This window comes from Paenibacillus salivarius (assembly GCF_051307165.1).
GTDB lineage: Bacteria > Bacillota > Bacilli > Paenibacillales > Paenibacillaceae > Fontibacillus.
On sequence record NZ_CP195592.1, the window covers coordinates 3,335,687 to 3,393,357 of the forward strand.

Below are 57,671 nucleotides of genomic sequence, written 5' to 3' on the forward strand. Positions count from 1 at the left end.
AGGGAAAAAGGCGCCCCTGCACGGCTGTCCCCTTCGGGGATGCGCCTTACTGTGGATCTTCGCACGCTTATCCCCCTTCGGGGCCGCTTCACTTTAGGAGCACCCGTGCCGCCTGGAGGGTTTGCTGGCACTACTGCTTTCTGCGCACCCGGGATGACTTTGCCCAATATAGAGCTTGTCGCCCCTTCGGCGTACGCTTTACTTCAGAGCGCCTGTTAGTGGGGTTAAGGAGATACTTTGTGCGGGTTGACTGCGACCATAGTGCTGCAAGGCGCTCTCCCCTCCGAGGAATCGCTTACTCCAGCGCAGACCTGATGAAAGCCTGTCCAATAAGCTGACATTTTGGAAGACCCTACGAGATTTCTCCCCCGAACAGATAGCTAACGGAACGTACGGCCCTTATTCGCTCTTTTCGGGTTACTTTTCAACTCTAACGGAACCTAGCGCCTTTATTAGGTGAGTTTCAATGGAAATATAAGTGTTTGAACGCAAATAACGGCTTTCAGTTCCGTTAGTTCTTGAGAAGCCACCATTTTCATCGAAATAACGGCGCTCACTTCCGTTAACGAGCTTTGGCTGGCCGGGTCCGCCATTCAAATTATACTCGCCCCTAAAATGGCACCATAATCCCTAAGAACATCCCCCCATCCCTTAAAATAACGACAAAAAAGAACCGCAGCAAATCAAGCATTTGCTACGGTTCTTCCGTTACAGTCATTATAAGCCGGCAGGTGGAAAATCGCAAGCATGCTCCCCTACCCTTGCATCTACTCGGCTGCTTGTTCCGCCTTTAGACGCTTCCAGAGATGGTACAGCACCGTTTTTGCCGACCGTATGCGGATCGTCTCCCGGTTGCCTTTCAGGTTAAGCTCGAAAACTTCGGTATCGCCGCCGCGGCGCGAGATGGCGACATAGACAAGGCCGACGGGCTTGCGCTCGGAGTAACCCGGCCCGGCCACGCCGGTGATCGACAATCCGAAGTCGGTATCGACGATCATCCGCACCTGTTCGGCCAGTACCTTGGCCGTTTCCGCGCTGACGGCGCCCGGGGCGTTCTCGCCCTCCAGCAGGTCGTGAGGCACGTTCAGCAGCTTTTCTTTCATCGCGTTGGAGTAGCAGACGATGCCGCCGAGAAACACGGTCGCGCTCCCCGGGATGCTCGTAATCGACTGCATCAAAAGCCCGCCGGTGCAGCTCTCCGCCGCGCTGACGGTAAGCCCCAAATCCGTCATCATATCGATAATCGTTTTTTCGATCGGGACATCTTCGCTCGCGTACATATGATTCGGAAACCGCGAAGCGATTTCGGCCTCCAGCTTATCCAGCTTGGCCATAGCCTCGCTTTCGGTTTTGGCTTTGGTCGAGATCCGAATCGTAACTTCGCTTTCCTTTGCGTAAGGAGCGATGGTTGGATCGGTTTGATTCTCAATCAGATCCAGCAGACGGGTCTCTAACCCGGATTCACCGATTCCGGCAAACTTCAGCATTTTCGAGTACAACGCTTCTTCCCGGGTCAACACATGCTGCATAATCCAAGGTTTGGCCTGCTTTTCAAACATCGGCTTCATTTCGGAAGGAGGACCCGGAAGCAAAATATAAAACTTGCCGTTATCCTCGATCGCATCGCCGACGGCTAGGCCGGTATCGTTCGGCAACGGCGTTCCCCCGTCAATGGACAGAGCCTGCCGGCGGTTGTTTTCCGTCATCGGCACGCCGCGGCCCTCAAAAAAACGGTCGATATTATCCATGGCCATCCGGTCGATATGAAGCGATCTTCCCAGGACAGCCGCGACGGCGTCCTTCGTCAAGTCATCCTGTGTAGGGCCGAGTCCGCCGGTAAACAGTAGCAAATCCGCACGCCCCGAGGCAATCCGAATCGCCTGGGACAGCCGTTCCAAATTATCTCCGGCCACGGTTTGAAAGTAAACGTCGATCCCAAGGGCCGCAAGCTCCTGGGACAGGTACTGCGCATTAGAGTTCACGATTTGACCGAGCAAAATCTCGGTACCTACCGCAATAATTTCAGCTTTCATCATCATGTCTCCTTTTCGGAGGATCAACAGGCTGGCTTACATTTTCGAAAAATTAAGCACACTCTTGTTTTTTACGAAATAATCGATCCCTGAGTAAATCGTAATGAGGGCAGCGGCCCACATTGCGACCTGATCGAATGGAAAATGAATCCACTCGAACGGAAAATTGTTAAGCAGCAAAGCCGATATCGCCACGATCTGGGTGATCGTTTTCGCCTTCCCCCATTTGCTGGCGGCAATGACGGAGCCTTCGAGCAAAGCGACTTCCCGGAGCCCGGTAACGGCAAACTCACGGCTAATGATGACTACGGCAATCCAAGTCTCGCATTTGCCCATCGCGACAAGCGCGATCAGTACGGCGGCGACGAGCAATTTGTCGGCTAGCGGATCAAGCAGCTTGCCTAAATTCGTGACCAGATTATGCTTGCGGGCGATATATCCGTCGATCCCGTCCGTGCTTGCCGCTATGATAAACAATAGCGCCCCGATCAATTGATTGATCGGCAGGGAATAATCCCCTATGATCAACTCTTTGGACCACCATTCCAAGTCGAGCAGCAAAAATACGAGCATCAGCGGAATCATAAAGATACGGGCCAGCGTTATGCGGTTAGGAAGATTCATAGGATCGCCTCCCCGGACAGATCGTATTCATACGCAGGCGTAATACAAACTTTGATCATTTTCCCGATATCGGCAGAGTAGTTGGTCACGTATACATCACCGTCAATTTCCGGGGCATCGAGTTGTGAACATCCGATGGGCACGTCGCTTCGCCCGTCATAACGCCCTGGCAATATATCCAGTTCTTGGCCGAGGTACTTGCCGCTTTTGTCGTTAGCTGCGGACCGTTGGATCTCCATCAACGCATTGGCACGCCGCGCCTTGGTTTCTTCGTCGATCCGGTCCGGCAGAAGCGATGCCGGTGTATCTTCTTCCTTGGAATATGTAAAAACACCCGACCGGTCGAACTTGACCTCTCGCACAAAGTCGCACAGGTGCTGGAAGTCTTCCTCCGTCTCCCCTGGTGATCCCACAATCAGGGAAGTGCTTAGCGACACTCCGGGTATTCTGTCCCGGTTTTGTTCAGGCCGGCGCATCCGCTCGTACAGGTCCGTCCCATAATTCGTCTTGCGCGGCAAGTTCTCTTCATAATTAAACACCGGGTTTCCGACTTGAATCGGTTTTTTCCCTTTCAACGCCTCGTCGACGATTTGTGTAATATTATAAAAATCTCCCGTTCCGACAATTCCGTCAATCTCCGGCATTTCCTCCATCAACGCTTGGTTGTATCGCTGCGTATGACAGCCGGATACGATCAGCGCCTTCAATTTGCCGCTCGCATCCATGAATCCGGACATAATCTCGGAATCAACCAAATTCTTTTCGTAACCGAGCGTCACGATTTTTACTTTTTCCGTCATGAGTTCGATCCCCCATTGCTATAAAGCCGTAAAGCCATACATCCAAGTATAATATTTCCTTTGCCGCACTGTCAAAATCATCGGGCCGCGTGCATGAATAAAACCCCCGCAGCCTGGAGGCGCGAGGGAATATAGTGCTGCAGCTATTTTAAGTTCGTGAATTGCAAATCGACAGTCAGGTCTGCTTTGCGCAGCATTTGAATGATCTGCTGCAGATCATCCCTGCTCTTGCCGGTAACTCGAATTTGATCGCCCTGAATTTGGCTCTTCACTTTCAGCTTCGAATCGCGGATCAACACATTGATTTTTTTCGCGTTTTCCTGATCGATTCCCTGCTTCAAATTGATTCTTTGCCGAACCGTTCCCAAGGAAGCCGGCTCGACCTTGCCGTAATCCAGGTTTTTAATCGGCAGACCGCGCTTGATCATCTTCGATTGCAAAATATCGATGAGCGCGTTCAATTTATACTCGTCGTCGGAAACGACGACCAGTACGTCCTTCTCGACCTTCAATTCGCTTTTGCTGCCCTTGAAATCAAACCGGGTGGCAATTTCCCGTTCCGTCTGGTCGATCGCATTGGTCAGTTCCTGCATATCCATTTTGGAGACGATGTCAAAGGAGCTTTCTGAAGCCATTTTATCCACAACCCTTTCCTTCACACTTAAATCAAATTTTTATCTTAATCGCTTGTTCACTGATTCGTGTTACCCGCTTCATCCGTAAAACCGGCATCATTCCCGGACGTATTCTGACCGCCCTCGCCGGAACCTGCATCTCCCGGTCCGGCAAGGTTCAACTGGATTTTGGACGTGTTTTTGCCATCCTCCACGATTTGTCCGCCGACCGTGATTTGCGTTTTCGAAGAAGCGCCGGACTTGATGAACAAGCCCTCCGGACCGAGATCGTACGTTAAAATATCGCCGCCCTCTTCCGATGTATTGGCATAATACAGTTTTTCCCCGCTTTTGTCACCCTTTCTCACTTCGACCCAGCTTTTGCCCGTCGATGTGATGATGACCTGTACCGGTTGGTTTCCCGCAGGCTGGACAAGGAATTTGGTTGTGCTTCCTTCCGTCCCGTTCGGCGTCACGACAACGGTCTGCCCGCCGGCATCGGTTCCGTTATTCGTCCCATTATCGGTCGAATTCCCGGTGTTTGCTCCGTTACCCGTATTCGCTCCGTTCTGTCCGGCATCCGTTCCCGCATTGCCTGCGGTTCCTTCATTCCCTGCTCCCGCAGCAGCGCCGTTTTGCCCGGCATTTCCGGATTTATTCCCCGGCTCTTGCTCACTTACGTTCGTAACCGGAGTTTGATCAGGCAGATCGTTTTTCGCCTCGTCCGACTTGCCCCATACCGTAAAATACAAATAGACCACGACAAGGATCAGAACAAAAAATGACCACATCAGAGTTGTTGATAGCCATTTGGAATTCCGTTCGGCAACCCGGGTACTTCTCCGTTTCTGAAGAACGGGCTCCATCGTTTGTTCCGGAGCCACGTCCGGCACATGCTGTTTGTGTTCCGTCAAGAGATCGTCCGGATCCAGCCCGACCGATTCGGCATAGGTTTTGATAAAGGCCCGAACATAAAAGCTCCCCGGCAAAACTTTATAATCCCCCGATTCGATGGCTTCCAGATACCGCTTGCGAATTTTAGTCATTTCTTGAACATCATCCAGAGTAAGCCCTCTGGCAAGGCGGGCTTCCTTTAATTGCTGGCCCAAATCCGACACGACCATCACCTCCATATTAATTGCCGTTTTGTAAAACGGGTAATGAATTTATAAAATGCAGCACTGCAATGGCCGCTTTTCATTCAACAGAAAAATACATAGTAAACGTAATATATACGATTTGCTCATTCGAATTGTTACGGTATTGATATTAATACTTCACCAAAAAAAACAACAAGCAACCGTCATATGTATTTTTATTCTCGCCTTATCCACCATTCGACAAAATAGGCCTAATTTCCTGCTTCGGCTTTGAAAAGTTCATTTTGCCTTCGAACGCCAATTTTGAACGGAAAATGAATACGTGTTTTATGATATATAAAAAAAATTTGAAAGGCAAGCTGACGGGGGCGTAATGGGCGAAAAGCTCCCAAAAAGGGAGCTTTTCTTTGCGGAACTATGCGTTTTTCTTCGCCAATTTTACCATCAGCCTGGCGATGGTTTTGCGTTCCTCTTCGTTCCCCACATCCCAAATCTCCTTCAGGGTGCGGTTCGCTTCGTTTTGAGGATCCACCTTGTCGTCAAGAAAACCGCCGATTTCATAAGCAAGGTTAGTAATCGCTTCCTCGCTCATTCCCGAGTTTTCCGCGTGCTTGACGCGGTCGCCGAGAAACTTTTTCCAAGTATCAAAATTTTTGAGTACTGTTGACATTATTAAATCCTCCTTCGATTGGGAATTTATCATCAACAGTTGTAATATGCGATTTTTCCCGGCCCTTTATTCATTTCGGCCGCTTGGGGATATCAGGTAACCCAGCCTCCGTTAGGACTTATGATCTGTCCGGTAATATAACCGGATTCCGGCAAAGCGAGAAAATAAACAAGGGAGGATATTTCCTCGGGGTCCGCAAGTCTTCCCGCCGGAATTTCCTCCTCCAACTGCCTTAACTCCTCTTCGTCGAACCTGGCCATCATCTCCGTCTTGACCGCACCCGGAGCGACTGCGTTGACCGTTACTCCTGAAGGAGCAAGCTCTTTGGCAAGCGCCTTGGTAAAGGCATTGACGCCCCCTTTGGCCGCGGAATAGACCACTTCGCAGGAACCGCCCGATATTCCCCATATCGACGACACGTTAACGATCCGGCCAAACCGCTGTGAAATCATATGCGGCATAAACGCCTGGCTGCAAAGAAACACGCTTTTCAGGTTCACGTTCATCACATCGTCCCAGTCTTCCTCTTTCACGTCCGAAAGCAGGCCGTAGTGGGAAATGCCGGCATTGTTCACCAAAATATCAGGCTTGAACCCGTGGCTCTCAAGCTTGTCCTTCATGCGCAAAATTTCATCCTTGCTCCGCAAATCGGCCGAAACGGTATACACCCTGGCTCCGAGTTCGATACATTTGCGGGCGATTTCATTGGCAGCTTCGTGCGAATTCATATAATGGATAATTACATTCATGCCGACCGCAGCGAACCGGAGCGCGATTTGCGCTCCGATCCCGCGGCTAGCGCCGGTGACCAGCACCGTCATTTCTCCAAGCGTCTTCATGATCCCCTGGTTTAAACTCATATTTACGGGCTCACCACCAGCGAAACGGCCATCTGATTCCAGTCAATATGCTCGCGCAGCCGGGCGTTCACTTCTTCAAGCGTCAACGATTCGTAGATCGGCAGCACTTCGAACAAGTCTCCTCCGCGGAATCGGTAGCGCGTAAACTCGTGGGCGATATTTTCCGGGGAATTGAGCATTCTCAAATATCCGCCGATTTTTTTCTTCCGGGCCCGTTCAAAATCTTCCTCCCGGAATCCCGCAGCGGTCACCTGCTTAATTTCTTCGGTTATTACTTCAAGCAGGCGCTCCGGATCCTTCGTATCCCCGCCGATCGCGGAGAACGCATAGCCGTTGCTGCTATTGTACTCGTGGGAAAAACTGTCCGAGATCAGATCCATATCATAAAGCTTCTGATAAAGCCGCGTGCTGCTGCCCAGCAGCAGGTCCAAAGCCAGCTTCGTGGTCAAGTCCCTGCGAATGAGCTCTTTTCCGCTGAAACCGAGCTTTGTCTCCTTAAAACCGAACAGACATTTCGGAATCGACACCGGCAGCTTCGTTTCGCGGCGTTTCTCGTTTACGTCCAGCTGCTCCTTGTCGAACAAGCGGTCAATCGACCCTTGCGGTTTATAGTCTTTTCCGGCCTGGTTATCGCGAACGAGCTTGAACACTTCTTCCGGATCCACGCCCCCGACAATGAACAGCAGCATGTTGCTCGGATGATAAAAAGCGTTGTAGCACGTATAAAGCGTTTCTTTGGTAATCGTTCCGATCGACTCCACCGTCCCGGCGATATCGATGTGGACGGGATGAGTGCGGTACATCGCTTCGATCAGCCCGAAATACACCCGCCAATCCGGATTGTCGCGATACATGCCGATTTCCTGGCCGATAATCCCTTTTTCCTTTTCCACATTTTGGTCCGTGAAATAAGGGTGCTGAACGAAATTGATCAGCGTTTCCAAATTTTCTTTGATCTTTTCCGTAGCCGAAAACAAGTACACGGTTTGATCGAAGCTCGTGAACGCGTTGGCAGAAGCCCCCTGGGACGCAAAAGTTGCAAATATGTCCCCCTGGGGTTCCTCAAACATTTTATGCTCCAAGAAATGCGCGATTCCGTCCGGTACCTTGACTTCTTCTTGCCCTTCTACCCGAAAATGGTTGTCGATCGATCCATATTTCGTGGAAAAAGTGGCATATATTTTCTGGAATCCCGGCTTGGGCAGTACATACACCTGCAGCCCGTTATCCATCGTTTCCCGATATAACGTCTCCTGTAAGCGATCATAAGTGACAGCTTCCACCGGCTATCCCTCCTTTTGTCCTGTCAAAAAATAAATCGTATCCAATTCAACCGTTTCGGCCGCAGCCACGACATCCTTCGTCGTCACTTGCTCGATCTGGCTCAGCAATTGCTCCGCGGAGCGGTCTTTGCCGGAAAGAACGCGGTTGAAGTCATAAGCGATCATTTCAAATGCGGAGTCCTGCATTTCAAGAAGACTGTTCCGGAGCATCGCCTTGGTCTGGCTCATCTCCAGTTCGCTGATGTCGCCTGCGCGCATGCTATCAAGCTGGGCTTTGATAATGTTCAGCGCTTTATCGTAGTTGGCAATTTCGATGCCGGATTGGATTCCCAGCATCCCTTTATGTCCGTCATAACGCGATGCCGCATAATAAGCGAGGCTTTCCTTTTCGCGGACGTTTATAAACAGCTTGGAATGCGGGTAGCTGCCGAGAATTCCGCTATATAACAGCGCGGAAGCATAGCGGTCGTCACCATAGGTAATCGGTGTACGGAGCCCAAGATTGAGTTTGCCTTGATTGACGTCAAGAGCTTCGGTAACCGTACGCACCTCTTTAACGTTAACCGAACTGTTTTCCGGCTTGTATTCCGGTGAAGAGGAACGGTTTAAGGCAAAGAAACGCTCAACGAGCTCCTGAACTTCGGAGAGCGATGTGTCCCCTACAACGTAAAGGTCAAGTCTCGCCTCGGAGAGCCAGTTTTGGTACGCTTTATACAATGATTCGGGCTCAATGCCGTCCAGATCGCTGCGTTGGCCGAGCGGGTGAAGGCGGTAAGGGTCGTCTTTGAACATTTCCTCGAGGCATCTTTCGGCAGCGTAGCGGATTTTATCGTTAATGATGCTCTCCAGTTTTTGGCGCACATTTTCGCGTTCGGAAGCGACATAAGACGCCCGGAAAGCTCCTTCCTCCAGAGCAGGTTTGGTGACGGCTTCGCCCAAAAAAGCAAAGGTCTGGGCAAGCAGTGATTCATCGCTCTGAACAAACGAATCGTTAATTGTATCCATTCGGAATTGCACGATTTGATAATTTCCCCGTTTATAGACATCAAAGCCGAAGCCGGCGCCGTATAAGCGCTCAAGCTGCTCCCGGAATTGAATCGTCTCCGGGTAGGAAGCCGTGCCTCTTCTCAATACAAAAGGGGTTAGTGCCGTTGTTGTTACCGTCTTGCTGTCCAAGGGAATTCCCGCATACAGCGATACGGCAAACGTCTTGAATCGGGTCGTTGGCAGAACGTGAATCCGGATATTGCCGGCGCTGCCGCGTTCGAAAATCGTTTTGTTCAAGACCAAAACTCCTTTACGAGAGACTGATAATATACGCAAAATCAAAAATCCAGTTCCATTCTATACCAATTCAAAGGAAAGAAGCAACCTGGGAGAACAAACGGCTGCTTCTATAGTCCTTTCATGTGTTACATGCAAAAAATATGTTTGCCGATCGTTTTGACTTGCGGACGGGTCCAGATCCAGGCGGAAGTCGCCGTCTCCGGGTTAAAGTAATACAGGCAGCCGCCGGTAGGATCCCAACCGTTCAGTGCTTGCTGAACAGCCTTGCGGGCGTTTTCGTTCGGCTCAAGCCAAATTTGTCCGTCCGCTACCGCGGTAAACGCGCCGGGCTGAAAAATAACGCCGGATACCGTGTTCGGAAAGCTTGGCGATTTGACTCTGTTTAAAATGACCGCCGCAACGGCGACCTGACCTTCGAACGGCTCGCCCCGCGATTCGCCGTAAACGGCATTCGCCATTATTTTCAGATCATTTTCCGAAAGGCCCATTCCGTTGGAGGCGGACAGGTTTGCGGATTCCGTTTTTGGTTGATTATTTTTGGATTCCGCAGCAGTTTTGTTTTCGGTTCCTGTTTTGTTTTCGGCTCCGGTTTCGGCTTTGCCCTCATTCCCTTGATTCGCATACTCCATCCCGGGCTTCCAATCCTTCGTAGCATTATAGAGCTTCAGCTTCGTTTTGGGACCCGCCAGACCATCCACTTTCATCCCGAATTCCGATTGAAACCATTTCAAGGACTCTCTCGTTTTCGGTCCGAAATAGCTGTCCAGCTTTCCGTGATAAAATCCGAGAAAACCCAGACGCCCTTGCAGTTCATATACGTCTTTACCGAAAGCTCCATAATCGATGACCTGCTCGCTGAACACCGGGGTTGCGTGCTTCGGCGTCTCCTTTCTCATTTCCACGTTGCTTGTCTGCCGAATTTGGCTGAATCCATAAACGATACCGATTAACAACAGCACTGCACCGGCGGCAAACCATATTTTCATGTTTTTCATATCGTTCGGCTCTACCTTTCCTTGTGAATTTGCATGGTCGGTTGACCTTATTATGACAAGCACCCATCCTTCCTATGCACCCAAAAGCTTAAAAAAAGAACCCCGCCGTATAAACGGCGGGGTTCGGAAGATCAAAGCCTTGAGTGCTCAGGATGAAACCTTATTCAATTTATATTGGTCGATGGTCATCAGCACTTCCCTCGGCTTGCTGCCCTCATAAGGGCCTACGATGCCCCGGGCTTCCATCGAATCGATCAGGCGTGCGGCACGTGTATATCCGACCCGCATTCTGCGCTGCAAAAGCGAGACGGACGCTTGTTTGGCTTCCAGAACGATTTGAACGGCTTGATCATACAATTCGTCCATGACTTCTTCCTGGTCTGCGGACTCTTCCGTAATTTCCGGAACGAGACTTTCGTCATATTCGGCTTGCCCCTGACCCCGGACATAGTTTACGATCGTTTCCACTTCCTGATCGCTCATAAATGCGCCTTGAACGCGAACCGGTTTGGAAGCGCCCATCGGCATAAAGAGCATATCGCCCCGGCCCAGCAATTTTTCGGCACCGGCCATGTCCAGAATCGTACGCGAATCGACTTGTGAAGATACCCCGAAAGCGATCCGCGAAGGAATATTCGCCTTAATGACACCCGTGATAACGTCGACCGAAGGCCGCTGTGTCGCGATAATCAAATGGATTCCCGCTGCGCGCGCCATCTGTGCCAACCGTGCGATCGCATCCTCCACGTCGCTAGCTGCGACCATCATCAAGTCGGCCAGCTCGTCCACGATGACGACGATATACGGCAGAACCGCGTCGGGATTTTCTTTCATCATGAGGTTGTAGCCCTCGATGTTCCGGGTCCCCGATTTGGAGAACAACTCATAGCGTTTTTCCATTTCAACCACGATTTTCTTTAATGCCAGCGAAGCGCGTCTCGGATCCGTGACGACCGGAGTGAGCAGATGAGGGATGCCGTTATAAACATTCAGTTCGACCATTTTCGGATCGACCATCATGAACTTGACCTCATCCGGCTTCGCTTTATACAAAATGCTCGTAATAATGCCGTTGATACATACCGATTTACCCGATCCGGTTGCCCCGGCGACAAGCAGATGGGGCATTTTCGCGAGATTGCCGACGATCGTTTGACCCGAGATGTCCCGGCCAAACGCGATGGAAAGCTTGGACTCCGCATCCATGAAAGTCGGAGTTTCCATGACCTCCCGCATCGTGACGACCGATACTTCGTTATTCGGTACTTCGATTCCGATCGCCGATTTTCCCGGAATCGGCGCCTCCATCCGGATATCCTTGGCGGCAAGCGCAAGGGCAATATCATCGGTAAGGTTCACGATCCGGCTTACCTTCACCCCGATATCCGGCTGTATTTCATACCGGGTGACCGCCGGCCCCCGAACGACCTCAAGTACTCGTGCACGGACGCCGAAGCTTTCCAGCGTTGCTTCAAGCTTGCGGGCGGTCTGCATATAATCGGCCTGGTCTCCGGATTTGCCGGTACCGGCAGGCTTGGACAACAACCGGAATGAAGGAAGCTTGTATGGCTTTGGCGCCGGTTTGGGCGGCGGTGCCGGTACATGCTCGTCCAACTCCGCACTTTCCATCTCTCCCGTGGCGGGAATGACGTCTTCTTCTGCCAAGCCGGATTCTTCGTCCGGCAGGGAGACATTTTCCGAGCCGACCAAATCCTGTTCATTCAGTACAGTTGACGTATCTTCGGCCTCATCCGGTTCAAGGCCATCGTTTCCGGTTCCGCCTTCACGCTGTATATGGTCAAAGAAATCACGGATGATCGGTCCGGTATCTTCCTCACGCTGTTCAATCGGGCGTGCGGCTTTATCTGGCGTATATATTGAACCGGCGTCATCTTCTCCGTATCCGTGATACTCCACTTCATTCCAATTAATGCTTTGCAGGCCCGGAAGGTCAGCTTCCACAACCGTTTCAGCGTCGGTTTCCGCTTCCGTTGCTACTTCCGCACGAGGCTCCCGCTCACCCTTGTAGCCGAAAAGCTGGAAAAATACCGGCTTTTGTTTTCGCGGTTTTACCGGAACGTCGTACTCGTCTTCCTCATCTTCTTCAGGTTCGTAAGCGGCGGGCTTAACGGAGTGCACCGTCTTTTTTGTAACCGGAACGGGGCGAAGCAGGCGGATTTTTTTGCCAAGCAACTCGCCGAATCCTCCCATCCGTTTGCGGAGCATTCTCATCAGTTCCACATAAGACAACCCGGTGATCAGCATAAAGCTGATCGCCAGCATGACGACCATGATCAATTTGGCGCCCGCCATCCCGAATAAGGAATAAAGCAGGGCAAATTCCAGGCCGCCTATGTATCCCCCGCTGATGTTCAGGTTTAGCAGGCTGAATCCGGCGTCGCCCGAAGCGGGATGAAACAGCGCTCCTTGTAGATCCCGGTTGATCTGGCTCATAATGTTTCCGAACGACAAAGGAACGACCGGAGCCAGCTTTTGACCCATCGCGGAAATCGTGCTCATCAGTACAAACGCCAGTACGGTGAGCAATATGCCGCTTTTGCGCGTTGACCATTTTGACGGCCATTTTCGCCCGATCATGACGGCCAGTCCGACATAAATACCGATTAAGGGTATGACAAAATAAAACTTGCCGAGGAGAAGCGCCGACATTTTGGACAAGGTTCTGCCGACCGCCGCCTCTCCGGACAAGGCGATAATGGATAGTGTGATCAGGATGATCCCATAAATTTCATATTTGAGCATACTGCCTAAAGCTGCCTTCGATTTCTTCCGTTTGCGTGCCAAACAGGAACACCCCCCAGATGAATATTATACCATATTCGCCGGGGGGAACCATACATATGTTCTACTTTATATGATGAACAAAATCAAACGGATGTGGAGCAAGTACACAAGTGTAGCTACTGAATCAGCACCGGCATAAATACAATTTGTTTCCCGGGAGCGTAAGCAGGGTTTAGATAATCATCCAGTCCGCAGCGCAAAAGCCGGATGATCGTCGCTTTGTTCCCGGCTTCCATCCTTACCTGCATCAAAATCCCGCCGATTTCAAGCTCCGTATAGTTTTCCGTTACTTCCGCCTGTTCCCAGTAGGCCTCCTGCGGCAAAATGGTATAATGGGTCACTGCGTAATCCCTCCTGCCGGCTTGGAGCTGCGTCGCTCCTCGATCAATGAGTTCAATTTCCCTAGCGCTTCCCCGATTCCTCCAATGGCGTCAATCAGCCCATACTTGACTGCGTCCGTACCGCCCACCGCGGTTCCGATATCCCGGTTCAGTTCCCCGGTTTTGAACATAAGCTCTTTAAACGTGCCGTCCGGAATCCGGGAATGCGCGGTCACAAACCGGACAACCCGCTCCTGCATTTTCTCGATATACTCGAACGTCTGCGGTACGCCGATGACCAGTCCGGTCATCCGGATCGGATGGATGGTCATGGTCGCGCTTTCCGCAATAAATGAATAATTCGAAGCAACCGCGATCGGCACGCCGATGCTATGTCCCCCACCGATGACCACGGTAACGGTCGGTTTGGACAGCGAGGCGATCATTTCCGCGATCGCAAGGCCGGCCTCCACATCGCCCCCGACCGTATTAAGAATGATGAGTAGGCCCTCGATACGGGGGTTTTGCTCAGCGGCCACCAGTTGAGGAATCAGATGCTCATACTTTGTCGTTTTGTTTTGCGGCGGGAGCACCAAATGACCTTCAATCTGGCCGATGATCGTCAAACAGTATACATTCGATTCCCCTTGGGTCGGAATCGCCGTTTGTCCAAATTGCTGAATGGCGTCGCTTACCGCAGGTGACTTTTTATCCGCATCAGGCTGCATCGGCGGAGTTTCGGTCTCCTCGTTCAATGCGGCATTCCGGGTTTCCATGTCCATATCGTCACGCTTCCTTTCGGGCAAACGCCCTTATTGTCGTCACTTCCGCATCCTACACGGATTAGTATCCGACCTTCCCCGTCCCGCTATTCTTCCCGAATTAAGGTCAGCCCTTTATACGCAAAAAAGCCCCTTCTCCCGCAAGGAACCGTCCAATATACCAGCGGAAAAAGAGGCGACTGTGTGCCCTTATTTAATTACTCTATCTTATACTTCCATAATAATTGGCAGAATCATCGGTCTGCGACGGGTTTGCTCATACAAGAATCGTCCAAGCGCGTCCTTGACGCTCGTTTTGAGCGACGCCCACTCATTAACGTTCTCGCTCATGAGTTTTTCCAGGGTGCTGGAAACGATCCGGTTCGCTTCGTCAAGAAGCCCTTCCGACTCCCTCACATAAACGAAACCTCTTGAAATGATATCCGGACCTGAAACGATGCTTCCGTCCTGCTTGCTCAATGTCACCACTACGACCAGGATGCCGTCTTGGGACAACAGCTTGCGGTCACGCAGCACAATATTGCCTACGTCCCCCACGCCAAGCCCGTCGATCAACACATTGCCTGCCGGTACTTTACCGGCTTTACGGGCAGTACCGTTCTGAATTTCCACAATGTCTCCGATATCGACCAGGAATATATTGTCAGGGTCGACGCCTACGGATTCCCCGAGCAAAGCATGCTTGCGAAGCATCCGGTATTCCCCGTGAATCGGGATAAAATATTTCGGACGCATCAAATTCAGCATCAGCTTCAGCTCCTCCTGGCTGCCGTGCCCGGATACGTGCACTCCGGAGTTGGAACCGCTATAGATGACTTCCGCGCCGAGGCGGAACAGCTCATCGATCGTACGGCCAACGTATTTTTCATTGCCAGGCACCGGCGTTGCGGCGATAATCACCGTATCTCCCGGCAAAATATCAACTTTGCGGTGTGTCGAACGAGCCATGCGGGTCAGCGCCGACATCGGCTCGCCCTGACTGCCCGTGCACAAAATAACGACACGATCCGCTGCCATTTTATTCACTTCTTCCGGCTCGATAATAATACCGTCCGGTACGTTCAAGTAACCGAGTTCCGAAGCGATCGTAACGACATTGACCATGCTCCGTCCAATGATCGTCACTTTGCGGCCTGTGGAATATGCCGCGTCAATGACCTGTTGGATCCGGTGTACGTTTGATGCGAATGTCGCTACTACGACGCGTTGCTCCGCTTTGCGGAAAATGTCGTCAAGCACGATTCCGACGTTTTTCTCCGATGGCGTAAAGCCCGGTTTCTCCGCATTGGTACTATCCGATAAAAGCGCTAACACGCCTTTTTTGCCGATTTCTCCCATGCGGTGCAGGTCCGCGAATTGATCATTGACTGGTGTATGATCAAATTTAAAGTCTCCGGTATGCACGACATTGCCTTCCGGCGTTTCGATGCAGACTCCGACCGAATCGGGAATGCTGTGATTCGTTCTAAAAAAAGTGGCCTTCAAGGTTTGGCCGAGCTGAATCTCCGAATCCGCGTGAATGAGGACGCGTTTTGTTTCGCCGAGCAATCCGGCTTCCTTCAGTTTGTTCTCAACCAGGCCTAGCGTCAATTTGGTTCCGTAAACAGGAACGTTCAAATTTTTGAGTACGTATGGCAAGCCGCCGATATGATCCTCGTGGCCGTGCGTCAACACGATCCCTCTTACCTTGTCACGGTTCTCCGTCAGATAGGTAATATCGGGAATGACGATATCGATACCCAGCATGTCCTCTTCCGGAAATTTCAAACCGGCATCGATAACCACGATGTCGTTTGCATACTGGACCACATACATGTTCTTCCCGATCTCAGCGACGCCGCCCAGGGCAAAGATCATCAGTTTATTCTCGCTATTCATTTTTTTGGACAAGTGAATCTAACCCTCCTAATTGTTTTGGACGTCATTTTTTGAATTAATTGGAAATGCACCCGATCAGTGCTTTTCATATATTAAATTTCTTAATAAAATTCACCGCACCCAGTCACTTGAAACCATTATACATGATTATTTTAATTAAAAACAAGTCAGCCTCCTGCCGCCTCTATATCGTTACGATGCTCCACAGCAAAAAAACCGATGCCTGACCAGCAGGCATCGGTTTATGGAAGGGAATCAAGTTATTGGTTTTTTACTTAAGAAACTCGCGAATCCGCGCTCCTTCTTCCTCATTCAATGGAACTAACGGGAGACGGACGGAGCCGACGGAAATGCCGCGTTCATTCAGGGCGAATTTCAAAGGAGCCGGGCTAGGATATTCAAACAGGCCCTTAAACACAGGCAACAAGCTTTGATGTAATTTGGCGGCTTCTCCCACATTCCCGCTTGTGAACGCTCCGATCATGTCTTTCATCCGAGAGCCGACAAGATGGCTGGCCACACTGACGATACCGTGAGCTCCTACCGACATTGCAGGCAATGCCGAAGAATCGTCGCCGGAGTAAACCTTAAAACCTTCAGGCGCGCCGGCTGCAATTCCGGCAACCTGATCCAGCGGAGCGCATTCCTTCGTCGCCACGACGTTCGGAATTTGCGCCAGGCGAAGCGTTGTTTCTTTGCTGAGACTGACCGCGGTCCGGCTCGGTACGTTGTAAAGCATCACCGGCAGCTTCGTCGACAACGCTATTGCTTCGAAGTGACGGAATAGCCCCTCCTGGCTCGGCCGGTTATAGTATGGCGCCACCAATAACAGCGCATCCACCCCGAGAGCTTCAGCTTCTTTCGACAAATGAATGGAATGAGCGGTGTTGTTGCTGCCGGTTCCTGCAATGATTTTACATCTTCCGGCGGCATGTTTTACGGCAAAGGCGAAGAGTTCCAATTTTTCTTCATCGGAAAGCGTGGGGGACTCCCCGGTCGTTCCGCAAACGACAATGCTGTCCGATTTCTGTTCTTCGATCAAATAGTCGATCAGCCTTCCTGTCTGTGCCCAATCGATTCTGTCCTGGCTGTCAAATGGTGTTACCATCGCTGTTATCAATCTACCGAAATCCACGAGGTCTCCTCCTTCGGAGTTTATCTACTCATAAAACATATTTCATGCATTTTATTTGCCAAGCTCGAACTTGGCATGCAGCGCACGCAATGCTTGAACCATATCCTCTTTATTCACGAGAACCCAAATGGTCGTGTTGGAATCCGCCGATTGCAAGATTTGAATGTCGTTTTCGGTCAATGCTTCGACAATTCTCGCCATAATTCCCGGCACTCCGTTGATTCCTCCGCCGATGACCGATACTTTCGCGCATCCGCTCAAGATTTGAGGCTTTAACCCCAGTCCCTCAAGTACTTTGCGCGCTTTTTGCGCATCATTGTCGAAAACGGTATAAACAACCCCTGACGGGGTTACATTAATAAAATCGACGCTGATTGCGTTCTCCGCCATAGCTTTGAACACCTGCAACTGCAATCGATCGGCACCTGAGTTATCCGCTTCAACCTTGATTTGGGTCACGTTAGCCACATAAGCGATCCCGGTTACATAGCGGTCGACAATGCCGAGTTGGACATCCTTGAATCCTTCCGGATTGGCTACGAGCGTCCCTTCGCTTTGCGAGAAAGTCGATCTTACCCGTACCGGAATACCGGATTGCATGGCGATTTCCACGGCGCGAGGATGAATCACTTTGGCTCCTTGATGGGCCATGTTGCATATTTCCGTATAGCTGACGTATTCGAGGGGCTTGGCATCCTCGACAATTCTCGGATCTGCCGTGAGAATGCCGTCGACATCGGTGTAAATGTCCACCATCTCCGCATGCAGCGCCGCACCCAGCGCCGTCGCGGATGTGTCGCTTCCACCACGGCCCAGTGTCGTAAAATCACCGTTTTGATTTTGCCCTTGAAACCCAGTCACGATCACGACATCGCTCAGTTCGAGTTCCTCAAGAACCCGGGTCGGTACGATGTCAAGAATTCGGGCGTTCCCAAACTGGCTGTCCGTTCGAAACCCGGCTTGGGCTCCCGTAAGTACAACGGAGCTGATCGATTCCTTCTGAAGCAAGCTAGAAAGCATAGCCGCAGAAATAATTTCACCGCAGCAAAGCAATAAATCCTGCTCGCGTTGCTGCAGCGCCCCTCCGCCTGATGAGATCAAATCCAAAAGCGTGTCCGTAGCGTAAGGATCGCCCTTTCGCCCCATAGCTGAAACCACAACGACAAGCCGGTAACCGTTATCCAGTTCCCGGCGGATATGTGAGATGACTTTCTCCCTCGCTTCCTGTGTCGAAAGAGATGTGCCACCGAACTTCTGCACCAAGATGCGCATGGTATTCCTCCAATTAATGAGCGGAGTAAAGAATAACTTCATTCCGTAGTCTTATGATGTAAAAAAACTTAAGTCAATCCCGGAAACGCTCGATGATCACCGGCTGGAGCTGTTTCCCTTGAATCGCCGCATAGCAGGTTTCCGGTACAAGTTCCATGCGTGCCACCAGGGAGTTCGGTTTGTTGTCCGGATTGTCTTGGCCGAATGGAACGAAATAAATATTTTTGGCGACGATCAACTTGGCGATATTCGCCATATTAAAACCAAGCCCGTCATTCGTCGACACTGCCAGTACGATCGGTCGTCCGTTACGGAGCGTAGCCTTGGCAGCCATAAGAACGGGGCTGTCCGTAACGGCATTGGCCAATTTGCTTGTCGTGGTTCCCGTACAAGGGGCGATCGCCAGCACGTCAAGCAATTTGGAAGGGCCGAGCGGTTCCGCATCGACAATTGAAGAAATGATATCATTCCCCGTTATATCTTTCAACTGTTTTTGCCAATTTTCCGCTTTGCCGAAACGAGTATCCGTGCTCAGCACGGACTGCGATATAATCGGTACCACGTTGGCTCCGTCATCCACAAACCGTTGGATCTGAGGCATCACCTCTGCGAGTGTGCAATGCGATCCCGTCACAGCGTAACCTACTGTTTTCCCCTGCCAGTTCACTTTTCATCCCCCCGTAATTGAAACTCTTCCAAGATCGACTGACTCAATGTATTCGCCATGATGATACCAGCCGTTTTGGGAGCAACGATTCCGGGTAGTCCGGGGGCCAGAAGGGCCTTGATTCCGCGCTTCTCGGCATAACGGAAATCCGTACCGCCGGGAGCCGAAGCAAGGTCGATAATTACTGCCTGACGGGGCAGTTTAGAGATGATTTGTGCTGTGATTATCATAGTCGGAATCGTATTAAAAATCAAGTCGACTCCGTCCGTGAAAGCGTTCAAATCCTTTGTCATAAAAGGCTTCCAGCCCATTTGCACTGCTCTGGCGACGTCCGATTCCTTCCGGACCCCCACCCGAATGTTCGCTCCCAAACCTTGCAATGTTTTTGCCAAAGTAAAACCCGTCCGCCCGATGCCAAGCACGATACATGTTGAACCATGAATCGTAATTTCGGTATTTTGTATCGCCATCATGACTGCGCCTTCGGCGGTCGGAATGGAATTGAAAATAGCCACATCGTCCCTCTCCAGCAACTCGATGAGACGCAGCCCGTGTTCCTCCGCCATCCGTTTCAACAATTTTTTTGCCATGCCTGTATAAACCAGAGTGCCTTTCCGAAGCGAGGCAAACAGTTCATTATTCATCACGATCGGAGAAAGCGAAAACGGTGCGGCAATCTCTCCTTGATCATTGCAGCCAACCACCGGAAGAACCACGACATCCGCTGCTTGAAGCAACTCCTCCGTCAAAGACTCATGCGTAATGCCGCTTAACGGGAAATGGGCTTGCTCGAATCCGACCGTCCGGACCGTCGCATCCAGTTCCAAGCATTTATGGATAACTTCAACCTGACGGGCGTCTCCCCCCAGAAAGACTATGGTTAGACCTGTAAGCATCAAGATTGGCACCCCTTCCAGGCAATACAGTATAAAGCATAGTATGCGGGGGCATGAGATGTGGTGAAAACATGATCTTTATTTTTGGGGCTTTGAAAATGAAAAAGGATGGCAATCGCCATCCTTTTCTAAAATAATGATTCAATTGTAACCGGGTAACCAATGAATTTAAAGAAAATACGGAGCTGAGTTTCCTTAGAATCTAACTTTGCTATCCCTTTACTTCGTGCCTGTATGCCCGAAACCGCCGGCTCCCCGCACCGTTTCGGACAGTTCGTCCACTTGCAGCAGATTCACTTCGGGCACGATTTGGAATACCATTTGGGCGATCCGTTCATTCCGCGTGATCGTAAAAGGCTCCTGTCCCAAGTTGATCAAAAGTACCTTAACCTCTCCGCGATAATCCGCATCGATCGTGCCGGGCGTGTTCAAGCACGTGACCCCGTGTTTGAACGCAAGGCCGCTGCGCGGGCGGATTTGCGCCTCCAGGCCGCCTGGCATGGCGATCGCCATCCCTGTAGGCACCAATGCGCGTTCCCCTGGCCGCAGGACCAATTCTTCCGTTACAGCGGCATATAAATCAAAACCGGAAGCGAGCTCCGACATTTTGCGGGGAAGCTCGATATCTTCATTTCCCGGCATTCTTTTGATTTGGACTTCAAATGACAAGTTCATCTCTCCTTACTCCCGTGATTACCTTATCCGATGCGCCGACCATGGCGAGAGCATACGGATGCTTAAACATCCCTTTCAAAACTTCGTTCACGTCGTCCATAGTAACGGCTTCGATCATGCCGATCATTTCGTCCAACGTATAATGCCTTCCGGTCATCAACTCGTTTTTACCGAGCCGGTTCATCCGGCTTCCCGTGCTTTCCAGGCTGAGGATGAGACTCCCCTTAAGCTGTTCCTTCCCTTTGCGAAGCTCGTTCTCGGAGATCCCTTTTTGGGATACTTCATGCAAAATTTCTTTCGTAAGGTCCAGCACTTCCTTGGTCTGTTTCGGCGCCGTACCGGCGTACACCGTAAACAAACCGCTGTCCGCATGGGAGCTGTGGTAAGAATAAACGGAATATGCCAAGCCTCTCTTTTCCCGGATTTCCTGGAACAGCCTTGAGCTCATCCCGCCGCCCAGCGCATTGTTGAGCAGCACCATCGCATATTGGTTGCGATCTCCGATCGGAAGTCCAGGAAAGGAAAGACAAATATGGTTTTGCTCGGTTTTTTTGCGGTGAAATTTAAGTTCACCGAGAAAATCGGGAGCGGATATCGAGGAAGACGTACCCCTGTTGCCAAAGTCCCCAAAATACCGTTCAAGCAGTTCCATAATCGAATCGTCGATATTTCCCGCAACCGCGATGACCGTGTTTTCAATCGTGTATTTGTCCTTCATGTAAGCCCGGAGATCGGACGGTCCCATCGTCCGTAGCTTTTCCTCCGTGCCTAGAATCGGCAATGCTAGTGGATGGTGGCCGTAAGCCGCTTCCGCAATGAGATCATGAACCATGTCATCCGGAGTATCTTCATACATCGAAATTTCTTCCACGATCACATTCTTCTCTTTGCGCAACTCTTCCTCATCGAACATGGACCGGAAAAACATCTCCGACAACACATCCATCGCAATCGGAAGATGCTCATCCAGTACCTTCGCATAATAACAGGTGTATTCTTTGGACGTGAAGGCGTTCACGTTGCCCCCGATCGCATCGAACTGCTCCGCGATATCCTTGGCGCTGAAGCGCTCTGTTCCCTTGAACAGCATGTGCTCGATAAAATGCGAAATACCGCCCTGTTCAGCGGTTTCATTTCGGGATCCGGTCTTAACCCATATGCCGAACGACACCGAGCGGCAGGTCGGTATTTTCTCCATGACCACCCGGAGGCCGTTTTTTAACTGCGTTTTGTTCACGACTGGCCCTCCTAAAAGTTTTACGAAGCATGGATTGCAGTGTAACACACCGCAGAAATCCTGCTCCGAGAGTAAACAAATGCATCATTATCCTATCAAAAATCCAAATTTTACTCAACTCCGCCCGTCTCTACGCGATCCGGCGATAACGTCTCCTCAACCGTTCCCAGTTGCAGCCCTTTGCTGCGGATGACGGAGATCATCCCCTTCAAAGCATCCCGCGTAGACGCCGTAGGATGCATCAGAATAAGCGATCCGGGGCCAACCTTGCTCGATACTCGGTCAATAATGGTATCCGCCGGAGGCTTCCTCCAGTCGACCGTATCCACCGTCCACAATACGGTTTTTAATCCGTACTCGGCGGCCAATCGGACCGTCCTGTCATTAAAATCGCCGGATGGAGGGGCAAACCAGCGATTGTCGACGCCGAGTGTTTCTTTGAGGAGAGCTTTTGTTTTGGAAATCTCCAATCTTGCCCGTGCATCGGCCAGTTGGCTCATATTCGGGTGAGAATACGCGTGATTCTCCAATTGGTGTCCCCGGTTTTGAATTTCTTTCGCCAACTCCGGATTTTTCTTTAACCAGCTCCCGTCAAAAAAGAACGTCGCCTTCACCTTTTCCTTATCCAGTGTATCGAGCATCGGAGTAATAAACTCATCTCCCCAGGCGACATTGATCATCAAGGCGGCCATCGGCTTGTTCGGATTTCCCCGGTAAATCGGCTGCGCACCCAAATCGGCGAGACTTACTTTTGGCGGGATTTGTTTATATACATATTCAATTTCCGATCCTTCCGGTTTCAGCCTGGCTTTCTGATATGTACTTTGAATATCCACTTCAAGCCCGTTGTATCCGGGAATCGCCTTCCATACGCGATCGACGACGGCGTCCACCGGCTCAATCCGCCGTTTGGCCGCCTCCTCCGTAATTTTCCTAAGAAGCTCCTCTTCCCCTTTGCTATCCGCAAAGCGCCCGAACGCGTCCTGCTCGCTGTCCCTGCCGCCTCCCGATACGAATTCCCGGATACCGGCAAACTGCCCCAGCGCCATCACCAGAAGCAAACAGGAAAGCATAATCGCGAACTTTTTCCGTTCCATGACAGACTCATCCCTTCAGGGGGTTTTGTCCTCATCATATGAAAGCCGCTCGAAAATTATTCGGACAGGCGGATACAGAATTACATTGGATTTTTAAAATATTCGAATTCATCCGTATATTCGAATATTCGATACCTTGCGAAATTGTAGTCTCCTGCATCGATAAGGATATACTCTTTATGATCGGTATGGATTCGATAGGTGTATTTTCCGATGTAATTGACGCTCACGATGTCTCCATCCAAATGCTGCCCGATTTCAGCATTTCCGGCAAGTTGTTTTGCCGTGACGGCATGTATCAGGTTAAATGGGCCATAAAAGTTCAAGGCCATCGCGCCAGCCACCAAGACGCCGGCCATTCCTAACCCAATAGCGAGACTACGAATACGTTTCATCGTATCTCCACCCTTCCGAAATTTAAAAAAGAGGCAGAATGGATTCATTCTGCCTCTTTATAAGTTTGAGATCTATTAAATTGAACTTAGGAGGATGTTTTTTCCGTTTCCGCGGTCAACACCGCTTTACGGGAAAGGTTGACCCGGCCCTGCTGATCGATCTCGGTTACTTTCACCGTGATCACATCGCCGATCGCAACCACATCTTCCACTTTGCCAACGCGTTCCGTCGACAGTTGGGAAATATGGACAAGGCCGTCTTTACCCGGCAGAATTTCCACGAATGCGCCGAATTTCTCGATCCGTTTGACGGTACCCGTGTAAATTTCGCCGACGACCACTTCCTTCACGATACCTTCGATAATCGAACGCGCCTTTTTGTTCATTTCTTCGTTTGCCGAAGCGATGAATACGCGGCCGTCCTGTTCGATATCGATTTTCACGCCGGTCTCTTCAATGATCTTGTTAATGATCTTACCGCCGGCACCAATGACATCACGGATTTTATCCGGGTTGATGTTCATGATCATGATCTTAGGCGCGTAAGGAGACAATTCTTCCTTCGGCTTCTGTATACGTTCAAGCATCTTGGACAGGATATGCATCCGGCCTTCTTTTGCTTGGGCTAGCGCATCGGACAAAATCTGACGGTCGATCCCGTCGATTTTGATATCCATCTGAATGGCTGTCACGCCTTCAGCGGTTCCGGCAACTTTAAAGTCCATATCGCCCAAATGGTCTTCCATACCTTGGATGTCAGTAAGGATCGACACATGCTCTTTGTCCTTGATCAGACCCATGGCCACACCCGCAACCGGCGCTTTGATCGGTACCCCGGCATCCATCATGGCCAGCGTACTGGCGCAAATGCTCGCTTGAGAGGTGGAACCGTTGGATTCCAATACCTCCGACACGAGACGGATCGTGTAAGGGAATTCGGATTCCGGCGGAATAACCTTGGACAACGCTCTTTCACCAAGCGCCCCATGGCCGATTTCGCGGCGTCCCGGCGCGCGCAGCGGACGAGCTTCGCCCACGCTGAACGGCGGGAAGTTGTAATGGTGCATAAAACGTTTCGATTCTTCGAGATCGATGCCGTCCAAAATTTGCACATCGCCCAAAGCTCCGAGCGTACATACGCTCAACGCTTGCGTTTGGCCGCGCGTAAACAAGCCGGAACCGTGCGTCCGAGGCAGCAGGTTGATATCGCACTCGATCGGGCGGATTTCGTTCAGCTTCCGGCCGTCAGGACGAACTTTGTCATGGGTAATCAGGCGGCGCACTTCTTCCTTGACGATATCGTGCAGCACTTCTTTGACATCGTCCAAAAGCTCCGGAGACTCTATGTACTTCTCCTCGAAATGGGCGACCGTCTCGTCGTTAATCGCATCGATCGCATCCTGGCGGGCATGCTTCTCGGCAATTTTGACGGCTTCCACCAGACGCTCGGCCGCATAGGCGCGAACCTCGCGGTTAACGTCCTCGTTTACCGCATGCAGCTTCACTTCCATCTTTTCCTTGCCGGCAATCGCCACAAGCTCTTCGATGACAGCCACGATATTTTTGATTTCCTCATGCCCGAACATAATCGCTTCCAGCATCACTTCCTCGGGAACCTCGTTAGCTTCCGCCTCCACCATCATAATGGCGTCCTTCGTTCCCGCAACGACGACATAAATGTCGCTCGCTTCCTGCTGTGCGATGTCCGGGTTAATGACAAATTGACCATCGACACGGCCAACCGCCACCCCTCCGATAGGTCCGTTAAAAGGAACATCGGAAATGCTGAGAGCAGCGGAAGTACCGATCATGGCGGCGATTTCCGGTTCGCAGTCCTGATCTACGCTCATGACGAGGTTAACGATCTGTACGTCATTGCGGAATCCCTCAGGGAACAACGGCCGAATCGGCCGGTCCGTCAAGCGGCTGGCAAGGATCGCCTTTTCGCTCGGACGTCCTTCCCTTTTGATAAAGCCCCCTGGGATTTTGCCTACGGCATATAATTTTTCTTCATAGTTAACGGTCAACGGGAAAAAATCAAGATCCTTCGGCTCCGAAGAAGCAGTTACCGTACACAATACTGCGGTCTCTCCGTACCTTACCATTACGGCTGCATTGGCTTGCTTCGCCAAACGTCCGGTTTCCAGGGTAAGAGGTCTTCCTCCCAACTGCATTTTAACATGTTTTTCCATGAAATCCCTCCTTATCTCAACTAACAGTTCGGTACAAGTCTCATTATTTCCTGCTTGGGCAGGATTCAACAACTTGTCCATCTCATAATTTTACAAATTGCAAAGAAGCCAGATCACTTGGAGCTGGATTGTTGCGGCGTCCGGCATGGACGGTACATTCGCTGGAAATCACCCGTTTAAAAGAACATGGCTCTCCGGTTCCCCTCATTTAACTGGAAAACCTCCCGCTAATTACAACCCTAAATTGGAAATCTTATTGATCAAAGTGGAATTAGAAAGAGGTTTTCCAGCTAAATCGATGTAGACGTTGAATAAGGGACAACTGGAGCAAAATCCTGCCATTCGTCTAAAACGTATTCATTTCCAGCTTGTTAAAAAGCAACCCGGCGGCCGCCGTCCGCACTGTAAGGCGGAGCGGCGGCAACGAGGCTGCTTCGGTTAAACAAAGGCAAATTAACGACGCAATCCGAGCTTCTCGATCAACGCGGAATAACGTTTGACGTCTTTGTTCTTCAGGTATGCCAACAGCTTACGGCGTTGACCAACCATCTTCAAAAGACCGCGACGCGAATGGTGGTCCTTCTTATGCGTACGCAAGTGATCCGTCAAGTTGACGATGTTCTCCGTAAGGATAGCAATTTGCACCTCTGGGGATCCTGTATCGGATTCATGAGTTTTGTGCTCTTCAATCAGTTGTTGTTTACGCTCTTGAGTTAATGCCATCCTGTTCACCTCCTTATATATAATCGCCGTTAGCCTAGTAGTCGGACGGTGAGACCGGCAACCAAGCCAAGGTTATTGTGTTCATGCGAAGCAATGTCCGCATAAACAACGTAAATTAGTATATCATAGATCATCCGAAAAAGTAAATGCCGCGGGTTATTTGACCGATTGCAGCAGTTGTTTGGCGGTTTCGGCATCCTTGGCGATCTGCGCCTTCAATTCCTCGATTCCGCTGAACTTGCGCTCCTCGCGGATAAAATCAATAATTTCAATTTGCAAAGACTCGCCATACAAACTACCTTCAAAATCAAAGATATGAATCTCTAGCGAAGGTCTTATCACTTGATCATGAAAAGTCGGCTTCACACCAAGGTTCATAACGCCGCCAAGCATGGATCCGCCGTAATTGATTCTTACCGCATACACGCCTTTGGCAGGCAGCACATAGTGCTCATCCGGCTGAAGATTCGCCGTTGGAAAACCAAGCAGCCGCCCCCGTTTTTCCCCGTGCATTACGGTGCCTTTCACGGAATACGCCCGTCCCAGCCACCGGTTCGCAAGCCGGATGTTTCCTTCCTGCAATGCTTTGCGGATGCCGGAGCTGCTGACCTTTTCCCCTTCAAGCAAAAAAGGAGGCACGGTATGCACTTCCATCGCGTCTTGACTTAGCTCGCGAAGGATAGCGGCATGTCCTTCACCCCGGAAACCGAAGCGAAAATCAAAACCGACCACGGCGGTGTGTACCTGAAGCGGCAACAGCATGCAGCCGACGAAGTTTTGCGGGCTGACCCGGGAAAAAGCTTCATTAAATTGTACGACATACAAGAAATCGATCCCCATGCCGCGAAGAATAGCTTCTTTGGCATCCGGCGGAGTCAGATAACCTTCGTAATCCCCTTTTTTCATGACTTCCTTCGGATGCGGATGGAAAGACATGACCGCGGAAGGAAGGCCCGTGCGATTCGCAAGGCGCACGGCGGATTCAATGACGCTGGCGTGGCCCAGATGAAGTCCGTCGAACTGGCCGATCGCCAGAACCTGGGGTTTTGCGAAGTCCGCCACAAATTCATCCGTCAAGGGATATGTTAAATGTATCGTTTCCAAAATCGTTTCACCTGCAATTTCACTGGGATTTGCCGGATATCTCATTCAGGGGGAAATACTTTTACCGGCGCAATCGCCCCTGTGGGCTCCTCGGCACGGTAGATGCCCAAAAACCGATGATCCGGACTATACAGCCGGATCGTTTCCCCCGGTGTTGCCGGCGGCTGAACCACGTTGCGCGATAGACGCTGGCCCTGCAGCGCGGGTTTCACTTTTTCTTCCGATACGATATGAACCGGAAGATGACTTACCGCTTCGTCGACAGGTATCAGCGCCGAGGGCAACGTCCCGTTTAGAACCCGTTCCGCGACTTCCTCCATCGTAATGCAAGCTGAATCCCGGATTCCGGCGGACATCGTGCGCTTCAGTTCTGCCATGACCGCAGGTACGCCCAGAGCCCGTCCGATATCCACGCAAAGCGTCCGGATATAGGTTCCTTTCGAGCATAAGGTTCGGAAGGAGATCTTCGGATGAACCGGATCAGGGATAAAATCCAGCAATTCCAGTTCGTGAATCGTCACTTCCCGGGGTTTCCGCTCCACCGTTTTACCTTCGCGAGCCAGCTCGTATAACCGTTTTCCGTCCTGTTTTAAGGCCGAGTACATCGGCGGGACTTGCGAAATCGTTCCGACAAAGCGTTCGAGTACGCTACGGACTTCCGCTTCGGTAACGTTAACTTGATCAATCTGTTCTACTACGGTCCCGGACAGATCTTCGGTATCCGTAGCCATGCCAAGGACGAGTGTCGCTTCGTATTCCTTGGGCAAATCCTGCAAATATTCAACCATCCGGGTCGCACGGCCGAGGCATAACGGAAGCACGCCCGTTACGGCAGGGTCCAGCGTCCCGGTATGGCCGATCCGTTTCATCTTCAGAATTCCGCGACATTTTGCCACCACATCGTGGGAAGTGAATCCGGCAGGCTTTAAAATCGGAAGAACGCCTTCGAACAAGTTCATAACCGCCCTTTCACCTGCTCAATCACCCGTGAGACGACACTATCCAAGGTCCCTTCGATACGGGCCCCCGCAGCCCGGACATGCCCGCCGCCGCCAAAGCTTTGCGCTACACTGGCGACGTCGACTTTACCGGCCGAGCGCATGCTCACCTTCACGGCATTTTCATCAATCACTTTAAATAACAGGCCTACTTCCACCCCTTGAATATTCCGGGGGTAGTTCACGATTCCTTCCATATCCTCGTGAACCGCTCCGGTAGCGGCCAAGTCTTCATCCGCCACGGAAACCCAGCTGATTTTCCCGTCCTCGGTAATTTTCAGGCCGTTCAATGCCCGCGTCAACAGACGAAGCTGCGGCAGGGTCATTTGTTCCAACAGCAGTTCGGATAATCCGGGTCCGTCCACTCCATATTCAAGGAGATTCGAAGCGATGCCCATCACTTTTGGAGTCGTGCTGGAATACCGGAAGCCCCCGGTGTCCGTCAGCAATCCCGTATAGATCGCCGTAGCCGAATCCAGATCCAGCTCAATGCCCATAAACCGGATCAGATCGTACAAAATTTCCACGGTAGCCGCGGCATCGGGAACGATCAAGTTAGCGGTTCCGTAACCGTCATTCGTCGGGTGATGGTCGATATTCAATATATCCGCATCGGCGGCAAACAGCGAACTGGTCTTGCCCGTCCGTTTAAAATCGGCGCAATCCACGCAAATGACCGTGGAATACGTTTCGGCAAGAGGGGTCGTGGACAAATCGACAATTTGATCGGCATGCCACAAATAGTCCATTCTTTTCGGAATCGGCCCCTCGTTGACCATAACGTATTTTTTACCCAGACATGAGAGAAGCCAGCCCACCGCAAGGGTAGAACTGACTGCATCTCCGTCCGGCTGTACATGAGACACTACGAGAAAGTGATCATGCTCCGACAAAAACTGCTGCGCTTGCCGGAACTCCCGTTCATTGGTCTGCATTGCCGTCTCCTTTTTTCTTCTAATTTTCCTTCTCAGGTTCGTGCGAAATATCTCCAAGGAGTTTCTCGATTCGGCTGCCATAGGCAATCGATTCGTCGATCTTGAAGATCAATTCAGGCGTATGTCTCAGACGGATTCGTTTGCCGAGCTCCGTTCGAAGAAAGCCGCCGGCTTTTTCAAGACCCTTTATGGAAGCCTGCTTGCTTTCTTCATCGCCGAATACGCTCAAATACACTTTTGCTTGCGAAAGATCGCTGGTCACATCGACGCCGGTCACGGTTACGAATCCAATCCGCGGGTCTTTGACCTCGTTTTGGATTAACACGCTGAGCTCTTTCTTGATCTGTTCGCCTACGCGGCCGGTACGATTTTTGGCCATGTGTGACACCTCACCTTATTTCGGTTGGACGGTTTCCATAATGAACGCTTCGATTACGTCGCCCTCTTTGAGATCGTTGTAATTGTCAAGGGTAATGCCGCATTCATAACCTTGCGCAACTTCCTTGGCGTCATCCTTAAACCGTTTAAGCGAGTCGATTTTACCTTCATATACGACGATACCGTCGCGGATCAAGCGGGCTTCCGCAGCACGAGTAATTTTACCTGAAGTAACCATACATCCCGCGATCGTTCCCACTTTGCTGATTTTAAACGTATTACGCACTTCGGCATGGCCGATGACGGCTTCCTTATACACCGGATCCAGCATGCCTTTCATGGCCTGTTCGATTTCCTCGATCGCGTTGTAAATGACGCGGTGCAAACGGATATCTACTTTTTCCTGATCGGCCGTTGCCTTGGTTTGGCTATCCGGACGAACGTTAAAGCCGATTACGATGGCGTTCGAAGCTGCGGCCAAAATGATATCGGATTCCGTAATGGCGCCGGCACCGCTGTGAATGATTTTCACGCGAACGCCTTCCACTTCGATTTTTTCGAGCGAGCCTTTAAGAGCTTCGACGGAACCTTGGACGTCGGCTTTGATAATGACGTTCAGATCCTTGATTTCGCCCTCTTTAATGTGGCGGAACAAGTCATCCAACGTGACGCGCGTATTTGCTCCGAGATCGGATTGACGCTGCGTAATCGCACGTTTTTCGGCGATGGAACGCGCTTTGCGTTCATCCTCGAACACCATGAACGGATCGCCCGCTTGCGGTACTTCCGTAAGACCGGTAATTTCCACCGGTGTGGAAGGACCTGCTTCTTTCAAGCGGCGGCCTTTATCGTTGACCATCGCGCGAACGCGGCCAAAGCAATTGCCTGCGACAAAAGCGTCGCCGACTTTAAGCGTACCGTGCTGTACCAGGATGCGGGCAACCGGACCGCGGTTTTTATCAAGCTCGGCTTCGATTACGGCGCCGCGGGCGCGTTTGTTCGGGTTGGCTTTATATTCATTGACTTCTGCTACGAGCAAGATCATCTCCAGCAAATCTTCCAAGCCCATTCTTTGTTTAGCGGATACATTGACGAAAATCGTTTCTCCGCCCCACTCTTCCGGAACGAGGCCGTATTCGGTCAGTTCCTGTTTGACTCTGTCCGGATTTGCTTCCGGTTTGTCGATTTTGTTCACGGCTACGATAATCGGCAAGCCCGCCGCTTTCGCATGGTTCACGGCTTCGACCGTTTGCGGCATGACGCCGTCATCGGCAGCCACCACGATAATCGTAATATCCGTCAATTGGGCACCACGGGCGCGCATCGCCGTAAAAGCTTCGTGACCCGGCGTATCCAGGAACGTGATCTTCTTGGAGTTGATCTCTACTTGATATGCCCCGATATGCTGCGTGATACCGCCGGCTTCGCCGCCCGTAACGTTCGTTGAACGGATGGCGTCAAGGAGCGTCGTTTTACCGTGGTCGACGTGACCCATGATCGTTACGACCGGTGGGCGTTCCATCAGATCCGCCGGATCATCCACTTCTTCGATCGTTTCGAAACGGTCGTCCTCAACCGGAATCTTCACTTCCACTTCGACGCCGAAATCGCCCGCAAGCAACAGAATCGTGTCGATATCGAGCTCCTGGTTGATCGTCGCCATAACTCCCAGCGAAATCAGCTTCTTGATGACTTCGGAAGCGTCTTTGTGGAGCAGCTTCGCCGTTTCGCCTACGGTCATCGTGCCGCGCACGATAATTTTCTTAGGCGTGTTGTCGATTTTCTCGCGAGGTGGCTGCTGGTTATACCCGCCTCTGCCGCCCCGTCCGCCTTTACCGCCGCGATTATTGTTCTTGTAGCCGCCCTGACGGTTATCGTCGAAGCCTTTATTCGATTTGTTGAAGTTGTTGTTTCCTTTTTTGAAGTTGTTGTTTTGGTTTTGACCGTTTTGGCCGCCTTGCCCGCGATTGCCGCCGCTGGCGTTATTATTGTTGTTTTGCGCCGGACCGCGGTTAGGCTGTCCTCCGCGGTTACCGGAATGATTCGGGCGATTGCCCGCGTTGTCATTGCGCTGGCCGCCGCCGTTGTTTTGGCTTTGACCGCGATTCGGCTGCTGGTTCCGGTGCTGCGGAGCTCCCGATCCGGATTGCCCGCCGTTGTTGCCGGATGGACGTTGACTTCTTTCCTGAACAGCTTGTGTACTGCCTGAGGCAGATGTTGAGTTTTGATTTTGTCTATTATTCATGCTTACCTGCTTTTCCTGTTGATTTTTTGGATTACTTTGACCTTGCTTCCCTTGAACGCTACGACCTTGATTCCCGCGCTGGCCGGATCCTTCTCCGGCTGGTGTATTCGGCGCTTGGCTTCCTCCTGCGGAAGCCGGAGCCGACGATTTGGCCGGAGTTTCGGATCGTCCCGGTTCCCGTTTAGCCGCGGCATTGCTCTTAATATCCTTGAAAAATTGTTCCACACGGGTTACGGAGTCATTTTCCATAACGCTCATATGGTTATTGACCGGAATATTAAGACGCTTAAGAATAGTAATAATTTCTTTGCTGCTCATATTGAGCGATTTGGCATACTCGTATACCCTGAGCTTATCTTTGTTATCTTGTTTACTCAATATACTCCACCTCCGACGTTTTCTCGATTTCTTGGATAATCATATCGGCGAACCCTTGATCCGTCAGCGCGAGTACGACTCGTTCCGGCTTACCTACGCTGGAACCGAGCCGCTCGCGGTCAAATCCGATGATCAGGGGGACTTCGTAGGCTCTGCATTTGTCGCGGAATTTCTTCCGGGTATTGGCGGATGCATCCGCCGCGACGATCACCAGTTTCGCTTCGGATGAGCGGATCGTTTTCAAGACCAGTTCATCCCCGGTTAGGAGTTTGCCCGCCCGGGTAGCCAGCCCCAGCCTGGACAACATCTTACTCATCGCCGTCATCCTCTTCGCGATCCCGGTTTTCGAGGAACTCATCCTCTACCGCCAGGAAATCGCGGGCCAGTTGTTCATAAACCTCAGGTCCCACGGGCGATTTCAAAGCGCGGTCAAGCGCCTTGTTTTTGTGGGCCAGCTTAAAGCATTCCACTTTGCCGCAGAGATAGGCTCCCCGGCCCGACTTTTTGCCGGACAGATCGATGGACACTTCCCCTTCCGGCGAGCGGACGACACGAATCAGCGATTTCTTCGGCATCATTTGCTGGCAAGCCACACATTTGCGTAGCGGTATTTTTCTTTGTTTCATGATAGACCCCCCCGTTCCTGCTCTAAAGTCTTCTAGTCGACGGAAACGGAATCTTGCGGCATCTCATCCTGATCTGTTTTTACTCTTCCGAATTCCTCTTCCGCCTGGGTTTCGCTCTTGATGTCGATTTTCCAGCCGGTCAGCTTGGCTGCAAGACGGGCGTTTTGACCCTTGATGCCGATCGCCAGGGAAAGCTGGTAGTCGGGAACGATAACGCGCGCCATCTTCTCTTCCTCGAACACCTGCACTTCCAGCACTTTCGATGGGCTAAGCGCGTTGGCCACATATTCCTCGACATTTTCCGAATACCGGACGATGTCGATTTTTTCGCCGCGAAGCTCGTTTACAATAGTTTGTACCCGGGTACCTTTAGGACCGACGCAGGAACCTACCGGATCCACCTCGCTGTTGCGGGAATAAACCGCGATTTTGGAGCGGAATCCCGCTTCGCGGGCCACCGAACGGATCTCCACCACGCCGTCGAAAATCTCCGGAACCTCAAGCTCGAACAATCTTTTCAACAACCCGGGATGAGTGCGGGACAACAATATTTGCGGGCCCTTTGTCGTATTTTCGACCTTTGTGATGTAGGCTTTGATCCGGTCGCCATGCTTGAATTTCTCATTCGGCATCAGCTCGTTTAATGGAAGGTGAGCCTCCACTTTGCCCAAATCGACGAAAATATTGCGCAAATCCTGGCGCTGTACGATACCTGTGACGATATCTTCTTCCTTCTCGACAAATGCGTTATAAATCAAACCGCGTTCCGCTTCGCGGATACGCTGCGTGACGACCTGTTTGGCGGTTTGGGCCGCAATGCGCCCGAAATCGCGAGGCGTAACTTCAATTTCGGCGATATCTTCAAGCTGGAAGTTCGGATTGATCTCCCGTGCCGCCGGCAGCGAAATTTCCGTACGCGGATCCAGCACTTCCTCTACGACCAGCTTACGGGCGAATACTTTGATCGCTCCCGTATGCCGGTTCATATCCACGCGCACGTTTTGCGCCGTATTAAAATTGCGTTTATAACTGGAGATCAAAGCCGCTTCAATCGCCTCGAACAAAATATCCTTGCTAATCCCCTTTTCTCTTTCCAACTCATTCAAGGCTTCGATAAAATCCATACTCATTTGCCTCGAGTTCCCCCTTTCATAAACTGTTAAAAAATGATAGCCAACCTAGCGCTGGCAACCTTGCTGTATGGAATGGTATGGCTTTTCTTGCCGATTTCAATGACAAGCTCCTCGTTCTCGAACGACAGAAGCCGGCCTTCGAATTCTTTCAAGCCGTTTACCGGTTCATATGTAGTCACAAAAACATCCTTCCCGACCGCTTTCGTTACATCCTCGGGCTTCTTCAGCGGGCGTTCTGCTCCCGGAGAGGATACATCAAGAAAATAGGCGGATGGAATCGGATCGTTCTCGTCCAGCTTTTCGGTTAAATACTCGCTGATCCGGCCGCAGTCATCAATGTCGATGCCCCCGTCCTTATCCACGAACACGCGCAGAAACCAGTTGCTGCCTTCCTTCACGTATTCAATGTCTACAAGTTCAAAGCCGTTTTCTTCCAAGTAAGGATTAACCATCTCTTCCACGGCCGCTTTGATCTTCGGTGTGCTCAAGCGTACATTACCTCCATGTGGTTCTTTCCTGTATACCAAAGAGTAAAGAGTGGGTTTCCCCACTCTTTAACCAACGGTTCTATCTTCATGATTACCAAAAAAATTATAACATAGTCCGGTAACAGTGACAAGTAAAACGCCTTTACGCCGGGCCGGCACAAAAGCTAAAACAGCGACAGCTGATTGCTTTCCGGCAGGCCGCGGAAGCAGCCCATCGAGCCGAGCAATTCCACAACCGTCTTGCTCGCCTTCGATTTTTGCTGGAAATCCTCGATCGACAAAAATTCGCCCTGCTCTTTGGCCGCCGCGATGTTGCGGGCCGCGTTGTCCCCGATTCCCGCCAAGGCGGAGAACGGCGGGATAAGCGAATCGCCGTCGACGATAAACTTCGTCGCATCGGAGCGGTACAAATCAATCCCTTTAAAGCGGAAGCCGCGCGCCGTCATTTCAAGCGCCATCTCCAGAATCGGCAGCATGTTTTTCTCTTTCGGCAACGCCGAAAAGCCTTTTTGCTCGATCTCTTCGATTTTGCGGTATATCGCATCGTAACCTTGGCACATCAACTCGATGTCGAAGTCTTCGCCCCGTACCGAGAAGTAGGTCGCATAATACTCGATCGGATGATACAGCTTGAAATAAGCCGTCCGCACCGCCGAGATAACATATGCCGCCGCGTGCGCCTTCGGGAACATGTACTGGATCTTCAAGCACGAGTCGATGTACCATTGCGGCACCTTGCATTTCTTCATCTCGTCGATCCATTCCTGGCTGAGACCCTTCCCTTTTCGGACGCTTTCCGTAATTTTAAAAGCGAGACCCGCGTCCATGCCCGCCTTGTAGATCAAATAAAGCATAATATCGTCGCGGCAGCCGATCACGGTTTTGATGTTGCACGTCCCGTTCTTGATCAATTCCTGCGCGTTGCCGAGCCATACCCCGGTACCGTGCGACAGACCCGAAATCTGCAGCAAGTCTGCAAAGCTCGAAGGCTGCGACTCCACCAGCATCTGGCGGACGAACTTCGTCCCCATCTCCGGTACGCCATAAGTCGCTACCGGCGTCCGAATCTGATCCGGCGTTACCCCGAGCGACTCGGTGGAGTTGAACATGCTCATGACTTTGGGGTCATTCATCGGAATCGTGGTCGGATCCACTCCGGTCAAATCCTGAAGCATCCGCATCATCGTCGGATCATCGTGGCCGAGAATATCAAGCTTGAGCAGGTTCGCGTCAAAGGCGTGATAGTCGAAATGGGTCGTTTTCCATTCCGCGCTCGTGTCATCCGCGGGGTATTGGACAGGCGTAATATCCTCCACCTCGATGTAATCCGGCACGACGACGATCCCCCCCGGGTGCTGGCCCGTACTCCGCTTCACCCCGGTACATCCGGCGGCAAGCCGGTTCAGCTCCGCGCCCCGCCAATGTTTGTGATGTTCTTCTTCGTATTTCTTGGCGAAACCGAACGCCGTTTTCTCGGCAACCGTACCGATGGTTCCGGCGCGGAATACGTTTTTCTCGCCGAACATCACTTTGGTAAAGTTATGGGCATGAGGCTGATATTCCCCGGAAAAGTTAAGATCGATATCGGGAACCTTGTCGCCTTTAAAACCAAGGAATGTTTCGAACGGAATGTCCTGGCCTTCCCCTTTCAGCTTGTTCCCGCACTTCGGACAATCTTTATCCGGAAGGTCGAATCCGCTCGGGACACTGCCGTCGAGGAACCATTCGCTGTATTTGCAATCCGGGTTCCGGCAAATATAGTGGGCCGGCAGCGGGTTAACCTCGGATATGCCGAGGAAAGTCGCCACTACGGACGAACCTACCGAACCCCGGGAACCGACGAGATACCCGTCTTGGTTCGACTTTTTAACGAGGCGTTCCGAAATCAAATAGTTGGCCGAGAAGCCGTACTTGATGATCGGTTCCAGCTCTTTTTCCAGCCGTTTGACGACCACGTCGGGAAGCTCCTCGCCATAGATCGATCTGGCCGTCTCATAGCAGGTATTGCGGATTTCTTCGTCCGCCCCTTCAAGGATCGGGGTGAACAGCTTGTCAGGGAACAGTTCGAGTTCCTCGAACCTGTCCGCCAATTCGGAAGTGTTGGTAACAACGACTTCAAAAGCCTTGGCTTTTCCCAAAAATTCAAATTCCTCAAGCATCTCGTCCGTCGTACGGAAATGGGCGTCCGGCTTGCGGATATCCTTCAGCGGACTGAATCCGGTGATCCCGTGAATCGTAATATCCCGGAACAGCTTGTCCCGCGGCTCGAGGTAATGAACATTCCCCGTCGCCACAACCGGCTTTCCAAGCTTTTCTCCGATGGCGACCACTTTACGGATCGCCGTCTTCAACTCGTCGACACTGCCGACAAGCCCCTTGTCCACAAGATGCATGTACATGGTCAGCGGCTGGATCTCCAGTACGTCGTAAAATTCCGCGATGCTCTCGGCTTCCTCGACCGATTTATTCAGCACCGCCTCGAAAAATTCACCCTTTTCGCAACCCGACATCACCAGGAGCCCTTCCCTCAGCTCGACGAGCTTCGATTTGGGAATACAGGCCACCCTTTTAAAATATTCCGTGTGGGAGAGTGAGATGAGCTTGAACAAGTTTTTCTTGCCGGTCATATTAAGGGCATAAACGCCGGAATGAAACGGACGCGCATTGCTTAAGTCCTTGCCGACCTTGTCGTTCAGGCGCTCCAATGACGTAATGCCTTCGATCTTGACGGCATCTTCAATCAGTCCATACAAAATCTGGCCCAGGGCAAGGGTATCGTCGATCGCGCGGTGGTGGTTCTCCAACGACACTTTATATTTGGCGGCCAGCGTATTCAGCCGGTGGTTTTTAAGCGTCGGGAACAGCATCCTCGCCATCTCCAGCGTATCGAGTACCGGGTTGTTCATTTCGGGCAGTCCCAATTCCTTTAGCTTCGCATTCACGAAGTCCACGTCGAATCTTGCATTATGCGCAACCAGAATCGCATCCCCGGCAAACTCGACGAATTGCTTGAGGACCGGCTCCACGTCGGGCGCGTCCTGGACCATTTCATCCGTGATGCTGGTCAACTGCTGAATATTGTATGGAATCCGCTCATGCGGATTCACGAACGTGGCGTAACGGTCGATCTCTTTCCCGTCGGCCATTTTGACGGCCGCAATTTCGATGATTTTGTTCTGGGTGACGGACAATCCCGTTGTCTCGATATCGAATACGATGTAAGTCGCCGTTTTAAGATCGTCTTGACGAGGATGAAGCACAACCGCGACATTGTCGTTCACGATGTTGGCCTCGACGCCGTAAATCATTTTGATCCCGTTCTTTTTGGCCGCCTTCGCCGCATCGGGATAACACTGCACGCCTCCATGGTCGGTTACGGCGATGGCTTTATGTCCCCATTTCGCCGCCGCTTTGACGTAATCGCCGATCTGCGTCACCGCGTCCATCGTGCTCATGGTTGTGTGCAGATGAAATTCTACGCGTTTTTCCTCAGCGGTATCCTTCCGTGACGGCGGAGCAGAGATTTCGCACAGGTCCGAAGGAATCATAACGAGCTCGGGAACCTGCATGAACCGGTCCATTTCCACCTTACCGCGCGCCTTGACCCATTTACCGTTGGCCAACTGCCCCATGATCTTCAGGTCTTCCTTGTTCTTCGCGAACATTTTCATTTGCAGGGAATCGGTAAAATCGGTCAAGTTATACGTAAACAGCGTGTTGCCGTTACGTAGCTCCTTGCGGTCCAGGCCAAAAATCGTGCCTTGAATCGTAATTTTCTTTTCTTCATCCTGGATGTCCTGGATCGGAACCGGCTGCTCCTTAATGTCATAACCGATCTGCAGCTTGATCACTTCACCGTCCACCTCTTCCGGCGGCGCTTCCTCGACCATGCTTTCCATCAGTTTCTGGATGACTTCGCGCTCCTCTTCGACGATCCGCTGCTGAAATTCTTCAAACGCTTCGCTGCTGCTTTCGCCGGAAAGAAGCTTGACCCGCAGGCTTAAGCCGAAAAACGTTTCGTAAAAAGCGGGGATCGCCCGATCGATGCCTTTTTTGCGGGCTAATTCCAAGGATGTCGAATCGGTAAAGGTTACCGAGACGAGATCGCCATCCACCTCATGGTTTGCGCGTGCCATCCATCCGTTAACGGACGGCACCTCACGCTGCACCCACTCCAAAAACAGTTTCCAGTATTCATTTACAATATCGGCTATGGACACATCGCTTTCGTAACGAAACAGAAAAGAAATGTTTGCGATATGTTCCATCCGTTCTTTGATCCGCAAGCAAAATGTACGGTATACCTGTGCCGGCACAAGCGTATTCTTGCTAATCGTTATTTTCCATTCTTTGTTGGAGCGGCTGACTTCGACCCGGTCGATCACCCCGTCGAGAAAATACGGATCCACTGCGGAAGACGGCATCTCCGCCTGCTTCATCAGCAGCTCGAGACGCATTCTTTGCCCTTTCGCGTCAGACATGATTTCCCCTCCCCTTGAAACTAACAAACAGCTCTTTTCGAAAAAACATCCATCCCCGATACATTCATACGGTTAAAATAACAAGGCTTCCGGAGTAGGAGCCGACAGCATCTACGCCTGTCGGCAGAATCCTGCCGGAAGCCTTCCCGAAACACTGATATGACTAATAGGCTCTGGCAAAGACAACGGTGTGTTGTGCTTTTTCCCCGCACACCAGACATTTAGTTTTTGTCACTTCCGGCTCGAACGGGATGTTCCGGCTCGTCGCGCCGGTTTCATCCTTGACATGGCGCTCGCAAGCCTCGGAACCGCACCATCCGGCCAGCGTAAAGCCGCGTTTCTCTTCGATGCTGGCTTTCATCTCATCCAATGTATCTACGGAGTAGAAATGCTCTTTGCGGAACGCAAGAGCACGTTCATACATTTCGTTGTGAACTTGGTCGAGCATCGCCTTGACTTCCTCAACCAGGTTTTCCTGGGATATGACTTTCTTTTCGCCGCTAATCCGGGAAACGAGTACGCATACGCCATTCTCCATATCGCGAGGTCCGATTTCCAAGCGAACAGGTACGCCGCGCATTTCGTATTCGTTGAATTTCCAGCCCGGGCGGACATCGGCACGGTCGTCGATTCCGACGCGAACGCCGGCTTTCTTCAATTCGGCAAACAGCTCGTCCGCCCGGCCGACGACGGCATCACGGGTTTTCGGCGGGCCGATCGGGATGATCATGACCTGCTTCGGCGCCACCTTCGGCGGCAAAGCCAATCCGCGATCATCGCCATGCACCATGATCAGCGAGCCGATCAAGCGGGTGCTGACTCCCCACGATGTGGTGTGCACATATTCGCGGACATTCTCGCGGTTTAAGTACTGAATATCGAAGGCCGTCGCAAAGTTCGTTCCGAGGTAGTGGGAGGTTCCCGCCTGGACCGCGCGGCCATCTTTCATCATCGCTTCGATCGAGAACGTATCCACCGCTCCGGCAAATTTCTCCGATGGCGTCTTTTGTCCGACAATCACCGGAATCGCCAAGTAGTTTTCAACGAAATCCCGGTAAATTTCCAGCATGCGCATCGTTTCTTCGCGAGCGTCCTTCTCGTTCTCGTGCGCGGTATGGCCTTCCTGCCACAAGAACTCGCTCGTCCGCAGGAACGGCAGCGTCCGCTTTTCCCAACGAACGACGTTCGCCCACTGATTGATCAATACCGGCAAATCCCGGTAAGACTGAATCCATTTTTCGTACATATGACCGATCATCGTTTCCGAAGTAGGACGGATCGCCAAACGTTCCTCCAGCTTTTCTCCAGCGGCTTCGGTGACCCAAGGCAGTTCCGGATTAAATCCTTCGACATGCTCTTTTTCCTTCTGGAAGAAGCTCTCCGGAATGAAAAGCGGGAAATACGCGTTGCGGTGTCCCGTTTCTTTGAACCGACGGTCAAGCTCGGCCTGGATATGTTCCCAAATTTCATAGCCGTCCGGCTTGAAGACGATACACCCGCGAACAGGCGAATAGTCCATTAAATCCGCTTTCTTGATGACATCAATGTACCAGCGTGAAAAGTCTTCTCCCTGCGGAGTAATTTCCGTTACGAATTGTTTCTCCTCATTTGCCATTCAAACCTAGTCCTCCCGTAATTAACCTATCAATCGCAAAATATCGTTATAAGTGACCGCGATCATCAGCAGGAACAGCATCGCAAATCCGATGAAATGCACAAGCCCTTCCCGGTTCGGATCAATCGGTTTGCCGCGCAGCGCCTCCACGCCCAGGAATACGAGCCTGCTACCGTCCAGAGCCGGGATCGGCAGAAGGTTGAAGATTCCCAAGTACAAACTGAGAATCGCCGCCCAGTAAGTCAGCTGCGTAATCCCCTGCTTGGCGATTTGTCCGGTTACTTCGAATGTGCGCACCGGTCCGCCGAGGTCATCCATCGAAAATTTGTTGATCAGCTGTTTAAACCCGAGAAAAATCGCCTCGGTCGTAGTTACCATACTTTTGCCGGCTTCAGTAAACGTTTCGCCGAAGGAGGCGCTTCGGGCAGGAAAATACGTCACGATAGTGCTTCCCACTTTGCCGCCTTCCTCGTTCTTCACCGACTTAGGGGTAATCATAATATTTAAGGTTTGACCCCCGCGCTCCACGGTCCATTCCATCGGCTTGTCCGGCGACGCCTGAATCGCCTCGATCAATCCGTTCGCATCGGTACCGACCGGCTGTCCGTTTACCGCTTTGATAATATCTCCCTGTTTTACGCCGGCCTCTTCCGCAGGCATGCCTTTCATGACTTCGCCGATTTCCAGATGGGTCGGATCCGGAAGCGGAATACCTGCCATTTGGGTATGCAGAGCAAACAGCACGAAAGCCAGAATAAAGTTCATAAGCGGTCCCGCAAAAATAGAAAGCGCGCGCTGTCCCACGGTCTTGCTCCCGTATTGCCGGTCTTTCGGCGCAATTTGCGTTTCCTTGCCTTTCGTCACAAGCATCGCTTGCGGATGTACCCGGTAGACGTTGGTCTCTCCGTCCACATCCAGGCTGATTTGCAGACGGTCTTCCAAGTCCACGTCCGTTACTTCGCCGCGTATGACATTCTTGCGGCTGTCGAGCCGGTCAAGGTAGATTTTGCGCACTTCTTCCCCGTCAAGCCGCAAGGCGACCGTTTGGCCGTTTGCGATCTGGACGAGTTCAGGATCCTCGCCGGCCATTCTGGCATAACCGCCAAAAGGCAGCAGGCGGAGCGTAAACTGCGTCTCGTCCCTTTTGAAAGACAGTAGTTTCGGTCCGAAGCCAATGGCGAATTCCCGAACGAGAATTCCTGCACGCTTGGCGAAAAAGTAATGTCCCCATTCATGCACCGTTACAATCACGAAAAACATGAGAACGGTCAAAAATATAATTTTAAGCAATTCCAATCGCAAGCATCCTCCTTTTGGCCATGGATCGTCCGACGTTCCTTTAGATTATCATTATTCTCCGAACAGGCACAAGAGAATACCGGGACGGAACTTTTTACGTTCCCATCCATTCTCACCGATGGAAAACGTTACATCGACCGGGCGGTCTCTCTTGCCCATCGATCAGCTTCCTTGATCGCATCCAAACCCGGATTCTTCAGAACCTCGTGTCTGGAAAGTACCGATTCGATAATCCGTTCGATCTCAAGAAACGAAATATCCTTGTTCAAGAAGCGTGCCACCGCAACCTCATTGGCCGCGTTAAACACACTGGTCGCCGTTCCTCCTATTTTACCACATTCGAAGGCCAGTCTTAAACAAGGGTAACGCTCAAAGTCCATTTCGCGGAAGTGGAGCTTTCCGACCTCGGCCAAAGAAAGCCGTTTGGTGGCCGAAGGCCAACGTTCCGGGTAGGTGAGCGCATACTGGATAGGCACCCGCATGTCCGGCGTACCAAGCTGTGCAATCACGCTCCCGTCACGATATTCAACGAAAGAGTGGACGATGCTTTCCGGGTGCAGCAGCACCCCGATCTGGTCAAAATCCTTTCCGAACAACCAGTGCGCTTCGATCACTTCCAATCCTTTGTTGACCATCGTGGCCGAATCGATCGTTATCTTGGCGCCCATCGACCAATTTGGATGCTTTAGCGCGTCCTCGACAGTCACGTTCTGCAGCTGCTCACGGTTCAAATCCCGGAACGACCCGCCGGAAGCGGTAAGCGTGATCCGCTCGACATCCATCATCCGTTCGCCGTTCAAACATTGAAAGATGGCCGAATGTTCGCTGTCTACAGGAAGAAGGGATACTCCCTTTTCCTTAGCGAGACCGGTTACTAAATGACCGGCGGTGACCAAGGTTTCCTTGTTGGCAAGCGCGATATGCTTACCTTCGGTGATAGCCGCAAGCGTGGCAGGAAGACCTGCGCTTCCGACGATCGCCGTCACGACCGTTTCGGCATCCGTTCCGGCCGCCACTTCGATGAGCCCTTCCTCTCCGTAAAACAGTTCAACTTCCGGAGGAATCGAATGCCGCACCTGATCCGCGATCTCTTTCGTCGCGACGGAAGCCTTTTTCGGGCGGAACATGCCTACTTGCTTGACGAAAAGATCGGCGTTTGTGCCTGCCGCCAATCCTTCAATCTCAAACTGTCCGGGATGCTGAAGACAAACGTCAAGCGTTTGGGTACCGACCGAACCGGTCGAGCCGATGACAGCGATTTTTTTCATGAGCCTGCACCTCTTGTTCTGTAAAGTTCGGGTTAAAAGTCAGGTTTTGACCTTTAAGCTAACGGCAACAGCGATAATATATGTACGAACGGAAACACCGCGATCCAGCTATCGCAACGGTCCAAAATCCCACCGTGTCCCGGAAGCAATGTCCCGGAGTCCTTGATGCCGTACACCCGTTTGTATGCCGATTGAATCAAGTCTCCCAACTGTCCGACGACAGCGGCGGATAATCCAAGCAGAACCGCCCTGCCGATTGATAGCAAATCTCCGGAAAACAGAGCAAATATCACGGCCGCGATGATAGCCCATACCACGCCTCCGATGGCGCCTTCCACCGTTTTGTTCGGACTGATGGCAGGCCAAAGCTTGTTCTTGCCGATCCGCCGTCCGGTGAAATAAGCGCCTGCATCGCTGCTCCAGATCGAGGCCAGCATCAGCAATGTCCAGAACAAACCGTGACCGTCGGGAGCGTTACGCGTTTCCGCCAAATAAGCAAACCCCATTGCGACGTAAACCATGCCGAGAAACAGCATCGCTGCCTGACCGATCGGAACTCCGTTTTTGGTGATGACTGTAACGACAAGAAATAGAAGCATCAGGAGCCAGAATGCCGCCGATAGCTGCAGCGGCATGTCCCACCCGAGCAGCTTCCACGGGAAAGCTGCATAAAGGACACCGATATAACCAATCAAAGCCGTACCGCCGAATGCCGGCAGTTTTGTCATGCGTACGAATTCATAATAGCCGATCAATGCCATGATCAGAACCAATCCGTGGTACCATAACCCCCCGGCCAGGCATAGTCCGAGAAATGCGGCTCCCGCAACAATTCCAGTAATCAACCTCTGTTTCAACTGTCTACACCTTCCATCCTAGGTTAAACCGCCATACCGCCGCGTGCGTCTCTGGTACTCGGCCACAGCTTCAAACAACTGCTCCCGCCCGAATTCCGGCCAGAACAGATCCGTGAACCACAGCTCACTGTACGCGGTTTGCCAGAGCATAAAATTGCTGAGCCTAAGTTCGCCCCCGGTACGGATGAGCAAGTCGGGATCCGGCAAATCGCCGGACAGCAACCCCCCGCCGATCATTTCCTGCGAGATGTCATCCGGCTTAACCTCGCCTTTCTCGACTCTGCGGGCGATCTCTTTCACACATTCCGTGATTTCGCGATGGCTGCCGTAATTGAGCGCAAAATTAAGGATAAGTCCCGTATTGTTTTTGGTTCGCTCAATCGCTTCTTCCATGGCGGCAATCGTATGGGACGGAAGATCCTCCGTATGTCCCATCATCCGGACCTGAACATTTTTCTGAATCAATTCTTCAAGCTCAAGCGCCAAAAACTCCTGGGGAAGCGACATCAAAAAATCGACTTCTTCCTTCGGCCGCTTCCAATTCTCTGTCGAAAAGGCGTAAAGCGTCAAAATGGAAATCCCGAGTTCATCTGCGGCAATGGTGGCGCGTTTGACGGCTTTCATCCCGTTCCGGTGACCGACGATTCGCGGTAGGCCGAGCTTGCGCGCCCAACGACCGTTGCCGTCCATAATAATGGCGACATGTTTGGGAATATTGCCGCTGTCGGGCTGAACCGCATTGACGTTATTCCTTTTTTTCCACCAGGACTCAAATAACTTGATCATCGCTTATCCTCCAGCGCCGGTTATCTAAAAAGAGACAAAACCCCACCGTAATAGGAGGGGCCGCCTGTATACTTAAACTTCCATGATCTCTTTTTCTTTCGCAGCAAGCACTTTATCCACTTCCGCTATAAACTTATCGGTCGTTTTCTGGATGTCATCCTGATGTCTACGCGATTCGTCTTCGGAAATATCGGATTTCTCCAGCTTTTTAATATCATCGTTCGCATCACGGCGAATGTTGCGGATGGCTACTTTCGCTTCTTCTCCGAATTTCTTCGTCAATTTCACCAATTCCACGCGGCGCTCTTCCGTCAACGCCGGAATCGAAAGGCGGATGGATGATCCGTCGTTGGCCGGGGTAAGCCCCAAATCCGATTTTTGGATCGCACGCTCGATTTCTTGTAGGGAAGATTTGTCCCATGGCTGAATCATCAGAGTGCGCGAATCCGGAGTATTGATGTTGGCAAGCTGGTTCACCGGCGTCGGAGAACCGTAGTAGTCAACTTGGATCCGGTCAAGCAACGAAGGGGTTGCTCTGCCGGCCCGGAGCGTCGCAAGATCGCGCTTGAGCGCTTGAATCGCCTTATCCATGCGTTCTTCTGCACTTTTTTTGATGCTTTGCGGCATTTAATCTACACTCCCTTTAACGATAGTCCCGATTTTTTCACCAAGGACGACCCGTTTGATATTCCCTTGTTCCGTAATGGCAAACACGATGAGCGGGATGTTATTATCCATGCATAGCGAAGATGCCGTGGAATCCATAACTCCTAGATTCTTGTTCAGCACTTCCAGATAAGTCAGTACCTCATACTTTTCGGCCGATGGATCCACGAAAGGATCCGCCGAATAAACGCCGTCGACTTTGTTCTTCGCCATCAGAATCACTTCCGCCTCGATTTCCGCAGCCCGGAGCGCGGCGGTCGTATCGGTCGAGAAGAACGGGTTCCCCGTTCCGGCCGCAAAGATCACGACTCTGCCTTTTTCCAGATGGCGGATCGCCCGGCGGCGGATGTACGGCTCGGCAATCTGCTGCATGGCAATGGAGGTTTGTACCCGTGTCGGAACCTCGATTTGCTCGAGTGCATCCTGCAGGGCGAGCGAGTTCATCACCGTTGCCAGCATCCCCATATAGTCCGCCGTCGCACGGTCAATCCCTTTGGCACTGCCCGCGATTCCCCGCCAAATATTGCCGCCTCCGCAAACGATGGCGACTTCTACGCCGAGTTCGACGACTTCCTTCACTTGCTGCGCAATCGATGAGATCGTTTCGGCATCGATCCCGTACCCATTTTGTCCGGCCAGCGATTCCCCACTAACCTTCAAGACAACACGTTTATAAACTGGCTGTTCCAAATGTATACCTCCACAATAAAACTCCCTTAAAACTTTAGCTGCAAGGGCGTCAGGTTAAAAAAGAAGGAACACGGCGTGTTCCAACGATAACTGCTAAGTATTTATGTTATTTATTTTATTGTTTTACTTGGGACATAACTTCTTCTACGAAGTTGTCCACTTTCTTCTCGAGACCTTCGCCCAATTCGTAACGGACAAAGCGGCGGATCGAAATGTTTTCGCCGATGGCGCTGATTTTTTCGTTAACCAAAGCGGAGATCGTTTTGTCCGGATCTTTTACGAAAGCTTGCTCAAGCAAGCAGAACTCTTCGTAATATTTACCGATGCGGCCTTCAACCATTTTTTCAACGATTTTCTCAGGCTTGCCTTCGTTAAGGGCTTGCGCCTTCAAGATTTCCTTTTCCTTTTCCACTTCTTCTTGCGGAACTTCTTCACGGCGAACATAACGTGGGCTCATGGCGGCGATATGCATCGCGATGTCGCGGGCGAATTCCTTGAATTGGTCGGTTTTTGCAACGAAGTCCGTTTCGCAGTTGATTTCAACCAATACGCCGATACGGCCTCCGGCATGAATGTAGGATTCGACAACGCCTTCGGTTGCGATCCGGCCTGCCTTGTTAGCTGCGGCAGACAATCCTTTTTCACGGAGAATTTCCACTGCTTTCGTCAGATCCCCGTTTGCTTCTTCAAGCGCCTTTTTGCAGTCCAGCATTCCCGCGCCGGTTTTTTCACGAAGTTCTTTTACAGATTTTGCATCAACAGCCATGTTTGTAGTACCTCCACATTTAAATTGGATTGTTTGTTTTCATTCGGCGAATCAGTGAATTTTCTCTTAAAAAAAGGGTAGTGAGAGGTTTGACACCTACCAACCACCCTTTTTAAATTTACTTATTTCATAACTTTATACCGTTTCGGGTATTAAGCCGTAGTTTGCTCACCTTGGTTCGCTTCGATTACGGCGTCAGCCATTTTGCTGGTAAGCAATTTAACCGCGCGGATCGCGTCGTCGTTACCAGGAATGACGTAGTCGATTTCGTCCGGATCGCAGTTCGTATCGACGATACCTACAATTGGGATACCCAATTTGCGGGCTTCGGCAACCGCGATGCGTTCTTTACGAGGATCGATGACGAACAAAGCGCTTGGCAAGCCCTTCATGTTCTTGATCCCGCCGAGGAATTTCTCGAGGCGATCCTTCTCCTTACGGAGAATGATAACTTCTTTCTTAGGCAGAACGTTGAAAGTACCGTCTTCTTCCCAAGTTTCGAGTTGTTTCAAACGGTCGATCCGTTTTTGGATCGTTTGGAAGTTAGTCAGCGTACCGCCGAGCCAGCGTTGGTTAATGAAGAATTGACCAGCGCGTTCCGCTTCTTCCTTCACGGAGTCTTGAGCTTGTTTCTTCGTGCCGACGAACAAAATCGTACCGCCTTCTTCAGCGATGCTCTTTACGAAGTTGTAAGCTTCTTCAACTTTCTTGACCGTTTTTTGCAGGTCGATAATGTAAATGCCGTTTCTTTCTGTGAAGATATAACGATCCATTTTCGGGTTCCAGCGACGTGTCTGGTGTCCGAAGTGAACGCCTGCTTCAAGCAGTTGTTTCATGGAGATTACTGCCATCTTCACGCACCTCCTAAGTTTGGTTTTTTTATGATGCTTCCTCCGCAGGTTTCATTTTCCGCCAAGACTCCGGTATAGGAGCACCCTTCGCGAAATCAACATGCGTGCGTTATAACACCGTCAACTAATATACCATAAGTAAAAACACGTTGCAACCAACTTCACTCTAAGCATGAAAAAATAAATAAGATATGTTAAAAAAAATAAAAAGCTCCCTACCTAGGAGCTTATCATCCGCTATTTTCTATTTGCTTTTTGCGCTGCCGGGAGAGATCTTTCCGATGATCGAGTCATAGTCCTCTCCGATTTCAAACGTGAACGTGCCGGTACGTACTTTATAGTTTATTTTCTTGTCCTTGGCCCGTTTAAGAAATGCATCCTTGTCATGGATGACGCCGGCTTGAAACAAACCTTCAGCGACACCGGATAATGTGCTTCCCGCGGCGATTTTGTATTTTACGGAAACCGGCTCATTTATGGGCTGATCCGGATTTGACGGTGCGGAGCTTTCCGGAACCGAGACTGGGTTCGGTTCTTCGGTATTTTGCGGCGAATCGGGGGCTTCCGGCGTATCGGGAGTATTCGGATTTCCCGCGGTTGTTTGACCGCCGCCTTCCTCTTCCGCTTTAGCCCGCCAATCGTCTTCGGTAAGCAGCTGCTGGTCTGCCGGAACGACTCTCAATTGGAGCGCCGCCGCCGCTTGTTCCACTTGCTCTTTGGTTTTGAGTTTGCCGGTTTGCATCTGACCGATCATCATGAATTGAAGCAGCAGAGCTCCTGCGATCAACCCGATCCCCAGACCAAACATAAACTGGCGGTTCCTCATCATCGGGATTCCTCCCTTTTGGCCAGCTGAAGAATAAGCTGAACTTCCCCCCGCTGGAGTCCGGTCGTTTTTGCGATCGTGTCGATCGATTTTCCATTGGCATACAACTCGAACAACTCAGGATAACGGTTGCGTACGGTATCTTCGTCCGTTTCCCGTTCTGCAGGGTCGGCTTCCGTCGTTTCATGGACCTGCAAAGCTCCGGAACCTTCATTAGAAGGTGCTTCCGTCACCGGGGAAAGCGGCTTGTCCAAAGACGTTGACGGAACAATGCTTACCGGATCCTCGGTTAAATCCCCCGTCTTCCTTTGCGTGTTTTGCTCCAGTTGTTGATCAAGCCGGCTCACTGTATCTCTGGCCGTATGCTCAACCTCAATTAGACGCTGGCGTAATTCCGCGATCTGCTCCTGGTGAGCAAGCTGTTTGGACGTCAGTTCCTGTTTCATTTTGGTGACGAGCTCGATCAGTTCTTCGTTTTCTTTTTCGATTTCCGCCATGTACTGCTCAAGCGTTGCTTCAAGGGTTGCTTCAAGCTCGGCGTTGCCGCCCGGCGTCCGTTCTCCGGCATTTTTTCGTGCCGGAAGCATCATGGCGTACACCAGCGCGGCAAAACCCAGCAAAACAATGTAAAACCATGGATCTCCAAATGACAATGTAATCCTCACCTTTTTGAACTGCCTTTTTAAAGAGATAAATCAATATGCTTTCCCTTGTAGGGGTGCTCGGCCGGATGCTCCTTTTCCTGTTCGTCATGCTTTTGGCCTGAGGAGGATTGATGTTGGCGCTGTCCGCCTTGGGGATGTTCATCCCGATTAATGGTCGAATTGTGTGCGCTTTCGTCAATGTTGGAGCTCCGTTTTCGTTCAACCTCATGTTCCCTGATGCTTTCAGCCGAAAGCAGACTTTGATCGATCAGAGGCCTTTGCTGTACTTCTTGTTGAACTCGCCCGGCCTCGGTTGTCCGGGGAACCGCGATTTGCAATTCCACTGGTTTCATATTCATGGAATCACCCCGTCATTTCAATTCGACATAAACGCTCTGGCGTTAAACGTACGGAGACATAGAAATGTCTCCCTCACTAATATAGAATGACATGCGGGAGATCGGTTCTTTAATGTATTTTGTGTATCTTCCGATCACGATTTTGGAACCGCCGTAAATCATATTCAGAACGTCGACACGCGCTTTCCCCGTCTCCTCCAACGCCTTCTCGATTTCCAGCATCCGTTCCTTGAGATCGTTCATTTCATGAAGGTTCGACTTTTTGGTCATGCCCAGCTTGGCGCGCATCTCCAGCTTGTCCGAAGACAGTTTTCCCAGAGAAGCCAGCTGGTCCAGCAAAGTCAATGCTTTATCCGTTTTGTCCAGATTCATCATGATATCCTTCACTTGCTGGCGCAAATCGATGAGCTCGTTGCGAAGTTCCGGCAGTACGCCGACTTCTACCGAAGTCGTCGTGGACATCGGGTTCCCGATAATACGCGCGGTGACGCGTTCTCCGGCTTGGATGCTGCCGCCGACGATCAAGCCTTTCGAACCGCTGCAAATCACGTCTTTGCCTGCGCGGATGTTGGAGTGCATGATGCTTTGCGTGACGATAATATTTTCGCCCGCTATGACATTGCCGTCCTGGATAAAAGAGCTTTTGACATGATGCCCTGCCTTAACCAGGCCCTTGTTGTAACCGATAATGCCGCCCGTGATTTCAATGGAGCCTTCCGAATAAAGCTCGGCCCCTTCAACGCCTCCAATAACACGAATATCGCCGGATGCGCTCACTTTAAAACCGGACAACACATTTCCCCGAATGACAACGGTTCCGACAAAATCAATATTCCCCGTGCTGTAATCCACGTTTCCGTTCACTTCATAAACGGGAAACACATTCAGCTTGCCTTTGTCCGTCGGAGTTACGAGACCGTCTATCGCGGCGTACATGGCTGTTTTCTCGGGATTGAGCACGACGTTTTTGCCGACTTTAAATCGCGCTTCTTTTCCGGCTTTATTGGGAATTTGCTCGCCCGTTACGGCCGTACCCGGTATCCCAGGAAGCGGAGGAACCAATTCGGCAATCAATTGTCCCTTGCGGACATTGTTCAGACGAGTGACATCCTTATAATCTACTTTACCGTCTTCCGTTTCCGTCGGCTTAAACCGAATGTCGTCTTCAAGAGGTACCGCGTAACGGATCTTGCCGTCTTCTCCATTTTGAGGCTCCACGCCGATTGCGATCGGGGTTTTGCTGAAAAAATACTCTTTCGGATTTGCTACAAAACGCCGGACGATGTCTTCTTGAATACCGTACCTCAAACCTTGGTCATGCAAAAATTGCTGGAAAACTTCCATCGAACAAGAGAATTCTTCGTCTTTTTTATTAAACTGAATGTAGGCAATGGTCTTGTCGTCATTTAAAGTTATACTAAGGATTTGCCCTAAATCATCCGTTGCCATTTGTCACTCCTCCTTCCGTTCACTTGGTGGAAGCGGTCCTAATCCTCCCTCATCAACAAATCGCGCTGCTTTTCCAAACTGCCGCGCAGACGCAGGATCGCTTTGGAATGAAGCTGCGAGATCCGGGAAGGAGAAAGAGACATCACTTCTGCGATTTCACTTAGCGATAAATCTTCATAATACAACAAAGATATGACTGTCCGTTCTTTCTCGGTCAGCTTTTCAATCCCCTTTGCAAGCGAATCGCGCAAGTAAAACTCCTGAACTTTATGATCCGGGTTTTTGGCCTTTTCGTCAACAAGTAATGTTAATCTCGTCTCCGATTCTTCCTCGCGAATCGGATCCTCGAGCGAGCAAAGGGTCATCACTGCAACCTCCTGAAGCATGCTCTGGAATTCTTTTTCGGTCACGTTCAAATAATCGCTCATCTCGGCATCCGTGACAGTCCGAAGATATTGCTGCTCCAGCTGCTGGTAGCCTTCTTCAATTTTTTTGGCTTTCTCTCTTACGGAACGGGGAACCCAGTCCCCTTGGCGCAGCCCGTCCAAAATAGCTCCCCGAACTCTCCAGGAGGCGTAAGTTTCAAACTGAAGCCCGCGTTTATAGTCAAACTTCTCGACCGCATCGATCAGTCCCATTACGCCATTGCTGGATAAATCATCTTTGGAAACGTTCTTTGGCAGACCCACGGCCAGACGTCCCGAAACGTAGTCGACAATATGCAAATACTTCTCGATAAGTTGTTTCTTGGCCTCCAAATCGCCATGCTCTTTCCACAGTTCCCATATGTCGGCGTGATTTAGAGGGGATGTCTTCCGCTCGTTCAATTGCCTTCACCCTCCTTATTTGTCTGTCAGGTGACGAACGACCTTGGCCAGCTCTTCAGGATCTTTGTCGTCAAGTGTTTTGATGAGTTTCGGCGGATTCAATGGTGTAAACTCTTGCGCCTGTGACGGATTACCCGGAGTTTGCTTCAACAAATCATTCAATTCCTCGTCTTGATCCGGTGTCGTAAAGTCAAGGGTATTTCCTTTGTCCTGCTCTTCCAGTGCTGCCGCCGAGAGTTCAGAGACATCCGGGGTTACTTCCTGCTCCTTAAGAAAGCCGATCACCCAGATGGCCGCAAAGCCAAGCAAAAACCATACCGCGAAAGCGATAAGTCCCCGGATAAAACTTGTCATGAACAAGTTGTTTCCGGCAGAAACGGAATAAGAAATCAAAAAGCCGATAAATCCAAGTAATAGAAGATAACGAATTTTTCCTGCCATGGCTACAGTTCCTTTATATCCTTTTGTACACTGCGTATGAATAAAATACCCGTTTCACTGTCCAATTCGATCGTTCGGCCATAATTCCCTCCGGTGTCTTCGCCAAGGAGCGGAATACCGAACTTCGACAGCATTGCCTTGCAGGATTCCACATTTCTTGGTCCGATTCTCATGGAATCCCCGACCCCCGCAAAACTGAACATTTGCGAGCCCCCGGCCATTTTAGCTACCAAACGGCTTTGGGAAGCCCCCATTTCCTTTAACCTGCCGACCAATTCAGGCACGGCTGTATCGGCGTATTTGGCGATATTGATATTCCCTTCCCTGGCAATTTCAGAAGAAGGAAGCATAACGTGAGCCAGTCCGGCCACCTTGAGCACGGGATCAAACAATGTAACCCCGACACATGATCCAAGCCCGGTGGTACGAATTAAACCTTGTCCGGAGATCACGTTCAAATCCGCCATACCAACTTTTACGATACGCCCTTCATCAATCATGACTCATTGGCACTCCCAAAGCAGAGAATATTTTTGGAAATGACTCGGGGTCCGGTATCAGGAAAAATTGCCCCTCTACCTCATGTTGTCCTTCAATGAAAGTGGTATCGATCAAAAGCGCGGAATCTCCCATTTCGCCGAATTGCAAAAGCCCGTAACTCAGAATCGCGCCGGCCATATCCAACGCCAGAGCTGGAACGGACGGGGCCATCGACAAGTTTGTGAAATCGGCCAAGGAGGAGATGTAGGATCCCGCCAAAATATTGCCGATTTCCGAAAGCGCGGACCATTCCATTTCGGAAAAGCTCTCTTCGCTTTCGACCTTGAGGCCGGCGAGCCTATGAAGCAGCTTTTTGGCTGCCTCCGGGCTCATGATGAAAAACAGATTGCTTGGCGTATCGCCCTCAACTCTGAGAAAGACGGCGAGCACAATCGCTTCGGCACCGCCGACCCGTTCGGCAATCGCCTCAAAAGGCAGCATTTGGACTTTGGGAACGGCCATGTCGATCGGCTTGTCCAGCAGCCTCGAGAGTGCGGTAGCCGCATTCCCGGCGCCGATGTTGCCAACCTCCTTCAACACGTCCATTTTGAATTCTTCAAAGTCCTTGAACAGATCCACGGTTTATCCCTCTAAACTTTCCAATTGAATAATTTCGTTTCTGTTCAACACTTCGGACAAATTCAGCATGACGAGAAGGCGATCGTCGGACAAACGTGCAACTCCTTGCAGATACTTGGCTTTTACGCCGCCAACGACATCCGGCGGAGTATCGATCGAGTCGGTATTCAGGTCGATGACATCATTGGCCGAATCCACGATGAATCCGACTTCCAATTCATTGGCTGCAACGATAATAATCCGCGTCTGATCCGTGTGTTCGGCTTCCGGCAATCCAAAACGGCCGCGCAGATCGATGACGGGAATAACGACGCCACGCAAATTGATAACGCCTTTTACGAATGAAAACGTCTTGGGTACGCGGGTAATCGGCATCATACGCTCGATCGTTTGTACCTTGTCGACCTCAATGCCGTATTCCTCTTGCCCCAATTTGAAAACGATGACTTTAATTTCCTCTCCCATGAAAATTCCCTCCTTAATGTGTGAAACGTTATTTAATGAACGCGTTCGGGTCGATAATCAATGCGACTTGTCCGTCTCCCAAAATCGTAGCTCCCGCCACGCCTTGAATGGCCGGCAAATATTTGCCCAGGTTCTTGATGACGATTTCGTTCTGTCCGATAAAATCCTCCACGGTCAGCGCAGCCAACCGCTCGCCCTTACGAACGACTACGATTTCCGTTTCTTCTTCGGCATTTTCATCGAAATCAGGAACTTCAAACAGCTGGGCCAGCGACATTAACGGTATGTGGGAATCCCGGTAAGGAATCATCGTGTAGCCATGAACCTTGCGGATCTGGTTCCGCTGTATCAACCCCGTTTCCACAATGGATGACAACGGAATCGCGTATTTTTCCGATCCGACCTTGATCAGCATCGCGGAGATAATCGACAATGTCAGAGGAAGCTGTACCGAAAACTTCGTCCCCTTGCCCAGCGTGGAATCTACGGCCACGACGCCGCTCAGCGACTCGATCTTGGTTTTGACGACATCAAGCCCGACGCCCCGGCCGGAAATGTCCGAAATAACCTCGGCAGTACTGAACCCCGGAGCAAACAGAAGCATGAATACTTCGGCATCGGTCATACCCGCCGCTTGACTTTCCGTAACTACACCGTTCTTCAACGCTTTGGCCAAAACCTTGTCCCGGTCGATGCCGTGACCGTCGTCTTCAATTTCGATGAACACGTGATTTCCGCTATGGAAAGCCCGCAAGTTGACCGTTCCGGTTTCCGGCTTCCCGTTAGCGAGGCGTTCGGCCGTCGGCTCTACGCCATGGTCCACCGCGTTGCGGAGCAAGTGGACGAGCGGGTCGCCGATTTCGTCGATAACCGTCCGGTCCAGTTCCGTTTCGGCACCGGTAATGATCAGATCGATCTTTTTATCCAAGGATTTCGCCAAGTCCCGAATCATCCGAGGGAACCGGTTAAATACCGTATCAATCGGCACCATTCTCAGCTTCAAGACGATGTTTTGCAAATCGCTGCCGACCCGGCTCATATGCTCGACCGTCTCGGTCAAGTCGGAACGCTTCACTTCGGCTGCCAACTGTTCCAGCCGGGAGCGGTCGATCAGCAATTCGCTAAGCAGATTCATCAATACATCCAGCCGATCGATATCGACGCGGATCGTTCTGGAAGGAGCTGCCCCACCGGCTGCGGGACGATTCCCGGTTTTTGCAGCTTCCGGTTTGGATGCTTTGCTCTCCGCCGGTTTTGCCGCTTCCTTGGCTTCCGGTTCAGCCACGGCAGTCGCGGCCGCCTCATTGCCCCCGGATGCCAATTGGCCAAGCGTCTCTTGATCCAGCAGCATGACTTCCGCGGTGTCGATTTCCGATAAGTTCATAATCATGCTTTGCAGCTCGGCGGCTTCCTTCTGCGTTATGTAATAGAGCGAGAAGCTGCGATCAAATTGTTCCTGTTCAATTTCCTGAACCGTCGGATGAGATTTGACGATCTCTCCGTATCTTTCCAAAAGATCGAAAACAAGATAAGCCCGTGCGGCTTTCAATTGGCAATCCTCGCGAATAGCCACGGTGACGTGCATGACCTTATGCCCTTCGGCAATCGATTGCTCCAACACGGAAAATTGGAATTCATCCAGCTGGATCGCGACAGCGGATTCCGCTTTGCCGCCTCCCGAGGATTTTGCTCCTTGCGCTGATGGTGCCGAGTCACCACGGACAATGGCTTGCAAAGAGGCCACGATGGAACTGACGTCCGCTTTCCCTTCCCCACCCTGGGTAATATCCTGAACCATGGATTGCAGCGCATCAAGGCTTTGGAACAATGTATCGAAAATGAAATCCTGCATTTTGAGCTTTTCATTCCGTACCAGATCGAGCACATTCTCCATTTGATGCGTCAACGAGGATAAATCTTCAAATCCCATTGTTGCTGCCATACCCTTAAGCGTATGAGCCGAGCGGAAAATGACCTGAACGATCGCCAGATCGTCGGGGTTGTTTTCCAGCTCCAGCATATTTTCATTCAGTGATTGTAAGTGATCATTGGACTCATCGATAAACATGGATAAATATTGGTTCATGTCCATGGTGAGGCACCTCCTTCAAGAGATTCCGTTTATTTCACAACTTGTGTTAACCTGTTTCCAATTTCGTGCAGGGGCAGTATTTCAGCTACGCAACCAAGTTCCACCGCTGATCGCGGCATTCCGTAAACGACGCAGGTTTCTTCGCTTTCGGCAATCGTTGATGTGACGCCGGAATCATAAAGCTTCTTCATGCTCTTGGCCCCGTCACTGCCCATCCCCGTTAAAAGCACCGCATGCCGCCGCAGAGATTTTAGCGGAATCAGAGAATCGTACATGACGTCAACGGAAGGCCTGTGTCCGTTCCGAGGCTCTTGCTCCGTTAAAGACAGGCGATAGGTTCCGTCCGGGCCGGAAATGACGTTCATATGCTTGCCTCCCGGAGCGATGTATGCCGTACCGGCCTCAAGCCGCATTCCTTCTTCGGCTTCCAGAACGCTCAGTTCGCAAAGGCTGTTGAGACGCTGGGCCAACGACTTGGTGAAATTCGGCGGCATGTGCTGCACGATCACGATCGGAGCCGGAAAGCCGGCAGGAAGCTTCTCGAGGACGGCCTTTAATGCCTTAGGTCCCCCTGTTGACGTTCCAATCGCGACCAAATCGGAAAAGTTCGCTCGGATCGGAGATTTGGCAGACTGGGACACCGCCGTCTGAACAGCCTTCGCATCTTCTTCGCTCTTTGATAAATCGGCCAAAGGCATGTTGGCCGGCTTCCCGGCGGAACTCCGCGGCTTGGCGGCTGATCCGCCCTGCTCCTTGGCAATTGCTTTTCCGGGACCCGTTTTTGGTTCCGGTTTTTTGTCCCGTTCTGCCCGCCCGGCCGATACTTCCCCTAACGGTTTCGGAACTTCGGCAAGCCTGTTCTTCGCGGGAGCTCTTTCCGCCGGCTTTTCTTTCTCCGATCGGCCTACGAAAAGATCCGACTTCGCCTTGCTGCCTGGCGTCGGTTTACGAAGACGAGGCGGAAGGATTTCGGGTAATTTCGCCGAAATTGCCGAATTTCTTGCCGCCTTACGCTCCTTCGCCGCCATCGCTACCCGGATTTGTTCCCTAAGTTGCTGTCCTACCTGCTCGATGTCGTGGGAACTGGTGGAAGCGGAAGGCTTGCGGATAAAATCGAACGCTCCAAGCTCAAGCGCCATGATCGTTTCTCTCATTCCCTGCTCGTTAATGCCCGAAAGCATAATTACGGGTAACGGCTTGCGTTCCATAATAAGCTTTAAAGCTTCCAAGCCGTTCATTTCCGGCATTTCGACATCCATCGTCACAAGATCCGGGTTAAGAGACTCGATCAGCCCGATCGCTTCGCGCCCGTTTTTCGCCGTGGCCTGAACCTGAAACGACGGTTCTTGTTCGATAAGATCGGAAATAATTTTTCTCATAAACGCCGAATCGTCAACTACAATCACCCGATAAGGCATATTTCGTTCCACTCCTGTTCCTTTATGCAGAATCATTTAGCGCGCTTTAACCATTTATGCAAAAAACCTTTGATTCCTGACAAAGTATCATCCGGCCTTACCTGTGGAACATCCATATACTTCATTG

General features: G+C 51.2%; 55 protein-coding genes (1 of these 55 cut by a window edge). All 55 read right to left on the reverse strand.

What is annotated here, in order from left to right:
* Positions 1 to 767 precede the first annotated feature (767 nt).
* Entirely contained in the window at positions 768 to 2,033 is a 1,266-nt protein-coding gene (locus ACSFXJ_RS15190) for a competence/damage-inducible protein A (RefSeq protein WP_435925777.1), read from the reverse strand.
* Positions 2,034 to 2,069: 36 nt separating this feature from the next.
* The gene (pgsA, locus tag ACSFXJ_RS15195; protein ID WP_435921179.1) at positions 2,070 to 2,657 is read right to left on the reverse strand and encodes a CDP-diacylglycerol--glycerol-3-phosphate 3-phosphatidyltransferase; all 588 of its coding nucleotides are present in this window, start codon (positions 2,655 to 2,657) and stop codon (positions 2,070 to 2,072) included.
* Entirely contained in the window at positions 2,654 to 3,457 is an 804-nt protein-coding gene (locus ACSFXJ_RS15200) for a hypothetical protein (protein ID WP_435921180.1), read from the reverse strand. Before ACSFXJ_RS15200 ends, pgsA begins: the two co-directional genes overlap by 4 nt.
* A gap of 143 nt (positions 3,458 to 3,600) precedes the next feature.
* Positions 3,601 to 4,092 carry a YajQ family cyclic di-GMP-binding protein gene (locus ACSFXJ_RS15205; RefSeq protein WP_435921181.1) on the reverse strand — a complete coding sequence of 164 codons (492 nt, stop codon included), beginning with the start codon at positions 4,090 to 4,092 and terminating at the stop codon, positions 3,601 to 3,603.
* Positions 4,093 to 4,148: 56 nt separating this feature from the next.
* Complete coding sequence (locus ACSFXJ_RS15210; RefSeq protein ID WP_435921182.1) at positions 4,149 to 5,189, reverse strand: helix-turn-helix domain-containing protein; 1,041 nt, start codon at positions 5,187 to 5,189, stop codon at positions 4,149 to 4,151.
* A gap of 397 nt (positions 5,190 to 5,586) precedes the next feature.
* Complete coding sequence (locus tag ACSFXJ_RS15215) at positions 5,587 to 5,841, reverse strand: DUF3243 domain-containing protein (RefSeq protein WP_435921183.1); 255 nt, start codon at positions 5,839 to 5,841, stop codon at positions 5,587 to 5,589.
* A gap of 92 nt (positions 5,842 to 5,933) precedes the next feature.
* Positions 5,934 to 6,701, reverse strand: a complete 768-nt coding sequence (ymfI, locus tag ACSFXJ_RS15220) for an elongation factor P 5-aminopentanone reductase (protein ID WP_435921184.1) — start codon at positions 6,699 to 6,701, stop codon at positions 5,934 to 5,936.
* A 2-nt stretch (positions 6,702 to 6,703) separates the two neighbouring features.
* Positions 6,704 to 7,984: an EF-P 5-aminopentanol modification-associated protein YfmH gene (gene yfmH, locus ACSFXJ_RS15225; RefSeq protein ID WP_435921185.1), complete on the reverse strand. Its 1,281-nt coding sequence runs from the start codon at positions 7,982 to 7,984 to the stop codon at positions 6,704 to 6,706.
* A 3-nt stretch (positions 7,985 to 7,987) separates the two neighbouring features.
* Positions 7,988 to 9,268: an EF-P 5-aminopentanol modification-associated protein YfmF gene (yfmF, locus tag ACSFXJ_RS15230; protein WP_435921186.1), complete on the reverse strand. Its 1,281-nt coding sequence runs from the start codon at positions 9,266 to 9,268 to the stop codon at positions 7,988 to 7,990.
* A 128-nt stretch (positions 9,269 to 9,396) separates the two neighbouring features.
* Positions 9,397 to 10,266 (reverse strand): spore cortex-lytic enzyme, encoded by an 870-nt coding sequence (gene sleB, locus ACSFXJ_RS15235; RefSeq protein ID WP_435921187.1) that lies wholly within the window; start codon positions 10,264 to 10,266, stop codon positions 9,397 to 9,399.
* Positions 10,267 to 10,413: 147 nt separating this feature from the next.
* Entirely contained in the window at positions 10,414 to 13,071 is a 2,658-nt protein-coding gene (locus ACSFXJ_RS15240) for a DNA translocase FtsK 4TM domain-containing protein (RefSeq protein ID WP_435921188.1), read from the reverse strand.
* Between the two features lie 116 nt (positions 13,072 to 13,187).
* Positions 13,188 to 13,412: a YlzJ-like family protein gene (locus ACSFXJ_RS15245; RefSeq protein WP_435921189.1), complete on the reverse strand. Its 225-nt coding sequence runs from the start codon at positions 13,410 to 13,412 to the stop codon at positions 13,188 to 13,190.
* The gene (locus ACSFXJ_RS15250; RefSeq protein ID WP_435921190.1) at positions 13,409 to 14,173 is read right to left on the reverse strand and encodes a ClpP family protease; all 765 of its coding nucleotides are present in this window, start codon (positions 14,171 to 14,173) and stop codon (positions 13,409 to 13,411) included. The genes ACSFXJ_RS15245 and ACSFXJ_RS15250 overlap by 4 nt, the downstream gene beginning before the upstream one ends.
* 207 nt (positions 14,174 to 14,380) lie before the next feature.
* The gene (locus ACSFXJ_RS15255) at positions 14,381 to 16,063 is read right to left on the reverse strand and encodes a ribonuclease J (RefSeq protein WP_435921191.1); all 1,683 of its coding nucleotides are present in this window, start codon (positions 16,061 to 16,063) and stop codon (positions 14,381 to 14,383) included.
* Positions 16,064 to 16,322: 259 nt separating this feature from the next.
* The gene (dapA, locus tag ACSFXJ_RS15260; protein ID WP_435921192.1) at positions 16,323 to 17,186 is read right to left on the reverse strand and encodes a 4-hydroxy-tetrahydrodipicolinate synthase; all 864 of its coding nucleotides are present in this window, start codon (positions 17,184 to 17,186) and stop codon (positions 16,323 to 16,325) included.
* 51 nt (positions 17,187 to 17,237) lie between these two features.
* Complete coding sequence (gene dapG, locus ACSFXJ_RS15265) at positions 17,238 to 18,458, reverse strand: aspartate kinase (protein WP_435921193.1); 1,221 nt, start codon at positions 18,456 to 18,458, stop codon at positions 17,238 to 17,240.
* A gap of 73 nt (positions 18,459 to 18,531) precedes the next feature.
* Positions 18,532 to 19,125 (reverse strand): dipicolinate synthase subunit B, encoded by a 594-nt coding sequence (locus ACSFXJ_RS15270; protein ID WP_435921194.1) that lies wholly within the window; start codon positions 19,123 to 19,125, stop codon positions 18,532 to 18,534.
* Entirely contained in the window at positions 19,122 to 20,021 is a 900-nt protein-coding gene (gene dpsA, locus ACSFXJ_RS15275) for a dipicolinate synthase subunit DpsA (protein WP_435925778.1), read from the reverse strand. Before dpsA ends, ACSFXJ_RS15270 begins: the two co-directional genes overlap by 4 nt.
* 219 nt (positions 20,022 to 20,240) lie before the next feature.
* Entirely contained in the window at positions 20,241 to 20,690 is a 450-nt protein-coding gene (gene dut, locus ACSFXJ_RS15280) for a dUTP diphosphatase (protein ID WP_435921195.1), read from the reverse strand.
* A complete protein-coding gene (locus ACSFXJ_RS15285; protein ID WP_435921196.1) occupies positions 20,680 to 21,933 on the reverse strand; it encodes a M16 family metallopeptidase in 1,254 nt (417 codons plus the stop codon). Before ACSFXJ_RS15285 ends, dut begins: the two co-directional genes overlap by 11 nt.
* Before the next feature lie 110 nt (positions 21,934 to 22,043).
* Positions 22,044 to 23,030: a polysaccharide deacetylase family protein gene (locus ACSFXJ_RS15290; RefSeq protein WP_435921197.1), complete on the reverse strand. Its 987-nt coding sequence runs from the start codon at positions 23,028 to 23,030 to the stop codon at positions 22,044 to 22,046.
* Between the two features lie 80 nt (positions 23,031 to 23,110).
* The gene (locus ACSFXJ_RS15295; RefSeq protein WP_435921198.1) at positions 23,111 to 23,425 is read right to left on the reverse strand and encodes a hypothetical protein; all 315 of its coding nucleotides are present in this window, start codon (positions 23,423 to 23,425) and stop codon (positions 23,111 to 23,113) included.
* A gap of 86 nt (positions 23,426 to 23,511) precedes the next feature.
* The gene (gene pnp / locus ACSFXJ_RS15300) at positions 23,512 to 25,617 is read right to left on the reverse strand and encodes a polyribonucleotide nucleotidyltransferase (protein WP_435921199.1); all 2,106 of its coding nucleotides are present in this window, start codon (positions 25,615 to 25,617) and stop codon (positions 23,512 to 23,514) included.
* Between the two features lie 453 nt (positions 25,618 to 26,070).
* On the reverse strand, positions 26,071 to 26,340 hold the full coding sequence (gene rpsO / locus ACSFXJ_RS15305) for a 30S ribosomal protein S15 (RefSeq protein ID WP_076168040.1): 270 nt from the start codon (positions 26,338 to 26,340) through the stop codon (positions 26,071 to 26,073).
* Positions 26,341 to 26,496: 156 nt separating this feature from the next.
* A complete protein-coding gene (locus ACSFXJ_RS15310; protein ID WP_435921200.1) occupies positions 26,497 to 27,444 on the reverse strand; it encodes a bifunctional riboflavin kinase/FAD synthetase in 948 nt (315 codons plus the stop codon).
* 41 nt (positions 27,445 to 27,485) lie between these two features.
* Positions 27,486 to 28,403, reverse strand: coding sequence for a tRNA pseudouridine(55) synthase TruB (truB, locus tag ACSFXJ_RS15315; protein ID WP_435921201.1), 918 nt, complete (start codon positions 28,401 to 28,403; stop codon positions 27,486 to 27,488).
* Positions 28,400 to 29,377, reverse strand: a complete 978-nt coding sequence (locus ACSFXJ_RS15320; RefSeq protein ID WP_435921202.1) for a DHH family phosphoesterase — start codon at positions 29,375 to 29,377, stop codon at positions 28,400 to 28,402. Before ACSFXJ_RS15320 ends, truB begins: the two co-directional genes overlap by 4 nt.
* A 19-nt stretch (positions 29,378 to 29,396) precedes the next feature.
* Complete coding sequence (rbfA, locus tag ACSFXJ_RS15325) at positions 29,397 to 29,756, reverse strand: 30S ribosome-binding factor RbfA (RefSeq protein ID WP_435921203.1); 360 nt, start codon at positions 29,754 to 29,756, stop codon at positions 29,397 to 29,399.
* Between the two features lie 15 nt (positions 29,757 to 29,771).
* Positions 29,772 to 32,378: a translation initiation factor IF-2 gene (gene infB / locus ACSFXJ_RS15330; RefSeq protein ID WP_435921204.1), complete on the reverse strand. Its 2,607-nt coding sequence runs from the start codon at positions 32,376 to 32,378 to the stop codon at positions 29,772 to 29,774.
* Positions 32,371 to 32,694 carry a L7Ae/L30e/S12e/Gadd45 family ribosomal protein gene (locus ACSFXJ_RS15335; protein WP_435921205.1) on the reverse strand — a complete coding sequence of 108 codons (324 nt, stop codon included), beginning with the start codon at positions 32,692 to 32,694 and terminating at the stop codon, positions 32,371 to 32,373. Before ACSFXJ_RS15335 ends, infB begins: the two co-directional genes overlap by 8 nt.
* Positions 32,687 to 33,004, reverse strand: coding sequence for an RNase P modulator RnpM (gene rnpM, locus ACSFXJ_RS15340; RefSeq protein WP_435921206.1), 318 nt, complete (start codon positions 33,002 to 33,004; stop codon positions 32,687 to 32,689). The genes ACSFXJ_RS15335 and rnpM overlap by 8 nt, the downstream gene beginning before the upstream one ends.
* A gap of 32 nt (positions 33,005 to 33,036) precedes the next feature.
* On the reverse strand, positions 33,037 to 34,134 hold the full coding sequence (gene nusA, locus ACSFXJ_RS15345) for a transcription termination factor NusA (protein ID WP_435921207.1): 1,098 nt from the start codon (positions 34,132 to 34,134) through the stop codon (positions 33,037 to 33,039).
* Positions 34,135 to 34,163: 29 nt separating this feature from the next.
* On the reverse strand, positions 34,164 to 34,625 hold the full coding sequence (rimP, locus tag ACSFXJ_RS15350; protein ID WP_435921208.1) for a ribosome maturation factor RimP: 462 nt from the start codon (positions 34,623 to 34,625) through the stop codon (positions 34,164 to 34,166).
* Between the two features lie 164 nt (positions 34,626 to 34,789).
* A complete protein-coding gene (locus tag ACSFXJ_RS15355) occupies positions 34,790 to 39,106 on the reverse strand; it encodes a PolC-type DNA polymerase III (RefSeq protein WP_435921209.1) in 4,317 nt (1,438 codons plus the stop codon).
* Positions 39,107 to 39,269: 163 nt separating this feature from the next.
* Positions 39,270 to 40,721 carry a proline--tRNA ligase gene (gene proS / locus ACSFXJ_RS15360; RefSeq protein WP_435921210.1) on the reverse strand — a complete coding sequence of 484 codons (1,452 nt, stop codon included), beginning with the start codon at positions 40,719 to 40,721 and terminating at the stop codon, positions 39,270 to 39,272.
* Between the two features lie 21 nt (positions 40,722 to 40,742).
* Positions 40,743 to 42,017, reverse strand: coding sequence for an RIP metalloprotease RseP (gene rseP, locus ACSFXJ_RS15365; protein WP_435921211.1), 1,275 nt, complete (start codon positions 42,015 to 42,017; stop codon positions 40,743 to 40,745).
* A gap of 131 nt (positions 42,018 to 42,148) precedes the next feature.
* Positions 42,149 to 43,288, reverse strand: a complete 1,140-nt coding sequence (locus ACSFXJ_RS15370) for a 1-deoxy-D-xylulose-5-phosphate reductoisomerase (protein WP_435921212.1) — start codon at positions 43,286 to 43,288, stop codon at positions 42,149 to 42,151.
* 53 nt (positions 43,289 to 43,341) lie between these two features.
* Positions 43,342 to 44,145, reverse strand: coding sequence for a phosphatidate cytidylyltransferase (locus ACSFXJ_RS15375; RefSeq protein ID WP_435921213.1), 804 nt, complete (start codon positions 44,143 to 44,145; stop codon positions 43,342 to 43,344).
* 18 nt (positions 44,146 to 44,163) lie between these two features.
* On the reverse strand, positions 44,164 to 44,931 hold the full coding sequence (locus ACSFXJ_RS15380; RefSeq protein WP_435921214.1) for an isoprenyl transferase: 768 nt from the start codon (positions 44,929 to 44,931) through the stop codon (positions 44,164 to 44,166).
* Between the two features lie 72 nt (positions 44,932 to 45,003).
* Positions 45,004 to 45,558 (reverse strand): ribosome recycling factor, encoded by a 555-nt coding sequence (frr, locus tag ACSFXJ_RS15385; protein ID WP_435921215.1) that lies wholly within the window; start codon positions 45,556 to 45,558, stop codon positions 45,004 to 45,006.
* Positions 45,559 to 46,287, reverse strand: a complete 729-nt coding sequence (gene pyrH / locus ACSFXJ_RS15390) for a UMP kinase (protein ID WP_435921216.1) — start codon at positions 46,285 to 46,287, stop codon at positions 45,559 to 45,561.
* Positions 46,288 to 46,402: 115 nt separating this feature from the next.
* Positions 46,403 to 47,053: a translation elongation factor Ts gene (tsf, locus tag ACSFXJ_RS15395; RefSeq protein WP_435921217.1), complete on the reverse strand. Its 651-nt coding sequence runs from the start codon at positions 47,051 to 47,053 to the stop codon at positions 46,403 to 46,405.
* A 152-nt stretch (positions 47,054 to 47,205) separates the two neighbouring features.
* Positions 47,206 to 47,904, reverse strand: a complete 699-nt coding sequence (gene rpsB / locus ACSFXJ_RS15400; protein ID WP_435921218.1) for a 30S ribosomal protein S2 — start codon at positions 47,902 to 47,904, stop codon at positions 47,206 to 47,208.
* Positions 47,905 to 48,148: 244 nt separating this feature from the next.
* Positions 48,149 to 48,733 (reverse strand): hypothetical protein, encoded by a 585-nt coding sequence (locus tag ACSFXJ_RS15405; RefSeq protein ID WP_435921219.1) that lies wholly within the window; start codon positions 48,731 to 48,733, stop codon positions 48,149 to 48,151.
* Positions 48,730 to 49,383 carry a hypothetical protein gene (locus ACSFXJ_RS15410; protein WP_435921220.1) on the reverse strand — a complete coding sequence of 218 codons (654 nt, stop codon included), beginning with the start codon at positions 49,381 to 49,383 and terminating at the stop codon, positions 48,730 to 48,732. The genes ACSFXJ_RS15405 and ACSFXJ_RS15410 overlap by 4 nt, the downstream gene beginning before the upstream one ends.
* A gap of 29 nt (positions 49,384 to 49,412) precedes the next feature.
* A complete protein-coding gene (locus tag ACSFXJ_RS15415; RefSeq protein ID WP_435921221.1) occupies positions 49,413 to 49,733 on the reverse strand; it encodes a hypothetical protein in 321 nt (106 codons plus the stop codon).
* A 42-nt stretch (positions 49,734 to 49,775) separates the two neighbouring features.
* The gene (locus ACSFXJ_RS15420) at positions 49,776 to 51,182 is read right to left on the reverse strand and encodes a DUF342 domain-containing protein (RefSeq protein WP_435921222.1); all 1,407 of its coding nucleotides are present in this window, start codon (positions 51,180 to 51,182) and stop codon (positions 49,776 to 49,778) included.
* Between the two features lie 38 nt (positions 51,183 to 51,220).
* The gene (locus tag ACSFXJ_RS15425) at positions 51,221 to 52,009 is read right to left on the reverse strand and encodes a FliA/WhiG family RNA polymerase sigma factor (RefSeq protein WP_435921223.1); all 789 of its coding nucleotides are present in this window, start codon (positions 52,007 to 52,009) and stop codon (positions 51,221 to 51,223) included.
* A 15-nt stretch (positions 52,010 to 52,024) separates the two neighbouring features.
* Complete coding sequence (locus tag ACSFXJ_RS15430; RefSeq protein ID WP_435921224.1) at positions 52,025 to 52,450, reverse strand: hypothetical protein; 426 nt, start codon at positions 52,448 to 52,450, stop codon at positions 52,025 to 52,027.
* 2 nt (positions 52,451 to 52,452) lie between these two features.
* On the reverse strand, positions 52,453 to 52,950 hold the full coding sequence (locus ACSFXJ_RS15435; protein WP_435921225.1) for a chemotaxis protein CheD: 498 nt from the start codon (positions 52,948 to 52,950) through the stop codon (positions 52,453 to 52,455).
* Positions 52,943 to 53,569, reverse strand: coding sequence for a chemotaxis protein CheC (locus tag ACSFXJ_RS15440; protein ID WP_435921226.1), 627 nt, complete (start codon positions 53,567 to 53,569; stop codon positions 52,943 to 52,945). Before ACSFXJ_RS15440 ends, ACSFXJ_RS15435 begins: the two co-directional genes overlap by 8 nt.
* A 3-nt stretch (positions 53,570 to 53,572) precedes the next feature.
* A complete protein-coding gene (locus ACSFXJ_RS15445) occupies positions 53,573 to 54,034 on the reverse strand; it encodes a chemotaxis protein CheW (protein ID WP_435921227.1) in 462 nt (153 codons plus the stop codon).
* 28 nt (positions 54,035 to 54,062) lie between these two features.
* On the reverse strand, positions 54,063 to 56,126 hold the full coding sequence (locus ACSFXJ_RS15450; RefSeq protein WP_435921228.1) for a chemotaxis protein CheW: 2,064 nt from the start codon (positions 56,124 to 56,126) through the stop codon (positions 54,063 to 54,065).
* Between the two features lie 29 nt (positions 56,127 to 56,155).
* On the reverse strand, positions 56,156 to 57,544 hold the full coding sequence (gene cheB, locus ACSFXJ_RS15455) for a chemotaxis-specific protein-glutamate methyltransferase CheB (protein WP_435921229.1): 1,389 nt from the start codon (positions 57,542 to 57,544) through the stop codon (positions 56,156 to 56,158).
* Positions 57,545 to 57,576: 32 nt separating this feature from the next.
* Positions 57,577 to 57,671: the 3' portion of a MinD/ParA family protein gene (locus tag ACSFXJ_RS15460; protein ID WP_435921230.1), read on the reverse strand. It continues 796 nt past the right edge of the window; only the last 95 of its 891 coding nucleotides appear in the window; its start codon lies beyond the right edge, outside the window — the gene reads right to left on this strand; its stop codon occupies positions 57,577 to 57,579.

Bases quoted from the DNA above. Each gene is read 5' to 3' on its own strand.
- ACSFXJ_RS15190 (WP_435925777.1), bottom strand. From the start codon at position 2,033: ATGAAAGCTGAAATTATTGCGGTAGGTACCGAGATTTTGCTCGGTCAA.
- pgsA (WP_435921179.1), bottom strand. From the start codon at position 2,657: ATGAATCTTCCTAACCGCATAACGCTGGCCCGTATCTTTATGATTCCG.
- ACSFXJ_RS15200 (WP_435921180.1), bottom strand. From the start codon at position 3,457: ATGACGGAAAAAGTAAAAATCGTGACGCTCGGTTACGAAAAGAATTTG.
- ACSFXJ_RS15205 (WP_435921181.1), bottom strand. From the start codon at position 4,092: ATGGCTTCAGAAAGCTCCTTTGACATCGTCTCCAAAATGGATATGCAG.
- ACSFXJ_RS15215 (WP_435921183.1), bottom strand. From the start codon at position 5,841: ATGTCAACAGTACTCAAAAATTTTGATACTTGGAAAAAGTTTCTCGGC.
- ymfI (WP_435921184.1), bottom strand. From the start codon at position 6,701: ATGAGTTTAAACCAGGGGATCATGAAGACGCTTGGAGAAATGACGGTG.
- sleB (WP_435921187.1), bottom strand. From the start codon at position 10,266: ATGAAAAACATGAAAATATGGTTTGCCGCCGGTGCAGTGCTGTTGTTA.
- ACSFXJ_RS15250 (WP_435921190.1), bottom strand. From the start codon at position 14,173: ATGGACATGGAAACCCGGAATGCCGCATTGAACGAGGAGACCGAAACT.
- dapG (WP_435921193.1), bottom strand. From the start codon at position 18,458: ATGCGCATCTTGGTGCAGAAGTTCGGTGGCACATCTCTTTCGACACAG.
- dpsA (WP_435925778.1), bottom strand. From the start codon at position 20,021: ATGCTTACAGGTCTAACCATAGTCTTTCTGGGGGGAGACGCCCGTCAG.
- ACSFXJ_RS15290 (WP_435921197.1), bottom strand. From the start codon at position 23,030: ATGGAACGGAAAAAGTTCGCGATTATGCTTTCCTGTTTGCTTCTGGTG.
- ACSFXJ_RS15295 (WP_435921198.1), bottom strand. From the start codon at position 23,425: ATGAAACGTATTCGTAGTCTCGCTATTGGGTTAGGAATGGCCGGCGTC.
- pnp (WP_435921199.1), bottom strand. From the start codon at position 25,617: ATGGAAAAACATGTTAAAATGCAGTTGGGAGGAAGACCTCTTACCCTG.
- rpsO (WP_076168040.1), bottom strand. From the start codon at position 26,340: ATGGCATTAACTCAAGAGCGTAAACAACAACTGATTGAAGAGCACAAA.
- truB (WP_435921201.1), bottom strand. From the start codon at position 28,403: ATGAACTTGTTCGAAGGCGTTCTTCCGATTTTAAAGCCTGCCGGATTC.
- ACSFXJ_RS15320 (WP_435921202.1), bottom strand. From the start codon at position 29,377: ATGCAGACCAATGAACGGGAGTTCCGGCAAGCGCAGCAGTTTTTGTCG.
- rbfA (WP_435921203.1), bottom strand. From the start codon at position 29,756: ATGGCCAAAAATCGTACCGGCCGCGTAGGCGAACAGATCAAGAAAGAG.
- ACSFXJ_RS15335 (WP_435921205.1), bottom strand. From the start codon at position 32,694: ATGAGTAAGATGTTGTCCAGGCTGGGGCTGGCTACCCGGGCGGGCAAA.
- rnpM (WP_435921206.1), bottom strand. From the start codon at position 33,004: ATGAAACAAAGAAAAATACCGCTACGCAAATGTGTGGCTTGCCAGCAA.
- nusA (WP_435921207.1), bottom strand. From the start codon at position 34,134: ATGAGTATGGATTTTATCGAAGCCTTGAATGAGTTGGAAAGAGAAAAG.
- ACSFXJ_RS15355 (WP_435921209.1), bottom strand. From the start codon at position 39,106: ATGTCTGACGCGAAAGGGCAAAGAATGCGTCTCGAGCTGCTGATGAAG.
- proS (WP_435921210.1), bottom strand. From the start codon at position 40,721: ATGGCAAATGAGGAGAAACAATTCGTAACGGAAATTACTCCGCAGGGA.
- ACSFXJ_RS15370 (WP_435921212.1), bottom strand. From the start codon at position 43,288: ATGAAAAAAATCGCTGTCATCGGCTCGACCGGTTCGGTCGGTACCCAA.
- ACSFXJ_RS15380 (WP_435921214.1), bottom strand. From the start codon at position 44,931: ATGATCAAGTTATTTGAGTCCTGGTGGAAAAAAAGGAATAACGTCAAT.
- frr (WP_435921215.1), bottom strand. From the start codon at position 45,558: ATGCCGCAAAGCATCAAAAAAAGTGCAGAAGAACGCATGGATAAGGCG.
- tsf (WP_435921217.1), bottom strand. From the start codon at position 47,053: ATGGCTGTTGATGCAAAATCTGTAAAAGAACTTCGTGAAAAAACCGGC.
- rpsB (WP_435921218.1), bottom strand. From the start codon at position 47,904: ATGGCAGTAATCTCCATGAAACAACTGCTTGAAGCAGGCGTTCACTTC.
- ACSFXJ_RS15405 (WP_435921219.1), bottom strand. From the start codon at position 48,733: ATGATGAGGAACCGCCAGTTTATGTTTGGTCTGGGGATCGGGTTGATC.
- ACSFXJ_RS15415 (WP_435921221.1), bottom strand. From the start codon at position 49,733: ATGAATATGAAACCAGTGGAATTGCAAATCGCGGTTCCCCGGACAACC.
- ACSFXJ_RS15420 (WP_435921222.1), bottom strand. From the start codon at position 51,182: ATGGCAACGGATGATTTAGGGCAAATCCTTAGTATAACTTTAAATGAC.
- ACSFXJ_RS15430 (WP_435921224.1), bottom strand. From the start codon at position 52,450: ATGGCAGGAAAAATTCGTTATCTTCTATTACTTGGATTTATCGGCTTT.
- ACSFXJ_RS15435 (WP_435921225.1), bottom strand. From the start codon at position 52,950: ATGATTGATGAAGGGCGTATCGTAAAAGTTGGTATGGCGGATTTGAAC.
- ACSFXJ_RS15445 (WP_435921227.1), bottom strand. From the start codon at position 54,034: ATGGGAGAGGAAATTAAAGTCATCGTTTTCAAATTGGGGCAAGAGGAA.
- ACSFXJ_RS15450 (WP_435921228.1), bottom strand. From the start codon at position 56,126: ATGGACATGAACCAATATTTATCCATGTTTATCGATGAGTCCAATGAT.
- cheB (WP_435921229.1), bottom strand. From the start codon at position 57,544: ATGCCTTATCGGGTGATTGTAGTTGACGATTCGGCGTTTATGAGAAAA.